The organism is Nonomuraea sp. NPDC049378, assembly GCF_055586745.1.
The window spans coordinates 1-57,671 of the sequence record NZ_JBVJHP010000029.1; the positions used below are offsets into that span (position 1 = coordinate 1).

Below are 57,671 nucleotides of genomic sequence, written 5' to 3' on the forward strand. Positions count from 1 at the left end.
GGAAGGGTTCCCCCTCCCCCTGGGGGGTGTGACAACGATCTGTGCCTCCCCCCCCCCCCCCCCCTTCTTCCCCCCCCCCCCCCCCCCCCCCCCCCCTCCCACCCCGCCCCCCCCCCCCCCCCCCCCCCCCTTTCCCCCCCCCCCCCCCCCCCCCCCCCCCCCCCCCCCCCCCCCCGGAGCCCGTCCGGTCGAGACTGCCACCGGTCAGCTCCAGTCCTTCATGATCCCGTGGTACTGCTCGTCGACCTTCTTGAGCATGTCGGCGGGCGTGACCTGGCCGCCCACGAGCGACTGGTAGCCCTCCAGCAGCGGCTGGAACAGCTGCCCGCCCTCGGGGATCCACGGGCGCGGCACGGCGGTGTCCATGATCGGCTTGAACACCGCGACGTCCGGGTTGCCCTGAACGTCGGGGTCGGCGTAGGCGGAGGTGCGGGTGGGCAGCAGGCTGATCTCCTTGGCGATCTTCGCCTGGGCCTTGGCCGTGGTCATGAACCGTACGAACTCGTACGCGGCCGGGATGTTCTTCGACCCGGCGTAGATCGCGAGGTTCCAGCCTCCCGTCGGAGCCCCTGCCTTGACCGAGCCGGCCGGGACGGGGGCGATGCCGAGGTTGGACTTGTCCTTGAACTCCTTGCCCTGGTAGATCTCCGACAGCGCCCACGGCCCGTTGTAGATCATGGCCGCCTTGCCCTCCTTGAGGGCCGTCATGGCGTTGGCGTAGCTGTCGGTCGTGGCCGGCTTGGGCGCGGCGCCGGAGTTGATCAGGTCGGCCACCGTCTCGATGGCCTTCACGTTGGCCGGCGAGTTGACCACGATCTTCTTGCTCTGCACGTCGAGCAGGTCGCCGCCCTCGCCGTACATGAACGGCAGCAGGAAGTAGGAGTCGACGTTGAGCGCCAGGCCGTCGGCGTCGGTCTTGTCCTTGACGTCGAGGGCGGCCTGCTTCAGCTCGGCGATCGTCCTGGGCGGCTCCTCGTGGCCGGCCTCCTTCAGCAGCCGCTTGTTGTAGATCAACGCCAGCGTGTCGGTGACCTGCGGCACGGCATAGGTCTTGCCGGTGTACTTGGTGCTGCTCAGCGGCCCGGGCAGGAAGTCGGACCCGTCCTCCACCGCCCGGGTGCCGTCAAGGGGCTGCAGATAGCCCAGCGAGGCGAACTGCGGTGTCCACGCCACCTCGGAGCGGATCACGTCGGGCGCGCCGGTGCCGGCCTGCGCGGCCGTCTGGAACTGGTTCTGGGCCTGGTCGGACGGCACGTTCACATATTTGACCTTGATGCCGGGGTATTGCGCCTCGAACTCCTTGATCAACGCCTGGAACGTCGGGCCCTCGCTGTCGGGCCTGGTCGTGTCCCACCAGGTCAGCTCGCCGGTGATCTTCGACGGGTCGGTGACGGAGGCGGTGGGAGCGGCGGCCTCACCACCCCCGCCGCCGCAGGCGGTGGCCGTCAGGGTGAGCGCCGCCACGGCCGAGGCCGCTAAGAGTCGTCGCATGTCCTTGTCCTCACAGCTGTCTGTATCAGAGGTCGGGGTACGCCGGAGGTTACGCCGAGGCGGCGTTCTCGGATAGATGGGGACGCAAGATTTCTGCAAGTTGTTACATTGATCCGCACGCGCGGCCTCGGGCCCGCCATTCGCCGCACCCGCAGGCGTTTCCGCAGGTGCGGGCAGAGCCGTTTCCCCATGGCGGACGGCCGGACGGCGTGCCACCGCCGCCGGACGAGCAGGGAACCGGACGTGGCGTTGCAGAAATTTCCAGAAATGATTGCAAGCGACGCCGGCCGCCAGGTCGCTCAGGCGTTCCGCCCGAGCCCGACATGAATGGTAATCTCACGATTGCACAGGGTGAACATCGGGAGTGGGGATGCGGGGTTCCGCGTGATCCGCCGTCGGCCGGCTCGCACCGGCGCCGAAGGCGACCGGCCACGATCCCCGCGCGCGGACGTCGACCTGACCGCGGCGAGAGCCTGCTGGATCGACCGCGACACGGTGGCCTGGCGCGTCGAGCCGTCGCTGCGGCACGCGCTCGCCTGCAGCGCCGGCGGCGACATCGCCCTCGACGAGGGCGAGCTGACCGGCGACCCGCGGCTCATCCGGCTCGCGCCCGGCACGATGAGCGAGGAGCAGCGACGCCGCTGGCCCCACCTGGCCTCCTTCACCGCGCTCAAGGTGGACCCTCGCGACGCCGGCCTGGTGAAGGACGCTCTGCGCGGCCAGATCGTGGCCGTGGAGCGCGACGCCGCGGGCGAGCTGCTGGCGGCGACCGGCGTGCAGCTGCCCGGCGTGCTCGACGACGTCTACGCCGAGGCCGCCACCGCCAGGCTGGGCCCTGCGGGGCGGATGATCCCGTCGTTGTCGTTGTGGGCGCCGACCGCCCGCACGGTCGAGCTGGCGCTCTACGCGCCCGGCACCGACCGGCGCCGCGTGCGCCGGATGCGGCGCGACGATCGGACCGGCGTCTGGTCGGTGCGCGGGCTGCCGACGTGGCTGGGCCGCGAGTACACGTTCCTCGTCACGGTCTACTCCCCCAGGGAGGGCAGGATCGTGACGAACGAAGTCACCGACCCGTACGGCCTGGCCGTCGCCCCCGACGGCGGGCGCAGCAGGCTCGTCAGCCTGGAAAGCGCCGCGCACAAGCCGCGCGGCTGGGACCGGCTGGTCAAGCCCGCGGCCGTGCCGCAGCACCGGGCGTCCATCTACGAGCTGCACGTACGCGACTTCTCCGCCTCCGACGCCACCGTCCCCGCCGCGCTGCGCGGCACGTACGCGGCCTTCGGCGGCGACGGCGCCGGGATGCGGGAGCTGCGTGCGCTGGCCGCGGACGGGCTGACCCACGTGCACCTGCTGCCGGTCTTCGACTTCGCCACCGTGCCCGAGCGGAGGGCCGACCGCACCGAGCCCGGCTGCGATCTGGCCGCGTTCCCGCCGGCGTCCGAGCGGCAGCAGGAGTGCGTGGCGAGGACCGCGGCGAAAGACTCCTTCAACTGGGGGTACGACCCGCTGCACTACACGGTGCCCGAGGGCTCGTACGCGACGGACCCCGACGAGCGCACGAGAGAGTTCCGCGGCATGGTCGCCGGGCTCAACCGGGCCGGGCTGCGCGTGGTGATGGACGTCGTCTACAACCACACCCACTCCACCGAGGTGCTCGACCCGATCGTGCCCGGCTACTACCACCGGCTGCTCGACGACGGCACGGTCGCCACCTCCACGTGCTGCCCCGGCACCGCGCCCGAGCACACCATGATGGGCAGGCTGGTCGTCGACTCCGTCGTCACGTGGGCCACCCGGTACAAGATCGACGGTTTCCGCTTCGACCTGATGGGCCACCACCCGAAGGCCGGCATGCTCGCCGTCCGCGCGGCCCTCGACCGGCTGACCCCCGGGAGGGACGGCGTCGACGGAAAGTCGATCATCCTGTACGGCGAGGGCTGGAACTTCGGCGAGGTGGCCTACGACGCCAGGTTCGAGCAGGCCACGCAGGCGAATCTGGCCGGCACCGGCATCGGCACGTTCAGCGACCGGCTGCGCGACGCGGTGCGCGGCGGCGGCCCGTTCGACGCCGACCCGCGCGTGCAGGGCTTCGGCTCCGGCCTCGCGGGCGCGCCCAACGGCGCACCGGCCAACGGCACCGAGGAGGAGCAGCGGGCCAGGCTGGCCGCCTGCACGGAACTGGTCAAGGTGGGGCTGAGCGGCAGCCTGCGCGACTACGTCCTGCCCTCGGGCAGGAAGGGCTCCGAGGTCGGCTACAACGGCTCGCCCGCCGGCTACACCGCCGCGCCGGGCGAGGCGGTGGCGTACGTCGACGCGCACGACAACGAGACGCTGTTCGACGCGCTGGCGTACAAGCTGCCGCAGCGGACGCCGATGGCCGACCGGGTGCGCATGCAGGTGCTCTCGCTGGCCACCGTGGTGCTGGCGCAGGGGACGGCGTTCGTGCACGCGGGCAGCGAGCGGCTGCGGTCGAAGTCGCTTGACCGCAACTCCTACGACTCGGGCGACTGGTTCAACCGGCTGTTGTGGGACTGCTCGGCGGGCAACGGCTTCGGCGCCGGCCTGCCGCCCAGGGCGGCCAACGAGGCCGCGTGGCCGTACGCGAGACCCCTGCTCGAAGACCCGGCGCTGCGCCCTGACTGCGCGGCCGTCAACGCCTGCCGGGCCGGGTTCGGCGAGCTGCTGCGGATCAGGGCGTCGTCACCGGCGTTCGCCCTGGGCTCGGCGGCCGAGGTGCGGCGGCGGTTGACGTTCCCCGCCTCGGCGGAGGGCGTGATCGCCATGCGCATCGACACGACGGGCCTCGACCCGCGCTGGACGTCCGTCACCGTCGTGTTCAACGCGACGCCGTACACGCACGCGCAGGCGATGCCCGGCCTGGCGGGACAGGCCGTGTCGCTCCATCCCGTGCAGGGGTGCTCCGGCGACGCGGTGGTGCGGAGCTCGGCGTTCGACCCGGCCACCGCGACCCTGTCGGTCCCGGCCCGCACGGTCGCGGTCTTCGTCACGGCCCGGTGAACGAAGCCGGTAGACGGCGGGCGTGCTGGGTAGGGGAACCGCAGGTCGAAAACCCATGGCTTTCAGCCGCACGACAACGCAGACTGGATAGACGGCGATCGCGTGGAGCAGTGGAGCACCCGTGGACTATCACCTTGATCACATGCCGGTTCTGTCCCGAGGCAGACATCGCAACCCGAAACGCGGTGCCTGTTTCATGGAGCTGGCCTCATATCTGGCCGGAGAGCGCTGGAGCGACCATCCGGCCTGCACACACCCGTTGCTGGCCGCGCTCGCCCGCCTGGTCAACGACAACACCGGCGACGAGAGCCGGGCCGGCCTCGTCCACCTGGTTCCGTCCATCATCGGCCTGGCCAGCGACGACCTGCGCGTGGACGCGCGGATCGCGCTGCGCTGCGCCACCACGGCGCTGCCGGTGGCGGCGGCCGAGCGCCAGCTCGCGCTGGCGGTGTCGGTGCTGGCGGCCGAGGAGATGCTGGCCAGGCTCGACGGCGCCCCGTCGGGGCGGCTCAGCGAGTCGAGCGTGCGGGTGCTGGAGGATGTCCCGCACGCGGCCGAGCAGGCGCGCCGCTTCAGCCGCGCGGCCAGGATCACGCAGAAGGGCTTTCGCCGGTACGCCGCGCCCAACGCGGTGCAACTGTCGGTGGTCGGCATCGTGCAGGCCTGCATCCCCGACCCGGACGCGCTGCTGCGCCGGCTCCTGGAGGAGACCATCGCCGACTGCGACGCCATGATCCACGGCCGGCAGGCCGACACCTCCGGCGCCGTCACCACCCCGGCCCACGCCTGAAAGAGCGCGGCGTCCCCTGCGTCCGCCGGGGACGCCCCCCAGCAGCCCGCCGGTAGCGGCGCGTGTCCTCGAGCGCGCCGCTCCCGAGGACGTCCGCGCCGCGCACCGCGGGCTACGGCTCGAGCGGGCGCACGCGTTCGCGATAGCGCTCGTACAGCGCGGCGTTGTGGTCGTCGCCGCTCGCCAGGTTCGCCGAGACGAACACCGGGAGGTCGGCACCTCGTTCGAGCAGCTTCCTGCAGACGAGCTCGGCGAGCACCTGCGCTATGAGCACCCCCGTGAAGGAGGAGACCGCGCCGACGCGCGCCCCGGGGCCGAGCTCGACCGTGGCGTCGCCGGCCGGGGCACAGTTGTCGATCACGACGTCCGCGAGATCGGCCAGGCGTGCTCCCCCCGCCTTTCGCGCGAACGACGAGCGGGTGTGTTCGAGCGACGTGAGCGCGATCACGCGATGGCCGTTGCCGCGGGCGAGCCTCGCCATCTCGACGACCGCCGCGTTGAGGCCGGAGTTCGACACGATCAGGAACACGTCGGCCGGTTCCGGCCGCGCCAGCGTGTAGATCCGCTCGGCGAGGCCGGGCGTGCGCTCGTACGCCGGATCCAGGATGAGCGCCGGGTCCACGCCCCCGAACATCACCAGGTCCTTGACCGCGAGCATGCTCACGGCCGCCAGGCCGCCGGCGCGACCGGTGAGCTCCAGCGCGACCGCCCGCGAGTGCCCGGTGGCGAACGCCTGGAGCACCCCGCCGGCGGCCATCGAGCCGGCGACGAGCTCGGCCGCCTGGTGAATGGCGGCCATCTGCGTCGTCACCACCTGGTCCACGAGTGACCCGGCACGGGCTGCGAACTGTGATCCGGCCATGGAGCGTCCCTTCCTTCCCGATGTCTCGACGGCATGGACCGCGGCCGCCACGACGCGCTCGCCGCTGCCCTCCGCGACCGGGCTGACGAGGGTCTCGTACGTGGCCGGAGTGCCGCGGCTGGGCAGGTAGCCCAGGTAGCCGTTGGCGTAGCCGAGGACGACGGGTGAAGCGTGCGCAGGGAACTCCGCGCGGACGGCCTCGCCCAGGTCGAGGAAGAGCTCGCCCGGCACGGCCACGAGGGTGACGTCGCCGAGCCGGATCGCCTGGACCTCGATCTCGTAGGGTCGTGTGCGCCCCCGGCTCTGGAGATCACGGGCGATTCGCCGGCCCTGGTGGACCACGCTCCGGTGGCGTTCGCCGGCGCCCTGGGCGTCCGCCGCCGCGGCGATGGCGGCGGCGAACTCCTCGGGCCGCTTGGGCGCGAGCTCGACCCGGACGGAAGCCGGTGCGAGGACGGGCGCCTCCCCCGGCTCACCCGTGGGGGGCGCCGCGACGGGGAGCCGCTCGGCCACCAGCATGCCGAGCCGATCGATCTCCGCCCGGTCCCGCGCCTGCCGCGTGTGCCGCGTGCTGATGTCGCCCGCGGCGCCGGTCGCCACCACGATCCACCGGTCACCGGCCTGGAGGGCACGGCGGATGCCGCCGGTGAGGTCCGCGCCGGCGCCGCTGTTGCCCGCCGGGAGCACCGTGGGATGCACGGGCGAGACCACGATGACGCCGACGGTCTCTCCCGCGGGGGACGAGACGACGAGCGCGTCGACCGGCAGGTCGGCGGCGTGGCGGTCCGGGAACGCGCGCCGCCCGCCCAGGTTCGGGACATCCGCCCGTACGGTGTGGAGCCGCGCGTCCCGCTCGTCGGCGAGCGCGGCCCTGACGGCCTGGAGCGACGCGCGGACCAGGCGTTCGGCCAGCGAGGCAGGGGTCGGTGCGCCCCCGGGGACGCATCCGGCCTCCGGGCTCGCGTGGGTGTGCGTCGCCGCCACCCAGCAGGAGTCGACGCCCAGGTCACCGACGGCGGCCCGGATCCGCTCCACCACATCGGTGTTCACGCACACGATGTCGGCGACGATCAACGCGAACCGGTGCCCGCCGTCGGTGAAGGTGACGGCGTGGACCTCCAGCGGGTCGAGGGTGGCGGTGATGCCCTCCGTCCGGTCGGCGTACCCGCCCATGGCCTCGCCCACGACGACGTCGAGTCGCTCGGCGCCGTGCCCGGCCCTCACGCCTGGCCTCCCGGCTGGGTGGTGAGCCGCCGCAGCAGGCCTCGATACGGTTCTTGCGAACGGAGCAAGGTCAATCCACCTTCCAGAGATGTGGCGAGCGGCGCGACCAGGTCCAGCCCGCGGCCGGACAGACTCGCGACCAGAGCAGTGTGCAGGAGGTTGCCGGGAGCCAGGAGGCGCCCGTTGTAGGAGACCCGCCGGCCCGCGTCCGGCAGGCGGGACACCGCCGCCGCCGCGGCGGCGGCGAGGGCCTCGGCCGCCTCGACGCAGATGCCGCGGGCCACCGCGTCGCGTTCCGCGGCCTCCAGGACGGCACGCGCGAAGGCGGCGGTCCGCGCGACCAGCGCGGCGTCCCGGTAGAAGCGCTGCAGGCCGGCCAGATCCGTGCCGCCCAGTTCCGCGACGAGCCGGTCGGCCAGCTCGGTCGCCGGCCCCACGCCGTCGTGGGCCGCCGTGGCGGCGCGCAGCCCGGCCAGGCCGATGGCGTGGGCGCTGCCGCGGTCCCCCAGCAGCGGCCCCCAGCCGTCGATCCTGACGCTGCGCCCGGAGTCGCCGACCGCGAGAACGGTGGTCCCGGTGCCCACGCACAACACCGTGCCCGCGCCCTCCAGGGCCCCGGCGTGGGCGAGCAGGCTGTCCTCCACGACGAGGGCCGGGCATCCGAAGAACTCCTCGAGGAGGGAGACCAGCCGGCGCCTCGCCGCCGGGTCGCCGGGGACCCCGGTGAGGCCGGCGGCCACGCCTGCCGCCTCCGCGGGCAGGCGGACCGCCTCGGCGGCGGCCCGGACGCTGCCGAGGATGCGGGCGACGCCGTCCTCGCCCGGCTCGTACGACATGCCAGGCCCGACGCCGTACTGCCGGTCCCGGCCGGTGCTCACGAGCAGGCGAAGCTCGGACTTGCCGCCGTCGATGCTGATGCGGGCCTTGTGATCCGCCGTCAACGGGACATCCCTGCCGTCAGCCCGGCGATGATCTGCTTGGTCGCGAGCGCGAACACCAGGGCCAGCGGCACGAGGGCGATCACCAGCCCGGCGAAGAGCGTCGCCCGGTCGGTGGCGAACTCGCCGAAGAAGCGGGTCAGGCCGACGGGGACGGTGTACTTGGAGTCGCTGCGCAACAGGACGAGCGGGTAGAAGAAGTCGTTCCACGTGGGCGCGAACTGGAAGACGGTGACCACGGCCAGGGCCGGTCGCATGAGCGGCAGCGCGATCGACACGAAGAGCCGTCCCTCGTTCGCGCCGTCCAGGCGGGCGGCCTCTTCGAGTCCGGTGGGCAGCCCCCGCATGAAACCCATGATCACGAAGATCGAGAAGGGCACGCCGCTCGCCGCGTACAGCAGCATCAGGCCGGGCCGCGTGTCGATCAGCCCCATGGACAGGTACATGTAGAAGACCGGGAGCAGACCGAGTTTGGCCGGGATCATCAGCCCTGACAGGAAGAAGGCGGCCAGGAGCGCGCGCCCGCGAAACCGCCAGCGCGACAGCGCGTAGGCGGCCGTGGCCGACACCGCCACGCACAGCGTGACGGCGCCGACGGTGACCAGGAGCGAGTTGGCGAAGTACGTGGAGATCGACGCGGTCTCCCAGGCCCGCAGGTAGTTGTCGAGCATGAGCGACTCCGGCAGCCCGACCGGCTGCCGCAGGATGTCGGCGTTGGTGCGGAACGAGCCGATCGCCACCAGGAGGAGCGGGCCGAACGCGACCGCGGCGTAGGACCACAGCAGGGCGTGGACGACCAGGACCCGTAGGCCCCGGCGTCTCGTGGTCACGAGGTCACCTCCCGGCGCCGCAGGAAGCGCTCCAGGACCGCGGAGGCGCCGAAGACGAGGATGAAGATCATGATGGCGAGCGCGGAGGACTCCCCGATCGCGTTCGTGCCGCCCTCGAAGGCCGTGCGGTAGTAGAGCAGGCCCAGCACGTCCATCGCGCCGCCAGGGCCGCCGTCCGATCCGCCGAGCGCGTAGACCAGGTCGAAGAGGTTGAAGCAGCCGATGAAGGTCAGCACGGTGATGACCCCGACCGCGGGCATGAGGAGCGGGAACCGCACGCTCCAGAAGGCCCGGAACGGGGAGGCGCCGTCCATCGCGGCGGCCTCCTCCAGTTCCCTGGGGATGCCGCCCAGCGCGGCGAGAAAGATCAGCATCGGGCCGCCGATCCACTGCCAGGCGTTCACCAGGACCAGGACGGGGAGCGCCGTGTCGGGGTCGCCGAGCCACGGCCGGGCCCACGCGTCCAGGCCGGCCGCCCGCAGCAGGAAGTTGATCGGCCCGAACGTGGGGCTCAGCAGCAGGGACCAGACGTATCCGACGATCAGCGGGCTGATGAGGTACGGCAGGGAGAAGATCGTCTGGAGGAAGCGCTTGCCGCGGGGGTTGCGGTACAGCAGCACCGCGAGGCCGAGGCCGACGGTGTTCTGGATGGCCATCGTGCCGGCGAAGAACAGCACGTTGTGCCAGAGCGCGGCGGGAATCTCCTGGTTGAGCGGATACCTGGTCAGCACCTCGAGATAGTTGCCGAGCCCGGCGAACTCCCCCTGGCGGATGCCTTCCCACCGGAACAGGCCGTAGTAGAAGGCCGTGACCAGCGGGACGACGACGAACATGCCGTAGAGCACGAGGGCCGGCAGGCAGAACGCCGCGATCCAGGCCGGGGAGGTGCGGCCGGCCCGGTAGCCGGCCGGGTGGCCGGTACGGTGGCGCGCCGGCTCGGGGCGCTCGGCGGTCACTGGGTCGGCTCGAACCACTGGTCCACACCTTGCTGTACGTGTTCGGCGGCGTCCTCGGCGCCGGAGCGCCCGGTGACGAACGTCGAGAACGCCTCCGAGGCCAGGTCCCAGGCGGTCGGCGAGCCGCCGGAGAAGTACGCGTAGGTGACGTACGGGCTGGGGTCGGCCTGGTAGGCGGCCAGCGCCTGGGCGAGCAGCGGGTCCTGGGGCCGCACGCCCGGCACCGCCGAGATCTGCCGGAGCTCGGTGGAGAACGCCTGGCCGAACTCGGGGGAGGCCATCCAGCGCACCAGGTCCATGGCTGCCTTCTGGTGGGGGGACTTGGCCGAGACGCCGAACGAGCCGTCGACGTAGCCGGGGACGAGCGTCCGGGTGGCCGCCGCGCCCGGCGGCGGTGGGACGTTGAAGATGCCCAGCTCGAGTTCCGGGTTGGTTTTCTCGAAGACCGCCAGCTCCCAGACCCCTCCGGGGAACATCGCCGCCCGCCCGGAGGTGAACAGCGCCTGGGCGTCGACGTAGCTCACGCCCTCGTACTGCTCGGGCCAGTACTTGCTCGTGCTCTTCCACTTCGTCAGCGAGTCCACCCAGGGCCGGTCGGTGAACGTGGCCTGCCCGGCCAGCATCTTGCTGAGGTAGTCGTGGCCGCCGTAGCTCGTCGCGCCGAAGATCTCCTGCTGGATGGGGAGCATCCACGTGTCGGTCACCGTCGTCGCGAGCGGGACGAGGCCGGCCGCCGCCAGCTTGTCGAAGGCCGCGATCATCTCGTCCCAGGTCTTCGGCGGGGTCAGCCCGTGCTTGCCGAAGAGGGCTTTGTCGTAGATGACGTGCAGGGTCTGGATGGCGAACGGCACGCCGTACACCCGCTTGTCGCGCTCGCCGCGGGCGCCGTCGAGGACCGGCTCCGGGAAGCCGGCCAGCTCCTGGACCTGGCCGTCCAGGGGGACCAGGCTCTTGGCGGCGACGAGCGGCTGGAGCAACCCGTACGAGCGCAGCTGGGCGACGTCGGGGCCGTTGGCGTCGCTGAGCCCTGTCCGCAGGATGGTGTCGTACTCGTCGGCCTTGTAGGGCACGTACTTCACCTTCACGCCCGGATGGGCGTCTTCGTAGATCTTGAAGATCTTCTCGTAGGCGGCGACGTCCTCCTGGCGCCATCCCCAGACGTCGAGAGTGACCTGTTCGGAGGTGGTGCCGGAGCTCGTCTGCCCTTCGGGGGCGCTCGGGGCGCAGGCCGACAGAGTCATGGCCAGCATCCCGGCAGCCGCGATCAAGCCGCGCCGTGTACGAAACATACGCATTTCTCCATATCGGGCGCTCATGCGATGGTCTGGAACGTAATACTGGTATAGACCGTAAGTCAACAGGCGCGAGGCCATAAGATGGTGCGCCGACAGGACTGGGAGGGAGCCGGCGGTGGCGAGGCCGCGACACGAACCGCGTGATGTCGCACCAGAGGTGTTCTCCGCGGGAGAGGGAGGCCCGAAGGGCAAGCACATCCAGGACGTCCTCACCGCGCTGGTGCTCGACATGCGCGACGGCGCCCTGCTCCCCTCCGAACGCGTCCTCGCCGAGCGGTTCGGCGTGGCCAGGATGACGGTCCGCGGAGTGATCAACGACCTGGAGGCGCGCGGGCTGGTCAGGCGCGTGGCGGGGCGGGGCACGTTCGTGCAGCAGCCCACCCTCACCCACTCGGAGAACTTCCGCTCCTTCAGCGAGGACATGCGGATGCGCGGGATGGTTCCCGGCGCCAAGAGCTACCGCGGCCGCACCCGGCCCGCGCCGCGCGACATCGCGGCCCGCCTCGGCCTCGCCACCGGCGATCCGGTCCACTCCATCGAGCGGGTGCGGACCGCCGACGGCGTCCCCATGGCGCTTGAGCGCACGAACCTGTCCGCCGCGCGGTTCCCTGGCCTGCTCTCCGAGATGGGACGGGACGACTCGCTCTTCGAGCTCCTGGGACGCCTGTTCGGCGTGCGGCTGGAGACCGCGGAGCAGACCGTCTCCATCGCCCGGCTGAGCCGGTCGGAGGCCAGACGGCTGGAGGTGCCGGACTATGACCCGGCGTTCCTCGTGGAGCGGGTCGCCGTGGACAACATGGGCAACGTGGTCGAGTTCGGCCGCTCGCTCTACCGCGGCGATCGCTACGTCATCCAGATGCACGTCAGCCGGCCTCCGGCCGCCGGCTGACCCCGGCCCGGCGGGCCCGCACCGCGAGCTGCCCGGCGCCCTTCCTGCGCACGCCTCCCCCTTGTCACTCCCGCCACGCGGTGTTACGTTTCCGCCAAATACTGGTCTAGACAGGAATGTTCGAGCGGAACTCACCCCCCGGGAGACGCACCATGAGATTCGGACTCACCGCGATCGTGGCAGCTGCCGCATTACTCCTGGCGACGCCCGCCGTCGCCGCCGCGGAATCGTCGGACGCCGCTCCGGCCGGCAAGGCCGAGCGCAGGATCCGGATGCTGGACTTCAACTTCGCCGGAAACGGCTTCAACGGCGGGAGCACGGGCGCCCCGATCGACGACGCCGCGACGAAGATCTACGAGCAGGGCGCCGAGATCATCTCTCTCAACGAGATGTGCTACACGCAGTGGGTCGCGTTGCGGGACCGGCTGAAGGCGAAGCCGGGCTACGGCGGCCTCACCGAGCAGGTCGTCGTGACGAACCACGACATCCCCAACTGCCACGACCCGGACGTCAATCCCGGCGGCTGGTACGTCATGGGACTGCTGAGCAAGCACCCGTCCGACCGGGTGATGTTCGGTGACACGCCGTACCTGGATCTCGGCTACCACTATCGCCAGCGGTTCCGCAAGCTCGTCTGCGGCGACGTCCACGTGCCCCGCGCGGCGGCCGTGCGCGCGTGCGTGACCCATACCGAGGTGCCCCTGGTCATCATCAACGAGGACTCCTTCCCCGACGACCCGGACATCGCCGCCGACCCCCATTACGGCCGCTCCATCAACTACGCCCAGTCGAAGCTGATCGCCGACACCATCACGCCGATGGCCGCCCGGATGCCGGTCGCCCTGCTCGGCGACCTGAACGAGTTGCCGTTCCTGCCCTCGCTCTCCCACTTCTACGCCAGGTGCGGCGGGACCGGGGTCTTCGACGAGGTCGACGGAGCGGACCCGCGCTGGCGCGGCAACATCAGGCGATGGCACCTCGGGACGGAGGCGTGCCCCCACCGCCAGGGCGAGTGGACCATGGGCGCCGAGGGCCTGCCCGACGACTACCACCGGCCCTACGAGAGCAACCGGAAGATCGACTACATCTTCGTGGACCGCCGTCACTTCAGGGTCGGCCCCACGTCCGGCTGGGTCGTCTCGACACCGTACTCCGACCACCGCATCGTCGTCGGCGACGTCGCGCTGAAGCACTGAAAGGTCCGCACATGCTCAGGCGAACGAGACTGTGCGCCGCGGCGCTCACCGCGGCCCTCCTTCCGGCGGGGACCCTGACCGGTCAGGCCACGGCGGCCACCCGGCAGGCGGACTTCCGCATCCTTCCGTATCTGCAGAGCCCGAGTTCCTCGGGCATCACCATCACCTGGTTCACCGAGGACGGCGAGCCGGGCCGGTTGACCGTCCGCGGGCCGGGCCTCCCGGGCCGCCAGGTCGCACGGGTCGCCGGCGAGCCGCAGCCGGACCTGGCCTACACGGCCGTGGAGCTCACCCAGGAGATCCCCGGGCTGGAGCAGGGATCATGGCTCGGAGGGCCGGACAGCTACAAGCACTCCAGGCAGGTGAGCGGCCTGCGACCGGGCGCCCGGTACCACTACACGGTGGAACAGGGCGGGAAGACCTTCCGCGGCCGCTTCCGCACCGCCCCGGCCGCCGACCGCTGGCAGCACATCAGGCTGATCGCCATGTCCGACTCCGAGACCGAGCCGCGCGGGCGCGTCCAGCGCCGGGAGTGGGCGCCGGGCGCCGGCGCCGCCGGCCGGCCCCCGGCCGATGCTGACGCGCTCTGGGACCGAACGTACGGCACCACGGTCCTGTCCGGGACGCGCGTCCTGCGCTATCCGCTCACCGAGGACGAGGGCCTGCGCCGCAACCTCGCCGTCGTGCGCGGCAGATCGCCCGACGCGGTGCTCTTCACCGGAGACCTCGTCCAGGGCGGCGGTTACCAGCCCGGCTGGGACGAGTTCTTCCGTCACACCGCCGGCGCCTCCGGCGACCTGCTGACCGGCGTGCCCATCATCCCCGCGTTCGGGAACTGGGAGAGCTTCGGGGCGATCAACGGCGGGTACGGCACGCCGGAGGACCGCACGCCGGTCGTACGATCGCGCGCCAAGTTCCACGCCTACTTCGACGCGCCGCCCAACGGAACGCCGGAGCACCGCGACAACTACCACCGCATCGACTACGGGCCGGTCACCGTGCTGACGCTCGACAGCAACAACGGCGAACCGGATGACAGCGCGGCGAGCTACCCGCCCGAGGAGAAGCTGACCGGCCGCGAGTACACCGGACCGGGCACCGACACCCAGGAGAACTTCACGCGCTCGGAGTACGAGGCGGCCGGCGGCCGTGACCTGTCGGACTACAGCCCGGGCGGCCGGCAATGGACGTGGGTGGAGCAGCAGCTCCGCGATGCCAGGGCAGCGGGTCAGATCGTGCTCGTGCAGTTCCACCACGTCCCCTACAGCAGCGGGGAGCACGGCCTGCCCATGAACCACGCGCTGACCTCGGGCCAGGGCGGCACCCCGATGCGGGTCTACCATCCCCTGTTCGAACGGTACGGGGTGAGCGCCGTCATCTCCGGGCACAGCGAGATGTTCGAGCGGAGTTTCGTCGACACGGACGGCGACGGCACCGGTGTGCACTACTACGACGTGGGTGTCTCGGGCGACGGCCTGCGGGGCGTGCGCAGGGACGGCCCCACGCTCGACAGCCCGCCCCTGGCGTACAACGCGTTCAGCCGGTGGACGGCTGACCAGGGCGAGCCCGAGGTGTGGGACGTCGCCGGCGGGACGCCGCGGCTGCTCTCGGGCGGCAAGCACTACGGCCATCTCGAGATCGACGTCGACCGGGTCCGGGGAAAGGGCGGCCGGAAGGCGCGGATCACCCTGACACCCGTCCATGTCTTCCCGGTCATGGACGACAAGCTCGCGGTGCTCCGTACCGAGCGGCGAACCTACTCCGACCGCGTGGTGATCGACGTCGACGCCGGCGGGAGGCCCGCGCGCTAGCCGCCACCACGGCCGCACGCCGGCCGCACGCCGGCCGCGCGGCTGCCGCGCGGCCGGCGGAGGCCGGCGGAGGCCGGCGGGCACCGCCGGACCGCGCCCGCCGAGCCGTTCTGGCGGCGGAATGCCTGGCCAGGGAAGGCTTTCCTTCGTTGCGGATCTTGGCGACATATGCCTACATTTCCGGATAAGGCACCCGAAAGCGGAGGAATTGCATGACCGTCGAGCTCGCCCGGCCGTACTCGCCCGAGAAGCATCACAGCCACCGGGACGTCACCGGCGGCTGGCTGCGGCCGGCCGTGTTCGGGGCGATGGACGGGCTCGTGTCCAATTTCGCGTTGATCGCCGGGGTCGTGGGCGCGGCGGGCGCGGGGCGCGGCGCGGTGCTGGCGGGGTTCGCCGGTCTCGTCGCCGGCGCGTGTTCCATGGCGGCCGGGGAGTACACGTCCGTGAAGTCCCAGACCGAGCTGATGCGGGCGGAGATCGCCGTCGAGCGGCAGGAGCTGGTCAGGAACCCCAAGGGCGAGCTGGCCGAGCTGGCGGCTCTCTACCAGGCGCGCGGGCTCGACCCCGCGCTGGCGCACCGGGTGGCCGAGGGGCTGTCCGCCGATCCCGAGCAGGCGTTGCGGGTGCACGTCCGCGAGGAGCTGGGCGTGGATCCCGACGACCTGCCCTCGCCGTACGTGGCCGCGGGGTCCTCGTTCTGCGCGTTCGCGGCCGGGGCGCTGGTGCCGCTGGCGCCCTTCCTCTTCGGAGCGTCAGGGCTGGCGGTGGCCGTGGTGCTGAGCGTGCTGGCGTTGTTCGGGTTCGGGGCGGCGGTGGCGCGGATGACGGCGCGGCCGTGGTGGCTGGGCGGGCTGCGCCAGCTCGTGCTGGGCGTGGGGGCGGCGTCCGTCACCTTCGGGCTGGGCCACCTGCTCGGGGTGGCCGTCTCCTGATCGCGGGCGACCGCGCGGGAAGTTCCCGGGTACGTTTCCGGAGTATGAGCATGAGCAGTCCCCGCGAGCACACCTTCCGCCCGGCCCGCCGTTCCGACGTCCCCGCGCTGGTCGACCTGGTGCAGTCGGCGTACCGGGGAGAGACGAGCAGGAGCGGGTGGACCGGTGAGGCGGACCTCCTCCAGGGACAGCGCGTGGACGCGGCGATGGTGACCGAGATGATCGACGATCCGTCCACGACCGTGATCGTCGCCGAGGCCGACGGCGTCATGGTGGGGTGCTGCCAGCTCGAACGCCATGACGGCCACGCCTACTTCGGGACGTTCGCCGTCGCGCCCGACCTGCAGGGCGCGGGCACGGGTCGGGCGCTGCTCGCCGAGGCCGAGCGGCTCGCCCGCGACGAGTGGGGCGCCGGCGAGCTGCGGATGACGGTGATCGTCCAGCGCGAGGACCTCATCGCCTGGTACGTGCGCCGCGGCTACGTCCGCACCGGCGAGCTGTCGCCCTTCCCGTACGGCGACGAGCGGTTCGGCGTGCCCATGCGTGACGACCTGGCGTTCGAGACCCTGGCGAAGAAGCTCGGCTGACGCCGCGTCCGGCGGTCAGCACATGGTCCACGAGGTGGACCGGCTCTTCCGCACCGGCGACGTGAGCTGGAAGACGACCGTGTGCTCGGTCCCTAGGTCGGGGCTGATCTGCTTCTTCGAACCGAAATAGTCGGACCTGGCGTGGGACGGGATGCGCCTGGAGCCGCTCTCCACCACCTGGCCGTCGACCACCCACTGGTAGGAGAACGGGGCTCCCGTCTCGGACGCGTCCAGCCCGATGCCGAAGCCCAGCGAGCCCGTGTAACAGGTGACACCCTCGCTGTTGATCTTGGACGAGCCGGCGACCCGGACGTAGGCGAGGGTGAACGACGCGGCCTTCGCGCGCTGCTTGCTCGGGGTGGGCGACGGCCGCCTGGTCGCCGGCCTCCTCGTCGGCTCCGGCGTGCTCGTGGGCGTTCGCCGGGCGGCGGTGCGCTCCCGTGACGGCTGCGTGGCGGTGCGCTCCCGTGACGGCTGCTTGGCGGTGCGCGAGCGCGTGGTCTCGGGAGCGGCCGATGGAGTACGCGCCTTTCTTCTGGGCGGGGCGGTCCTCTCGCGCCGGGGCGTGGTGGTGGCGGAGGGGGACGGCTCGCTGGAGCCGGCGGCCAGCACCGGCGGGGCGGGACTCCTGTCCGCCGAGGCGGTGTACACGACGGCGCCGGCCGCCAGGCACACGGCGACCGCCCCGGAAACGGCGGCGACCAACGGCACCCGCGCTCGTGCGCGCCGCGGCGGAAGCGTGCGGCGCGGATCGCCGCCCTCCGCCGGACGGCCGGGCCGTGACCCGCCGAGCAGGTGCAGCAGGACGTCCCGCATCCGCGGGCGGGCGTCCGGGTCCTTGGCCAGGCAGGCGTACACGACCTGGCGCAGCGGCTCCGGCAGGTCGCCGAGGAACGGTTCCTGGTTGAGCACCCGGTTGATGACCGCGGGCAGCGAGTCCTCGCCGAACGGCGGCGTGCCCGTCCCCGCGAACACCATGACCGCCGCCCAGGCGAAGACGTCCGCAGCCGGTCCGACGTACGCGCCCGCCAGCTGCTCGGGGGCCATGTACGCGGGCGTCCCGACCACGCTGCTGGTCACGGTGACCGCGGAGTCGGCGAGCCGGGCGATGCCGAAGTCGACGACGCGCGGCCCGTCCCGTCCGAGCAGCACGTTGGAGGGCTTGAAGTCGCGGTGGACGACCCCGGCCTCGTGGATGGCGGCCAGCGCCGTGGCCGTGCTGACCGCCAGGCGCTGCAGATCGGCGCCGCGATGGGGGCCCGCGTCCTGCAGGGACGGGCCTTCGACGTACTCGCTGACGATGTACGGACGCCCGCTCATGGAGGCGTCGAGCACCTGCGCGATGCAGAACGGCTCCACGCGCCGGGCCGCGGCGATCTCCTTGGCGAAGCCGTTGCCCCCGGCGACGGACTGGCGCAGCACCTTGACGGCCACCGGCCGGCCGTCGGGAGCCTGTCCGAGGTAGACGGTGCCCTGGCCGCCCTCGCCGAGCCGCCCGACGAGCCGGTAGGCCGCGATCGCCTCTGGATCGTCTGGGCGCAGCGGCTCGGCGTTCGGCATGAGGGGGATGACTCCTGTGATGGCTGGGACGGACCTCATGCACATTAACGGGATATATCCCGACGCGTGGGCGTGTTACGTGATCGACGCGCTCATCTGCCGGCGCACCGGCTCAGTAGCTGGGCGGAGTGGCGACGATCAGGAAGTCGACCGGCTCTTCCCCGGGGTTGAGATACCGGTGCGGCAGCGACGAGTCGAAGGAGCAGCTGTCCCCCGCCTCCAGCACGTGCTCGGCCCCGGACACCTCGACGACGAGCCGGCCCCGCAGCACGAGCACGCACTCCTCGGACGGGTGCGACCACGGCTCGGCGGCCGACGATCCGCCGGGCAGCAGGTGCCCTTCCAGCACCTCCAGCCGCCCGCGCCCGGGCGACACGCGGGTGTAGGCGATCCCGCCCGCGGGGGACCTGACGAGCATCCGCCCCTCGCGCCTGACCACGGCCACGGTGGCCGCGTCGGGCTCCTGGAACAGGCTGAACAGCGGCAGGTCGAGCACCTTCGCGATCTTCCTGAGCGTTTCCAGGCTGGGGTCGGCCAGATCGCGCTCGACCTGGCTGATCAGCCCGCTCGACACGCCCGCCTCCGCGGCCAGCTGGGCGAGGGTCAGCCCGCGTACGGTGCGGAGCTCACGGATCCTGGCGCCAATCACGCGCAGATCCTATCGGGCATTAATACCGTTGAAGGTGTATTGACCTGGTTAAAACAGTCCGGATAAGGTGCCCGAAATGTCGCATCTGCTGAACGCCACTCAGTTCCGGGCCGAGTTCCCCTCCCTGACCGACTCCGTGCACCTGGCGAGCTGCAGCCAGGGCGCCCTGTCGTCGCGGCTGGCGTACGCGCTCCAGGAGATCGGCCACACGCTGCGCGACGCGGGTGCTCCCTGGGAGGTGTGGATGGGCGAGGTCGACCGTGCCAGGGAGCGGTTCGCCCGGCTCATCGGCGCCGAGCCCGGCGAGGTGGCCGTGCTGTCGTGCGCCTCCGAGGCGGCCTTCCAGGCCGCCTCGTCACTCGACTGGTCGCGCCGCCCCCGCATCGTCACCACCGACCTGGAGTTCCCGTCCATCGCCCACGTGTGGCTGGCCCAGCGCGGGCGCGGCGCCACGGTCAGGATGGCCGCGGACACCGGCGAGAACGTCACGGCCGAGGCGTACGAGCAGGTCGTCGACGAGAGTGTCAACCTGGTGTCGGTGCCGCTGCACACCTACCGCAACGGCGCCCGCCTCCCGGTCGAGAACGTCGTCCGCCTGGCGCACGAGAAGGGCGCGCGCGTGTTCGTGGACGCCTACCAGGGCGCCGGCGTCACCCCGATCGACGTGAAACGGCTCGGCTGCGACTACCTGGCGGCCGGGTCGCTCAAATACCTGCTCGGCCTGCCCGGCATCGCGTTCCTCTACGTACGCGGCGGCATGGAGCAGCAGCGCGAACCCGAGCTCACCGGCTGGTTCGGCCGCACCGACCCCTTCGCCTTCGATCCCCGGCTGCTCGACTTCCCCGCCGGCGCCCGGCGCTTCGAGACCGGCACGCCGCCCGTCCCGTCCGCCTACGCGGCCAACGCCGGGTTCGACCTCATCGAACGGGTCGGCATGGACGCCGTGCACGAGCACGTCTCCGCCCTGGTCGAGGAGGCTGCGGAGCGGCTGGCAGCGGCCGGCGAGCGCGTGGCGAGCCCGGCGGGCGCCCGCGGCCCGCAGGTGGCCATCGCCGACGACGACCCGGCCCGGCTGGCGGCCCGGCTGGCCGAACAGCGCATCTGGACCGCGCCGCGGGGCGACCTGCTGCGGCTGTCCTTCCACTACTACAACGACCGGTCCGACGTGGACGCGGCCGTCGAAGCCATCAGCACCTCCCGCCGGGCCTGCAGCCGGGCCTGATCACCCCCGAAAGGTCTCTCGTGGACAACGCATCCGGACTGCGACGCAGGCTGACCGGGCGCCAGCTCACCATGATCGGGCTGGGCGGCGCGATCGGCACCGGGCTCTTCCTCGGCTCCAGCCTGGCGATCTCCCAGGCCGGCCCGGCGACCATCGTCGCCTACATCATCTGCGCGGGCGTCGCCCTGGTGATCGGCTGGTCGCTGGCGGAGATGGTCGTCGTCCACCCCGAGGCCGGCGCCTTCGGCGTCATCGCGCACCGGTACCTCGGCCCGTGGGCCGGATTCGTGGTCCGCTGGACGTACTGGACGATCCAGGTCATCGCCATCGGCGGCGAGGTCATCGCGGCCGGGATCTACGTGCAGTTCTGGTGGCCGTCGCTGCCGCTGTGGTTGCCCGTCACCGTCTTCTCGGCCGTGGTGCTCGTCGTGAACACCGCCGCGGTCAAGCTGTTCGGCGAGGTCGAGTACTGGTTCGCCATGATCAAGGTCGTGGCGATCATCGTGTTCATCCTGCTCGGCGTGCTGCTCGTCACCGTCGGCCTGCCCGGCGCGGAGGCCACCGGGGTCTCGAACCTCACCGCGCACGACGGATTCCTGCCCAACGGGATGAGCGGCCTGTTCCTCGCCATGGTGTTCGTGCTGTTCAGCTACATCGGCACCGAGGTCGTCTCGGTCACCGCCGCCGAGTCGGAGAACCCGGTGCGCGACATCCCGCGCGCCGCCCGCCGCATGGTCACCCGGCTGGCCCTGTTCTACGTGCTGGCCATCGCGGTCGTGCTCACGGTGGTGCCGTGGACCACCACCGCGCAGGGCGGCTCCGTGACCGAGAGCCCGTTCGTCAGCGTGTTCTCCGCCGCGGGCATCCCGGCCGCGGCGACCGTCATGAACTTCGTCGTGCTCACCGCCGCGCTGTCCAGCGCCAACACGAACCTCTACCTGACCACCAGGATGATGCACTCGCTGGCCGCCAACAGGTACGCCCCCGCCTGGACCGGGCGGCTCAGCGCCGCCGGCGTGCCGCGCAACGCGCTCGCCCTGTCGGCGCTCGGCCTCGCGCTCGCCGCGGTCGTGTCGGCGGCCAGCGAGAGCGACGCCTACCTGGCGCTGTTCGGCGTGTCGGTGTTCGGCGCGCTGGTCGTGTGGCTGCTGATCCTCCTCACGCACCACGCCTTCCGGCGCACCCGCGCCGCGCAGGGGCTGCCGCCCTCACCGGTCCGGCTCTGGGGCGCGCCCGTCACGTCGGGCGTCGTGATGCTCTTCCTCGCCGCGGTGCTCGTCTCGACGTTGTTCATCGAGTCGCTGCGGCCGGCGTGGTGGGCGGGCGTGCCGTTCTTCGTGATCGTCAGCCTGGCGTACGCCGTCGTCTCCCGCCGCTCGGCGTCATCGGTGTAGCTAGGGGTTGCCGGAGCCGGCCAGCTTGACGCCGAGGGCGATCAGGGCGGCGCCCGTCAGGCCGTCCACGGTCCTGCGTACGGCGGGCCTGGCGAAGACCTTGCGCAGGGTCCCCACGATGGTGGCCACCACCAGGAACCACGCGACCGTGCCCGCCAGCGCGATCACCGACAGCACCAGGGTGTCCGGCAGCGAGGCGCCGGAGCTGAGGAACTGGGGCATGAGGGCCACGAAGAACAGGGCGGCCTTGGGGTTGAGCACGTTGGTGAACAGCCCTTCCGCGAACGCCGCCCACGCGCCCCGCCCTCCCGGGTCCGGCGCGTCGAACGTCAGGTCGCCGCCCCGGCGCAGGGCGGCGCGCAGCGCCCTGACCCCGAGGTAGAGCAGGTAGGCCGCGCCGGCCACCTTCACCACGGTGAACGCCATGGCCGAGGCGGCCAGCAGGGCCGCGACGCCGGTGGCCGCGGCCACCACCCAGGCGAAGACGCCCACGGAGATCCCCGTCGCCGCCGCCATGCCGTGCCCGCGCCCGGAGACGGCCGAGCGGCGTACGACGACCGCGAAGTCGGGGCCGGGCGACATCGCGCCGAGCAGCACCACCCCACCGAAAGCGACAAGCTGCGTCACAGAGGTCATGGCGTCAACTCTAGGGGCCCGCGATCGCCGGGGTCACCCGTCCGTCCCGGCGGCGGGACGGCGGTCAGTGCCTGCGCCGCCGGCGCCGCCTGAGGATGGAGCGCACGGTCAGCAGGAGCGCGACGGCCACGAACTGGCCGCCGATGACGATGCGGTTGACGTCGACGGCGGGCCGCCACTGGGCCTCGCCGTTCTTGAGCACGAACACGCCCGCGGGAGTGGCGCTGAACCCGAAGCCGCCGCCGCTGCCCTCCCCCTTCTCGTCCTTCTCCTTCGTGCCCCGCCCCTGGCCGCCGCCGCCTCCCTGGGCGACCCTGGCGACGGGGATGACGACGATGTCACCGTGGTGAATGGGCTCGCCGAACACGCGGTTGACGGTCGCCGCGTCCTTGGACTGCTCCACCAGCTGCATGATGTCCATGCCCCCATCGTGGCCCCGCGCCGCCGGCCTGGCCAGCGACGCGGGGCGGAGCCTCAGACGCGGCGGCCGCGCAGCTCGCGGTATCGGCGTACGAGCCGCTCGGTGGAGGGGTCGGGCAGCGCGGCGCCGCTCACCTGCGGCGGCTCGCCGGAGGTGAGCGCGGGCGCCAGGTCGAGCGCCATCTTCTTGCCCAGCTCCACGCCCCACTGGTCGAAGGAGTCGACGCCCCAGACGGCGCCCTCGACGAAGACGATGTGCTCGTACAGGGCGACGAGCTGGCCCAGCGTGGACGGGGTCAGCTTGGGCACGAGGATGGTCGAGGAGGGGCGGTTGCCCGGCATGACCTTGTGGGGGACGATCCCGGCCGCGGTGCCCTCACCCGCGATCTCCTCGGCCGTCTTGCCGAACGCCAGCGCCGAGGTCTGCGCGAGCAGGTTGGCGACGAGCTGGTCGTGCATGCCCTCACGGTCCTCGAAGGGCTCGGCGAATCCGATGAAGTCGGCGGGCACCAGCCGGGTGCCCTGGTGGAGCAGCTGGTAGAAGGCGTGCTGGCCGTTGGTGCCCGGCTCGCCCCAGAAGATCTCGCCGGTGGCGGCGGTCACGGGAGCGCCGTCGGCGCGCACGGACTTGCCGTTGGACTCCATCGTGAGCTGCTGCAGGTAGGCCGGGAAGCGGTGCAGCCGCTGGCTGTAGGGCAGCACGGCGCGGGTCTCCGCGCCGAAGAAGTCGTTGTACCAGATGCCGAGCAGGGCCATCAGCACCGGCAGGTTGGCCTCGAACGGCGCCGTGCGGAAGTGCTCGTCGACGGCGTGGAAACCGGCCAGCATCTCGCGGAACCGCTCGGGCCCGATCGCGATCATCAGCGAGAGGCCGATGGCGCCGTCGAAGGAGTAGCGGCCGCCGACCCAGTCCCAGAAGCCGAACATGTTGTCGGTGTCGATGCCGAACTCGGCGACCTTCGCGGCGTTGGTGGAGACGGCCACGAAGTGCCGGGACACCGCGTCCTCGCCCAGCGCGTCGACCAGCCAGCGGCGCGCGACCCTGGCGTTCGTCAGCGTCTCCAGCGTGGTGAACGTCTTGGAGCTGATCACGAAGAGCGTGGTCGCGGGGTCGAGCCCGGCGAGGGCGCCGGTGATGTCGGCCGGGTCGATGTTGGAGACGAACCTGGCGGCGATGCCCGCGTCCGCGTAGTCGCGCAGCGCTTCGTAGGCCATGGCGGGGCCCAGGTCGGAGCCGCCGATGCCGATGTTGACGACGGTCTCGATGGGCCTGCCCGTGGCGCCCTTCCACTCCCGCGAGCGGATCCGGCCGGAGAAGGCGCTCATCTTGTCGAGCACGGCGTGCACGTCGGCCACGACGTCCTGACCGTCGACCACCAGCCGCCGCTCGCGGGGCATGCGCAGCGCGACGTGCAGCACGGCGCGGTCCTCGCTGACGTTGATGTGCTCGCCGCCGAACATGGCCGCGATCCGCTCGCGCAGCCCGGCCCGCTCGGCCAGGGCCAGCAGCAGGTCGATCGTCTCGCGCGTGGCGCGGTGCTTGGAGTAGTCGAGGTAGAGGTCGCCGGCGGCCGCCGTCATGCGCTCGGCGCGGCCCGGGTCGTCCGCGAACAGCTCGCGCAACTGCTTGCCGGCCAGCTCGCCGTGGTGCTTGTCGAGGGCCGCCCACTCCTGGCTCCGGGTGATGTCGCCGTTCACGCTCTTCCTCCTCGCGTCGCCAAACCGATCACCATCGTCCCGTAACCACGTACCCTCCGGGATTGATTCCGCGCGTGGCGGAGGAGACCTTTTGCGTACGCGGGACTCCCGCACCTTGCCCGGCGAAAGTGGATTCAGCTCGCTCTCCAGAGGAAGCAGCAGAGCATGGAGCATATAGACGCATACTGGCGGGCGGCCAACTACCTGTCCGTCGGACAGATCTACCTGCTGGACAACCCGCTGCTGAGCGAGCCGCTGCGGCCGGAGCACATCAAGCCGCGCCTGCTCGGCCACTGGGGCACCACGCCGGGCCTGAACTTCTGCTTCGCCCACCTCAACCGGGTGATCAACGAGCGCGACCAGGACATGATCTACATCGCCGGTCCCGGGCACGGCGGCCCGGCGGCGGTCGCGCACGCCTGGCTGGAGGGCACCTACACCGAGCGCTACCCCGACGTCTCGCAGGACGTCGCGGGCATGCGGCGGTTGTTCCGCCAGTTCTCCTTCCCGGGTGGCGTGCCCAGTCACGTCGCGCCCGAGACGCCCGGCTCCATCCACGAGGGCGGCGAGCTGGGCTACTCGCTCGCGCACGCCTACGGCGCCGCCTTCGACAACCCCGACCTGGTCGTGGCCTGCGTCATCGGCGACGGCGAGGCCGAGACCGGCCCCCTGGCCGCCGGCTGGCACGCCAACAAGTTCGCCGACCGCCGCCGCGACGGCGTGGTGCTGCCCATCCTGCATCTCAACGGATACAAGATCGCCAACCCGACCGTGCTCGCCCGCATCCCCGAGCACGAGCTGATCAAACTCATGGAGGGGTACGGCCACCGCCCCCATCTGGTCGGCCCCGACCACGCCGAGATGGCCGGCACGCTCGACACCGTCTGGGACGAGATGGCCGCGTACAAGGCCGGCGACGCCGACCGCCTGCCCATGATCATCCTGCGCACGCCGAAGGGGTGGACCGGGCCGCGCGAGGTGGACGGCAAGCCCGTCGAGGGCACCTGGCGGGCCCACCAGGTGCCGCTGGCGAAGGTGCGCGAGAACTCCGCCCACCTGGCCATGCTGGAGGAGTGGATGCGCTCCTACCGCCCCGAGGAGTTGTTCGACGCCGGCGGGCGCCCGGTCCCGGCGATCGCGGGCACCGTGCCGGCCGGGCCGCGCAGGATGAGCGCCAACCCGCACGCCAACGGCGGCGAGCTGCTGGAGCCGCTGCGGCTGCCGGACTTCCGCACCCACGCGGTCGAGGTCAAGTCGCCCGCCGTGCAGGAGACCGAGCCGACGCGGGTGTTCGGCGGGCTGCTGCGCGACGTGATCGCCGCGAATCCGCACACGTTCCGGCTGATGGGGCCGGACGAGACCGCCTCCAACCGGCTGCAGGAGGTGTTCGAGGTCACCGACCGGGCCTGGAACGCCGAGCTGCTGCCCACCGACGAGAACCTCGGCGCCGGCGGGCGCGTCATGGAGGTGCTCAGCGAGCATCAGTGCCAGGGCTGGCTGGAGGGCTATCTGCTGACCGGCCGCCACGGGCTGTTCAACTGCTACGAGGCCTTCATCCACATCGTGGACTCCATGTTCAACCAGCACGCCAAGTGGCTGGAGTCGTCGCGGAAGATCCCGTGGCGGCGGCCGGTCGCGTCGCTGACGTACCTGCTGTCGTCGCACGTGTGGCGCCAGGACCACAACGGCTTCAGCCACCAGGACCCCGGCTTCCTCGACGTCGTGGTCAACAAGAAGGCCTCCGTGGTGCGGGTCTACCTGCCGCCGGACGCCAACACGCTGCTCTCGGTCGGCGACCACTGCCTGCGCTCCCGCGACTACGTCAACGTCGTGGTCGCCGGCAAGCAACCCGTGCTCGACCTGTTCACCATGGACGAGGCCGTCGCCCACTGCACGCGCGGCCTCGGCATCCTGCCCTGGGCCTCCACCGACCAGGGGGGCGAGCCCGACGTGGTGCTCGCCTGCGCCGGCGACGTCCCCACCCTGGAGACGCTCGCCGCCGCCGCGCTGCTGCGCGAGCACCTGCCCGAGCTGAAGGTGCGCGTGGTCAACGTCGTCGACCTCATGCGCCTCCAGCCCCGGTCGGAGCACCCGCACGGCCTGTCCGACGCCGAGTTCGACACGCTCTTCACGACGGACAGGCCGGTCATCTTCAACTTCCACGGCTACCCCTCGCTCATCCACCAGCTCACCTACCGGCGCACCGGCCACGACAACATCCACGTGAGGGGGTACAAGGAGGAGGGCACCACGACCACGCCCTTCGACATGTGCATGCTCAACGACATCGACCGCTACCACCTGGTCATGGACGTCATCGACCGTGTCCCCGGGCTCGGCTCCACCCAGGCGCACCTGCGCCAGCACATGAGCGACGAACGGCTGCGCGCCCGCGCCCACACGCGCGAGCACGGCGAGGACCCCGCCGACATAAGGTCGTGGACGTGGCCGGCCGCATCCTCGTCCTGAACACCGGCTCCTCGTCCATCAAGTACGAGCTCATCGACGTCCGCACCCGCGAGCGCCCCGCCAGGGGCCTGGTCGAGCGCATCGGCGAGGACGAGGGGCGCCTGACGCACCATTGCGGTGACGGGCCCGCCCACGAGAGGCGGGCCCGCTTCCCCGGGCACGCCGAGGGCCTGGACGCGGTCATGAAGGCGTTCGAGACGGCCGGGCCCGAGCTGAGCCCGGTCGCGGTCGGGCACCGGGTCGTGCACGGCGGCACCACGTTCACCCGGGCCGTGCTCATCGACGACGCCGTGATCGCCGCCATCGAACGCCTGGCGCCGCTCGCGCCCCTGCACAACCCGGTCAACCTGACCGGCGTCCGGGTCGCGCGCGCGGCCTTCCCCGGGGTGCCCCAGGTGGCCGTGTTCGACACCGCCTTCCAGCTGACGCTGCCGCCGGCGGCGCACACGTACGCGGTGCCGCGCGACTGGCGCGAGCGGCTGGGCGTGCGGCGCTTCGGCTTCCACGGCACCTCCTGCGCCTACGTCTCCCGCCGCGCCGCCGCCCTGCTCGGCCGCGACCTGGCCGGGCTCGACCTCATCGTGCTGCACCTGGGCAACGGCGCCAGCGCCACCGCCGTCTCCGGCGGCCGCAGCGTCGACACCTCCATGGGCCTGACCCCGCTGGAGGGCCTGGTCATGGGAACGCGCTCGGGCGACGTCGACCCGGCGGTCAGCGGCTATCTCGCCCGGGTGAACGGGATGGACGCCGAGCAGGTGGAGGAGGCGCTCGGGCGCCAGGGCGGCCTGCTCGGCCTCACCGGCAGCGGCGACATGCGCGAGGTGCGGGCCCGCGACGACGACGAGGCGCGGCTGGCCCTGGAGATCTACACCCGGCGCATCCGCAAGTACGTCGGCGCCTACTACGCGCTGCTGGGCCGGGTGGACGCGATCGTGTTCACCGGCGGGGTCGGCGAGCACGACGCCGCCACCCGCGCCGAGTCGCTGGCCGGGCTCGGCCGGCTCGGCATCGCGGTCGACCCGGCGCTCAACCGGGCCGCGTCGGCCGGGGAGCGCGCGGTGTCCCCGCCCGGGGCCGAGGTGGCCGTGCTCGTCGTCCCCACCGACGAGGAGTGGGAGATCGCCCGGGAGGCCCTCGCCCTGATCGGCACGGGACCCGAGCAGGACACCGCGCCGGATCCCTGACGACCGGCCCCTGACGACCGGCCCCTGACGACCGGCCCGGATCGTCCGGGCCTGCATCGTCCGGGCCGCATCCTCCGGCACGGATCGTTGACCGGCCGCACGTACGGACGGGTCACGTCACCGGCGGGCGGATCAGAGCTCCGCCGGGCTCCGGGTGAGGTCGGCGGTGAGCTCGCACCACACCGTCTTGCCGTCCTCGGCCGGCGCGATGCCCCACCCGGTGGACAGCAGCCTGACGACGTGCAGCCCCCAGCCGTCGCCGGGGCCGGGCTCGCGGGGCCGGGGCAGCTCGGCGCCGGCGTCGCCCACCTCGATCCGCACGTCAGACGCGTCGGCCCGCATGCGCAGCGAGGGCGGGCCGTCGCCGTGCACGAGCGCGTTGGTGACCAGCTCGGACACCACCAGGAGGACGTCCTCGTGCCGCCCCTGGTAGCCACGGGCGGCCAGGGCCTCACCGATGATCTGCCGCGACGCCGTGATGCTGCCCATCTCCTCCGGCAACCGGGTGTCCACGGTGTACGGCTGCGCCTCCTTGCTGCCCATTCCTCTGCTCTCGGGGGGGTCTCGTGCGGCCGGTCGGCCGTCCGTCGAACGGGTTCGTCACGTTGCGCCGTTGAGCAGTCTCCCACGAGTCACCATCCAGCGCGCGGCTGGGGGCGCGACCGGCCGCGAACCGGCCCGCGCAGGTGTGGCCGGCGGGTTCGGTAAGCGTGTGTATAGCGCGGGTAATGCATTGGTAGGGTTGTCCGGAAAAATACGGATTTGAACAGGTGGGACAGGTGGAGGTCGAACAAACAGCACTGCCCGGCATCGGTCTGCGGCACGATTTCACGACGCGCAAAGGACAGCGGGTCGGCATCGTGTCCCACCGCACCGGGCGCCGGGACCTCGTGATCTACGACAAAGAGGACCCCGACGCCGTCTGCCATACGGTCAAGCTCAATGACGAGGAGGCGGACACCCTCGCCGAGCTCCTGGGGGCGCCCCGCATCGTGCAGCGGCTCAACCAGCTGCACGAGCAGGTCGAGGGCCTGGTCAGCGTGCAACTGCCGATTCCGGCGGACTCCCCGTACGTGGGACGCCCCATGGGGGACGCGCGTGTGCGCACGCGTACGAGCGCCTCCATCGTGGCCGTCGTGCGCAGCGGCAAGGTCGTCGCCAGCCCGGGACCCGACTTCGTCTTCACCGGTGGCGACGTCGTGGTCGTCGTCGGCAGCGAGGACACCACCGCCGAGGTCGCCGGCATTTTGGCAGAAGGGTAGGGCCGCGGGTGCACCATACCGCGATCCTTTTCCTCGAATTCGGTGCAGTACTGCTGGGTCTCGGAGTGCTGGGCGCGCTGGCGTTGCGCGGCGGCATCTCCCCCATCCCCCTCTACCTGATAGCCGGGCTGGCGTTCGGTACCGGCGGCGTGCTGCCGCTGGCCACCAGCGAGGAGTTCATCTCCGTCGGAGCGGAGCTGGGCGTGGTCCTGCTGCTGCTGACGCTGGGCCTGGAGTACAACGCCGACGAGCTCGTCACCAGCCTCACGAGCAACGCCCGCGCGGGCATCGTCGACCTGGTGCTCAACGCGGCGCCCGGCGCGATCATCGCGCTGCTGCTGGGCTGGGGCCCGGTCGCGGCGGTGGCCATGGCCGGCGTCACCTACGCCACCTCGTCCGGCATCACCGCCAAGGTGCTGTCGGACCTCGGGTGGATCGGTAACCGGGAGACGCCGACGGTCCTGTCGCTGCTGGTGTTCGAAGACCTCACGATGGCGGTCTACCTGCCGATCCTGACGACCATGCTGGCCGGGCTGAGCCTGGTGAGCGGGGCGATCTCGGTGGGCATCGCGCTGCTCACGGTCAGCATCGTCCTGGTCGTGGCGCTGCGGTTCGGGCGCTTCATCGAGGCGTTCGTGTCCAGCCCCAACTCCGAGGTGTTATTGCTCAAGGTCGTCGGCCTGGCCCTGCTGGTCGCCGGCCTCGCCCAGCAGCTGCAGGTGTCGGCGGCGGTCGGCGCGTTCCTGGTGGGCATCGCGCTCTCCGGCGAGCTGGCCGAGGACGCGCAGGCGCTGCTGGCGCCGCTGCGCGACCTGTTCGCCGCGGTGTTCTTCGTGTTCTTCGGCTTCCAGACCGACCCGGCGAAGATCCTGCCGGTGGCCGGGCTGGCCGCGCTGCTGGCCCTGGTCAGCATGATCACAAAAGTGGTCACCGGTATGTACGCGGCGAAACGGGCGGGCATCGCCAGGGCCGGTCAGGCACGAGCGGGCATCGCGCTCGTCCCCCGCGGTGAGTTCAACATCGTCATCGCCGGTCTGGCGGTCGGCGCGGGCGCGCATCCCGACCTGGGAGCGCTGGCGGCGGCGTACGTGCTGATCCTGGCCGCGTTCGGGCCCCTGGCGGCCAAGGCCGTGCAGCCGCTCATCACCGCCATCGCGAAGCGGGCCTGATCCGCTAGCTTGTTCGCATGGCACACCCCACAGAGAAGACGGTCTGGTCCACGGACTGGGACACGCTCGAGATCTCCGGCGAGAGCCATCGCCGGGTTCTCTTCCAGGACGTGGACATGACCGAGCTGGTCGACCATGGATCCTCGTTCGAGGAGTGCCACTTCAGCAACGTGCGGTTCAACGTGTCGGAGCACACCGACGCGAAGTTCCTCAACTGCACGTTCACGCGGTGCTCGCTGTTCGACGCCACGTTCACCGGGTGCAAGCTCACCGGGAGCGTGTTCGACGGCTGCACGTACGGCCTGCTGAAGGTCGAGGGCGGCGACTGGTCCTACACCGGCCTGGCCGGGGCCGATCTGCGGGGCAGCACCTTCCACGGCACCCGGCTGCGCGAGGCCGACCTGGCGGGCGCCCGGCTGGAGCGGGCCGAGCTGCGGCGGGCCGACCTGACGGGGGCGTCGCTGCGCGGCGCCGACCTGACCGGGTGCGACCTTCGCGGCAGCGACCTCAGTACGCTCGACCCGCGCGCGGTCACGATGACCGGCGCGGTCATCGACCCGTTCCAGGCCACGGTCGTGGCCGCCGCGCTGGGCTTCGACGTCCGCGAGTGAGCGGCCGCGAGGTCAGCCGCTCACCGCGTGCAGGGCCCCCGGGACGCGGCCCGTGAGGCGGTCGAGCGCGCCCGCGGCGTCGGCGCCGGCCGGCAGGTGGACGACGATGCTCTGCTCGCCGTCCGGCAGGTCGAGCGTCTCGCGCGACAGCCGCAGCTCGCCGACGCCGGGATGGGCCACCCGCTCCACCGGCACCGTCGGCGGCGTCAGCGGCGCGGCGGCGAACCACGACGTGAACGCCTCCCCCGCCGCGAACGACAGCTCGGAGACCAGGTCGTCGACGTAGAGGTCGTCGTAGCCGCTGACCAGCTTCAGCCGGGCGGCGTGCTCGGCCGCGACGCGCTCCCACTCCGGGTAGGCGTCCCTGGCCCGCTCGTCCCCGAACACGAATCTGTGCACGTTGGGCGGGTCTCCGTCCAGGAGGCCGAGGGGCTCGAAGAGCCGCGCGTACCCCTCGGTGTGGGCGATCACGTCGCCCAGCCTGTTGAGCACCGCGGCGGGGGCGGGCTCCAGGCGGTCGAGCAGGGCGCGCACGGTGGGACGCACGTCGCGGGAGGGCTCCTGCCCTGCCGACATGCACAGCGCGACGCCGCCGCCGGCCATCTTGGCCAGGTTGCGCAGGTGCAGGCGCTCCTCCTGTGTCATGCGCAGGGCGTCGGCGAGCGTGACGAGCACCTGCGTGGACGGGTTGCGGTCGCGCCCCTGCTCCAGCCTGGTCAGATATTCGACGCTGATGCCGGCCACCGTGGCCAGCTCGGACCTGCGCAGCCCCGGCGTGCGCCGCCGCGTGCCGCCGGGAAGCCCCACGTCGGCGGGCTTGACGGCCTCGCGGCGGGAGCGCAGGAAGGCGCCCAGCTCGTTGTCGCTCACGTGCCCGAGTGTACGGAACATCCGCCTCGCCCTATCGTGGCCCCGGCAGGGCCAGTCCCGGCGCGGTCTCCCTCGACCGCGCGGTTCCCGGGAGGGTGGTGCGCATGACGTCCACGACTCGATCGCAGGCCGGAGCACCGGCCGTCCGTGCCAGGAGGGTGCTCCCATGATGCGTTACCGTCTGCTGGGCCGTACCGGGCTCAGGGTCTCCCAGCTCTTCCTCGGCGCGATGACCTACCGCGAGGCGTCCCCGGAGGTGCGGCGCACCTTCGACCTGTACTCCGACGCCGGCGGCAACGTCGTGGACACGGCCTCCATGTACGGCGAGAGCGAGAACGTCGTCGGCCAGGTGCTCCAGGGCCGCCGCGACCGTTACGTCCTGGCCACGAAGTACACCGGCACCATCGACGGCACCGACCCGAACGCCGCGGGCAACCACCGCAAGAGCCTCGTCCGGTCGCTGGAGCAGAGCCTGCGGCGGCTGCGCACCGACTACATCGACCTCTACTGGGTGCACGTCTGGGACCGGCACACCCCGGTCGAGGAGACGATGCGGGCGCTGGACGACGCGGTCAGCGCGGGCAAGGTGCTCTACGCCGGCATCTCCGACGCCCCCGCCTGGGTGGCGAGCCGGGCCAACACGCTGGCCGAGTGGCGCGGGTGGACGCCGTTCGCCGGGTTGCAGGTGCCGTACAGCCTGCTGTCGCGGGACGTGGAGCGGGAGCTGCTGCCGATGGCGCAGGCGTACGGGATGAGCGTGGCGGCGTGGGGGGTGCTCGCGCACGGCGTGCTGTCGGGCCGCTACAACGCGCCGGACGCGGCGGCGTCGCGGCTGTCGCCCGGCTCCCTCACCGAGCGGGACCGTACGGCGGCGCGAGCCGTGACGGAGGTGGCCGCCGAGCTGGGCGTCACCGCCTCGCAGGTGGCCATCGCGTGGGTGCTGCGGCGCGGGGTGCACCCGATCCTCGGCGCGAGCAGCGCCGAGCAGCTCAAGGACAACCTGGGGGCGACCGAGGTGGAGCTGCCCGGCGAGGCGGTGCGGCGGCTGGAGTCGGCGGTCGGCTTCGAGCTGGGCTTCCCCGGCGACTTCATCGGCGAGGCGGAGCGCAGCCCCGGCGTCTACGGCGACGCCGTCGACCGCCTCGACGGCCGGTGACCCCCGGTCAGCACAGCGACAGGCTCTCGTGGACGTCCAGCCGGCCGTGCGCGGCGAGCAGCCTGTCCGGCCTGTTCATTGAGCATCCGGCTCCTCTCCTCCTGGGCGGCGGCGGGCGGCCCTGAGCGCGACGACCGCGCCGAGCACGACGAGCACGGCCAGCGCGCCCCAGATCCACGCGGGCACGCCGGACGGCGCCGCCTCCGAGGAGGCGGCCGCCGAGGCGGCGGCGTCCTGCCCGCTCGCGGTGGCGGGCGCGGAAGGGGCCGGCTCGGCGGAAGCGGGCGGTGCGGACGAGGAGGGCGTGCCCTTCACGGTGAACGGGATCTCCCCCTCGATGGGGTGGCCGTCGGAGGAGACGACCCGCCAGGCGATCACGTACGGGCCGGGGTCGAGCGGCTGCGGCACGGCGGCGGACACCTTCGGCCCGTCGAGCCGGGGCTCGCCGAGCGCGACCTGCTCGCCCGCCGCGTCGCGCAGCACGACGAACGGGAACTTGACCGTCGCGGTGTACTCGAGCTCGATCTCCTCGACCGCGGACACCTCGGCGTCCTTGGCTGGAGAGCTGCTCTTGAGCTTGTCATGGGCGTGGGCGGGCGCGGCGGGAAGGGCGAGAGTGAGCAGGCCGGTGAGCACGCAGGCGAGCGCCGCGAGCGCCGCCGTGCGGATGCGTGTCATGCGGATCATGCGGATGGTGGATGGCAGGAATGCCATGAAAGGTCTCCAGAAGGGTCTCCCGGACGACCGCGCCCGTGGCGCCGGCGTCCAGATGCTGGCAGGGCGGCGAGCTTCAGCGCGAACGCTGGACCTTTCCTGGCGGGCCGCGCCTGCTGACCGTTCCGGAGACGATCTCTCCCGCGTACGCGGGGACGTCGGGAGTGGAGGGCCGCCATGACGGCAGGGCGACCTCGACGGGGGCGGCGACGAGCAGCCGGATGACCGGCGGCGGCGTGGCGTACAGGCGGATCATGAGCCACAACGCGCGCTCGCCGCGGTGCAGCCACCACGCCGTCAGCGCCGCGACCGTGAGATGGACCAGCACCATGCCCGGCCCCGGGTGCGCGTGCGCGAGCTCGGGAGCGGGGGCGGGGGCCAGCCGCTCGAAGAGCTGGTGCAGCAGCGTCTGAGTGCCCGTGGTCGCGGCGAGCACCGCCACGGGCCCGCGCTCGCGCCCGTCGATCAGGTAGGCCAGGCAGAGCGCCGCCAGCACCGCGGCGGCGTAGACCGGGAGCGGCACCGGCCCGCCGCCCGCCAGCGCGTGCCCGCCGGCCGACACCGCGCCGCAGGCGGCCGCGAACACGACGGCCCGCGCGAGCCGCAGCCCGGACGCCGCCGGGAGCGCGGATGATGGCGGAAGGGACACAGCGCCATCCTGACACAGGGGGCGGCCGGTCCCGCGTCCTCACCACCCGCGGCACATCGCCGGGCGGGCCGTCAGGCCCTGGCTGTCCCGCCTTCCACCACCCGGCGCCTCGCGGGGCCCGGCCCTCAGGCCCTGGCGGTCGCGCGCAGGGGCCGGCCCACCTCGTGCAGGTGGCGCAGTGCCTGCCCCCAGGACCGGAAGAGGCCGCATTCGACGTAGTCGATGCCGAGCGACTCGCAGTAGTCCCTGACGATGGGCTGCGCCTTGCGCAGGTTCGCGGTGGGCATGCTCGGGAACAGGTGGTGCTCGATCTGGTAGTTCAGGCCGCCGAGCGCGGTGTTGACCAGGCGGCCGCCGCGGACGTTTCGGGAGGTCAGCACCTGGCGCCGGAGGAAGTCGAGCTCGTCCTCGGCGGTGAGCACCGGCATGCCCTTGTGGTTGGGCGCGAACGTGCAGCCGAGGTAGACGCCGTAGCACGCCTGGTGCACGGCGAGGAAGGCCAGCGCCAGGCCGGGCGGCAGCACCAGGAGCAGCGCGCCCGCGTAGGCCAGCACGTGGCCGGTCAGCAGCAGCCCTTCGAGTCTCCTGTTCTTCAGCGACTTCCTGCGCAGCGCGCGGAAGCTCGACACCTTCAGGTTCAGCCCTTCGAGGGTGAGCAGCGGGAAGAACAGGAACGCCTGCCAGCGGCCCACGAACCTGGGCAGCCCCCGGCTGGCCTCGGCCTGCTTCTCCGACCAGAGGAGGAAGTCGGGCGAGACGTCGGGGTCGTGGTCCTCGTGGTTGGGGTTGGCGTGGTGGCGGGTGTGCTTGTCCATCCACCAGCCGTAGCTGAGCCCGATGGCCAGGTTTCCGGTGATCAGCCCGGCGATCCTGCTGGTGCGCCGCGAGCGGGAGATCTGCCCGTGCGCCAGGTCGTGGGCCAGCAGGGTGACCTGCCCGAACGCCACGGCCATGAGGACCGCGACGGCGAGCTGCCACCACGAGTCGCCGACCCAGGCGAACAGCGCCCAGCTTCCCGCGAACAGGCCGGCGACGAGGGTGATCCTGGCGGCGTAGTAGCCTGGCCGCTTGTCCAGCAGGCCCTCCTGCGCCATACGGCGCGCCAGCTTGGCGAAGTCGCTTCCTCTCTCTCCTGATGGCCGGGCACGGGACGTGTCCACCACGGTCAAAGTCTTCTCCGATGCTGATGCGTCGTACGGGGAATACGTACAGCATCGCTGACGATGCGACCTGGTGTGACCCCGCTGCCACCCGTTCCCGTGGTGGGGCAGGCCCTACCACGGGTGCCGGGACGACGCCCCCGCCGCCCGGGCCTGGGCTGCCGTACCCTCCGGGTGGGGCGGGCGGCGGGGACGCCCGGCTCGCATCGGCCGCTCGGATCGACGGCTCGGATCGACGGCTCAGATCGATGGCAGGGCCGGCACCTCCTCGGGCGCGGCGGCGTCGCCGTGGACGTGCAGGTCGGGGCGGAAGGCCCCGAGATAGGCGGCCCGGTCGCGGAAGGTGGCGGCCAGCGCGTCTCCGTAGTCGATGAGCTCCCTGTGCGCGTGCCTGCGGGGCTCGTAGCGGGCGTAGAGCAGCCGGTCGAGCAGGTCGTGGTCGCCGCCGGCCGTGCAGATGACGTCGGCCAGGATCTCGGCGTCGTGCAGGGTGTAGCTCATGCCCATGCCCGTCATCGGGTGGCAGGCGAAGGCGGCGGATCCGAGCAGCGCGGCGTTGCCCTTGTGGTAGGCGGCCACGCGCAGCGACGAGACCTTGATCCGCTGCCAGGTGGCGGGCTGCAGGGCGTTGAAGGCGTCCGAGCTGTCGGTGACGAACTTCTTCAACGTGTCGATGAGGACGGGGATGCCGTCCTGGAAGATCTCCTTGTCGTCCTCCGGCGGCAGGCCGACGAACACCCTGGCCTGGTCCCTGTTGAGCGGGTAGAGGTAGGCGAGCCAGCCTTCGGAGCTGAAGTAGAGCCGGTTGAGCCGGGCGACGCTGGCGGTCAGCGGCACGGTGGCCACCCGCATGAGCAGCCGCTCGTACGGCATCGTCTGCTGCTCGATGTCGAGCGCCCGGCGTACGGCGGACCTGGTGCCGTCGGCGCCGATCACGACGCCGGCCCTGAGCGTGCGGCCGTCGGAGAGCCTCAGCTCCTCCACCCGGCCGTCGCCGATCGCGATGTCGTCGATGCCCGTGTCGAACCAGAACTCGACGCCCTCCATGGCGCAGGAGGTGTAGATGAGCTCGACCAGCTCGCGGTAGGGGCGGATGAGGAAGCCGCCGTCGGGGAAGCGGCATTCCCTGATCGGGTCGCCGTCGTGGTAGTAGCGGATGGTGTCACGCCTGAGGCCATGGCGTTCGACGAGGTCCGCCAGCCCGTGACGGGCGAGCACGCGCTGGCCCGGAGGCTTGAGGAAGTCGGCGCCCGCGCTGGGGACCGAGGGTCCCTGCTCGATGACGACGACGCGCTGTCCGCGGCGGCCCAGTAACAGGGCCAGGAAGCAGCCGCCGAGCCCGGCGCCGACGATGGCCACGTCGCACGATGTGGTTGCCATGACGAGAGCCCTTCTGAAGGTTGAACTAGTTCGCAGGCCCGCGGGTGCCGGCGAGCGGGCCTGTTCCGGCCGCCCGCGGCAGCGGGACCCGGCCCATCCGGGTGTCCGCGGGGGAAACCGGCTGGGCGTCCGGCCGCAGGGCCGGTGGGGTGGTCGTGGGGGGTGTGCGGGTCTCGACCGGCAGCAGAGCGTCCGCCTCCGCCGCGACGGTGGCGAGGGTCATGCGCAGTTCGAGCAGGAGCTTGCGCGGCACCTTGACCATGACGTCGCCCGGGTCGGGGCGCATCTTGGTGATCTTGGTAAGGGCCAGCGCGCCGATCAGCACGGAGATGGCCACGCACAGCGCCAGCGCGCCCGCGAGGCCGGCGAAGGGGCCGGTCATGAACGGGTGGTCGATGACGACCGACACCACGGCGACCCCCACGGCGCCGCCGACCATGCGCGCCATGGTCGCCGAGCCGACGGCGGAGGCGTACTGGTGAGGGCTGGCGGCGAGGGTCGTGGCGACGGAGGTGCCGGGCGCGAGCGCGCCGACGCCTACCCCGACCACGACGCTGGCGATCAGGCCCCACACGGTGGGCCCCGACTGCACCAGTACGAGCACGCAGGCGCCGCCGCAGAGCAGGGAGCCCGCGTAGATCAGCCCGTACGGGCCGACGCGCTTGATGAGCCGCCCGGCCAGGAAGCTCGACACGACGACGGCCACCGACGTGGGCGTCAGCCACATGGCCACTTCGAGCATGGGGTAGCCGAGGTGCAGCAGGTAGAGCGGCTGCACGGTCAGCAGCCCGTACGACAGCGCGCCGAAGCCCCAGGTCGCCAGCCAGCCCCAGACGAAGCGGGGCCGCCGCCACAGGGCCAGGTCGATCGCGGGGAGCCGGTGGTGCCTGGCCTGCGCGAGCGCGCCGCCCAGCAGGGCCAGCGCGGCGAGCGCGAGCCACAACACGTCCGTGCCCCAGGCCATCGCCTTGGAGATGGCCAGCACGATGATGGCGATGCCGGCCGCGAGCAGCCAGGCGCCCAGCACGTCGGGGACGCCCCTGGCGCCGCCCCGCCTGCCGGACGGGAGCCAGGCGCAGGCGATCAGCAGCGCGACGCCGATGACGACGTCGGGGATGAACAGCGCCCGCCATCCGACGGAGGCGGCCAGCCAGCCGCCGCCCGCCTGCATGAGCAGGCAGCCGAGGCCGGACGCGGAGCTCCACAAGGCGATCGCGCCGCGCCGTTCCGACTCCGGCAGCTCTCCCAGCAGCAGGCCGAGGCTGGCCGGGATCATCGCGGCCGCTCCCGCGCCCTGGACCGCCCGCGCCGCCAGCACGTACGACCAGGGCTCCACGGCGACGGCGGCGATCCCGCCGAGCACGAACACCACGAGGCCGACGGCCAGCACCCGCCGGCGGCCGAACAGGTCGGCCCACCGGCCCGCGGTGGCCAGCAGCGCCGCGATCGGGATGAACGCCGCGCTGGTCAGCCAGACGAGGTCACCGAGCGGCATGCCCGCGCCGGCGGGCGTGTACCGCAGCACTCCGACTGCCAGGGTGGTGGCCGTGGTGTCGGCCATCACCGTCAACATGACACCCGCACCGACCAGCCGCAGCATCACGCCGTGTCGGCGGTCTGCGCCGGCCGTGCTCGTTCCCCGGACGGCCGCTGGTGACGAACGCACGTGGTCCCTCCATCTTCGCTGTCGATCTCAGGTCGCCCCGCCGCCTGGCACACTCCGGCTGTGCGGACGGCGGAGCCGGACGGGTGGGGTCAGGCGCCGTACCGGCCGGGCGAGAGCAGGCCGTCCGGGTCGAGCGCCGTCTTGAGCCGGTGCAGCATGCCGAGGCTGGCGGTGCTGGTCTCGGACCAGACGTCGGCGGCCGCGTGGTCGATGTCGGAGCGGTAGATGGCGCAGCCGTTGGCGCGCAGGACGCAGCTGCCGTCGTTGCGGAGCTGGTGCGCCCGGTGGGCGGCGTCGGGCGCCCCGCGGTCGAAGAAGATCTGCATGACGCCGTTGGCCATGTGCCTGCTGACCAGGTTCCACTCGACCATGAGGGCGGTGGTGTGCGCGTCGACGGCCGTCTGCAGGGCGGCCAGGACGTGCTCGGTCTTCCGCGCGTGCATGGGCATCAGCGGCAGCAGCGCGAGGAAGCCCATCGGGCCCTCGTCGATCTGGTCGCACGAGGTCACGCCGAGCGCGTTGTGCACGCCCATGCAGGTGGGGATGCCCTGCGACATGAGCGCTCTGGGGTAGAGCGGGTCGCCGGCGTCGACCTCGGCGGCGTCGACCACGCGCAGCGCCTCGGCGCCCTCGACCTCGATCAGCGCCTTGCGGAGCAGTTCCTCGGCCAGCTCGACCGTGGCGTCGCTGCCCATGAGCGGCCCGAGGATGGTGAACAGCGAGGGGTCGACCCCGGCGGGCAGCACCCAGTCGCCGTGGCCGGGCGTGAGCGACAGCTCGCGCACCCGCATCAGCCCTTCCGCCGGGTTGCCGCGGCGCAGGAACCCGGTCATCGCGCCGACGGCGACGCCGGCCTGGTCGCGCGGGATGCGGCCGTGCACCAGGGCGACGGTCTGCGGGCGCGGCACGAGGGAGACGGCCATGGCGGTGACGATGCCCAGGTTGTGCTGGACGAACGAGGACGTCAGGTCCGGGCCGGCGACCCGCCCGTGGTAACGCCCCGCGGGGTCGAGCCCGCCCGTGGTGACGACGCTGCCGTCGGCCAGCACGGCCTCGATCCCGGCGACGTCGTGGACGCGGGAGCGGATGCAGCCGTCGCCCCGGTCGAGCGCGTTGCCGATGACGGAGGTGTCGGCGCACGAGGCGGTGACGTTCAGCATCCAGGGGGTGCCGCGCAGCACCTCGGCGAGCTGTGCCTGGGTCACTCCCGGCTCGATGACCGCGAAGCCGGCCTCGAGGTCGAGGCTGCGTACGCGGTTCATGCCGCCGAGGTCGACGACCAGGTTGTCGTCGGTGACCGGCATGGCCGAGCCCATGCCCCAGTTCCTGCCGGTGCTGATCGGGTAGAGGCGGCGCCTGGCCGTCATGGCCTGGCGGACGAGCGCGCGTACCTCGTCGAGCGTGCGCGGCGTCTCGATGCCCGCCAGGGAGCGTGGCTGGTGTCCCCCGACGTCACGCGACCTCAGCTCCGGTCGCGACAGATCCTGCATGACTCTCCTCAAAGATCAGATATCGCTCGATGGGGGCACACTTCAGGCAGTGTGCTGGAGCAGGTCGTCGATGGAGCCGATGGCCTGGTTGGACATCTCCCTGATCTCGAGCAGCCGCTGCTCGACGTACTCGTCGGGCTCGTCGGAGGGGAGGGTGTCGGGGAGGGCGAGCGTGTCGCGCGGCCCGGCCTGCGCGGGGATCTCGTGCAGGCCGTAGGGGTGACGCCGGACGTGCCCGGCGTCTCGGTGCTCGGTGTCTCGGTGCTCGCGCCTGGCGCGGGCGGGCAGGTGCGGGGGGGTTCGCATGACGGGAGCTCTCCTACCGGACTCGGATGGGGTTTTCCGGGTGACCGCTCGCCCTTGAGCGGATCGGGGTCAGCGTGCGTCCTCCGTACGGCCGAGGTGTTCGGCCCGCGGGGCGGCGGCCGCGCGGGTCACGCGTGGCACGCCGTGGTTGATGACGCTCGCGGCGATGCGGCGTTCGGCCAGCCCCATGTGCGGACGGCCGATGCCTGGAGCGCTCGGCCGGGCGCCGGCCGAGCCACGGATCATGGTGCTGGCGTGCACCCAGCGGCGCGACTCCGCCAGCACGTCCCGCTGCGCGCGGGGCAGGTCGCGGTGCCGCGCGTACTGCTCGCAGACGGCCCGGGCGAGCACCCGCGCCATGACGAGGTGCTCCTCGCAGGCCCGGGCGACCTTCACCTCCAGGCCGGCGACCTGCGCGAGGAGCAGCTGCAGGTGCGGCAGCTCGGAGCTGCGCTCGTACCCGGCGAGCTCGGCCAGCCGCTCCGGCCAGCGCAGCCGCCGCTCGATCGAGGCGCAGACGGTCGTGGCCACCAGCGCGGGCGGCTCGCCGTCCGGGTCCTGCCCGTCGAGCTGCACGGCCCGCTGCGCGGTGTGCTCGAAGTCGGCCAGGCGGCGCAGCCCGCTCTGCAGCAGGCGTACGCGGTTGTGCAGGCAGGCGGCGCTCCAGCCGAGGACCAGCAGGCGGTCGGCGTCCGCCTCGCAGTGCCAGCCGACCAGCGCCACTTCGCGGGCCATGCGGTGGTGCAGCACCCACGGCTCCGGCGCGGCGCCGGCGTCCACCGTTGTCTCGATCCACACCTGCAGCCCGCCGGGCGGCAGATCGCCGACGCCGATCTCCATGCCCTCGGGGGCCACCCTGGCGCAGATCCGCTGGACCACGCGCTGCTGCGCGGCCGCCTCCGGCGCCACGGGCACCGGGCCTGGCAGCACGCGCTCTGGGGCCACTTGCGCCCTGGGCTCGATGCTCATCTGGGGCCACCTCCCGACCCGCGGTCTTTCGACCTACGTAAATTCACACTTAATGGTGCCGCCTCGATCGTCGTCAGACAGCGGTGCTCTGTCAACTGTCAGTTTACGAATGGCATGAATCATCAGCCGCCCGAACGTGTACCTGCGACTCCCCGCAGGTGAATGCCGGGTTGGCGGCGCTGGGTGATCTAGAGTCCGTACCGTCGGCGTACGGGGGAAAGGCGGGGCCGGTGCTGGTGCACGCAACCGTGGTCACGGCCCTGTCGGTGACCTTGACGCTGCCCGCCGTGCCCGCGCCGGCACGGGCGCCGGCCGGCTACTGCCTGCTGCCCGACCAGCCCGCCGCGGGCGAGGGTTACCTGATCGCCAGTGCTTCCTCACCCGATCTCGTCCATCCCTTCCCGCGGCCGCCCGCGCGGGAGCCGACGGCCTCCGAGCGGCTCGACTTCGCCGGCTTCCCGAACGTGTCGGTGCTCGACGTGACCGGGCGCGGGGGCGCTCCGGAGCGGAAGGTGATCGTCACCTACACCACGAACGTCGACGAGGTCGTCACCCTCACCAACGCGGCCGCGGTCTCGGACGACGGCGGCGCCACGTTCGGCCCGCCGAGCCGGACGCCGCTGCGCGAGTCGCCCGTCGAGCTGCACGACGGGCGCTTCTTCGCCACCGAGTACTACCCGGCCAGGACGGGCCCGCACACGGCCGCTCTCGGCGTGCTCACCTCGTCCTCGCTAGACGACGCCGAGAGCTGGCTGCGTTCCGAGGCGACCCTGACCACGCCGGACGACCTGCTGCCGGGCGGGGCCGTGCACGGGACGCCGATCCAGCTGGCCGGCGGCACGATCCTGATCACGCTCTACGCCCGTTACAGCGGCACAGGGGCGTACCAGGCCGAGGTGTACGCCAGCGAGGACGGCGGGACGACGTTCTCGCGGCGCGGCGTGATCGCCACGCCGGCCGAGGGGTTCGCCTACACCGAAGCGGCCCTCGCACAGACCGTGGACGGCAGCCTGCTGGCCGTGCTGCGCCACGACGGCGGGAAATACTCCACGCTGCGCCAGAGCCGCTCGGTGGACGGCGGCCGCACCTGGTCGCCGGCGCGCGAGCTGCGCTTCACCGGCTCTTTCGCCGGCCCGTCCACTGAAGGTGGCTGCGTGGTACGCGGAGTGGCGCCGAGACTGCTGCTGACCCCGGCGGGCGTCCTCGTGCTGAGCGCGGGGCGGCCGGACAACTGGCTGGCCGTCTCCCCCGACGGGCGTGGCGAGGCGTGGCAGGAGCCGCGGGTGACCTACCACAACCGCGACGGCATCTGGGACACGCACGGATCGTCCGGCTACACCGGCCTGGCCGCCGTCGGCCCGCACCGGCTGATCCAGGTCTTCGACAACTGCAAGCTCCCGGGCGTGCGGCCCGACGGGCTGCTCAACGAGACGGCGTGCCCGGCGCACGGCCGGTTCGAGCACGGCGGCTGGTACGCGATCAAGCGCCGCCTGTTCACCGTGGCCCCGCCCGGCCCCGGCCTGCTGGACCTGGCGGCGATGCGCCGGCGCGGCGACCTCACGATCGACACCACCATGACGTGGACCGGCCGCTACCGCCCCAGGACCCGGCCCGCCGCGGCCTTCGACGGCAGCACGTCCTACTGGTCGGGCGCGGTCGCCGCCGGCCGCGGCCGCTACGTCCTGCGTCTGGACCGGCCGTACGCCTTCACCCGGATCGGCCTCAGCCTGCGCCCCGGGCATCCGGCCGGAGCCCGCGTGTACATCTCACGGGACGGCCGCTCCTGGGGCGAGCCGGTGCTCACCGTCACCGGCAGGACCGACTACGCGATGCGCTACTCGGAGGTCGAGCGCACGGGACGGCACGTCAAGATCGTCCTCACGCCCACGCGTGACTGCGACCCCGAGATCGGCCGTTCCTGCAGCATGCTGAACGAGGTCGAGCTGTACGCGGGGGCCGGGCCTGGACGGCGCGCGCCCGGCCGCTGAGGCCGCCACCGGCAGCGGGGAGAGCCCGGGCACCGAGGCCCGCCACGCGGCACGGCAAAGCCCGGGCGCTGATGCCTCTCACCAGCGACCGGGGCTTTTGCCTGCGAGGTCCGCAGCGGCGCGTCCGGCGCCACTGCCCCGTATGTCACCGCTCGGGGGGAAGGTCACTCCCGCCGCGGCCGAACATGCCGTCGTCGTCCCTGCCGATGGTCACCCCGTCCTCGTCGATCTCCAGCCGCTCCTTCCGGATCTGGCCCTCGACGGTCTCCTCGTGCTGCACGTCCCGCTTGCGGACGTGGATCCGCTCGACCGGCCTGCTCTCCTTGCCGACGACCGGACGCTCCTCGTGCAGGATCATCTCGCGATCTTCCTCGCCGATCTCCTGCACCGCCGTCGCGTCCCCTTCGCTGATGGGCTCGCGCTCGATCACGACCTCCTCGCGCGAGAGCGGCACCGTCTCGTGGACGGTCTCGGTGTCGACGTACTTGTGGAGGCGGACGCGGCCGGTCTCCCTCGTCTCCTTGCCGATGCGCAGCCGCTCTTCCGACCTGGTCATGGAGATGTCGTCGACGTCGGCGAGGTCGCCGGTGACACCGTGACCGGCCGTCCTGCCGGCGAAGTCCCGGCGGCCCGTCTCGCCCGCGGCGCCTTCTCCGGCCATCCCCTTGCCCGCCGTGCCACCCGCTGGGCCACCCGCTGGGCCACCCGCTGGGCCACCCGCCGTGCCTCCTGTGATGAGGTCGTCGCGGGGCGCGCCCGCGGGCCTGTCGGGCCGCTCCCCCGTCACGGGGGTCTTCTCCGTACGCGGTTCGCCGGCGCGCTGCTGCGGGACACTCGTCGGCCGCATGCCGTAGTAGCGGTAGAGGTTGGTCTCCTCGTCGATCGTGAGGCGGTCGTCGACGTCGATGTTCGGCGCGCCCTTGATCATCTCCTTGTCGAAGGGGACCCGGATCTCCTCTCCCGAGCGACGGGCGTTGGCCAGAGGCACGAAGGTCTGCTTCATACCGAAGAGCCCCGTGCGTACGGTCACCCACTCCGGCTCGCCCGAGCGATCATTGAGGTAGACCTGGCCCACCTTGCCGATCGACTGGCCGTCCGACCCCACCACGTGGCAGTCGAGCAGGTTGCGGATCTCTGTTTCCATTGCCACGACGATCCCCCAATGCGCTCGTCCTGGTGTCAAACAAGACAAATACCCCATATCGCCATAAATCCACGTTCTTTCCGGCAGTTTCTGGCCTGGTCCGGGCAGCACGCACGCTGTCCAGGGGACGGCGCGCCACCCGCGCACTCCCTGAGAATTCGGTAAAGAAAGGGTCACGAAGGGTTGAGCCCGAGCGAGGAGGGAAGGGCAGGCAACTCGTGAACGTCGAACGTGAGGAGGAGCCGTAGTGCTCACCCTGACAGCCAACGCAGCCCAGGCGATCCGCGACCTGACCGCGGCCGCGCCCGAGCCCTCCCAGAGCGGGATCCGCATCTCGTCTCAGGGCGAGGGCGCGAGCTCGCTCACCCTTTCCCTGGCCACCGCCCCCGAACCGGCGGACGCGGTGGTCGAGTCGGAAGGAGCTCGGGTCTACCTCGACCCTGTGGCTGCCACTGTGCTGGAGGACAAGTCTCTGGACGCCGGTGCCGACGACCAGGGGAGCGTGTCCTTCCTGGTCACCGAGCAGAGCGCCTGACGCGGCCTCCGCCGTGCCGGACCCGATCGGCGGTCCGGCACGGCGGGCGTCCGCTCAGCCGTCGCCGAGCAGCTTGTCCAGATAGCGCAACTGCTCCTCGGACTGGAAGCCGCCGCCGCCCTCGTGGTTGTTCCAGGGCCACACCGTGATCTCCTTGGGCCCCTGCCAGTGGTTGTAGGCGGCGAACACCGTGGACGGCGGGCACACGTCGTCCATCAGCGCCACCGAGTACAACGCCGGGACCCGCCCGCGCGCCGCGAAGTTGAGGCCGTCGAAGTACGACAGCGTGCGGAACACCTGGTCCGCCGTGTCGCGCCGGGTGGCGAGGAAGCGCACCAGCTCCTGGTACGGGTCGCGCCCGGTGATCTCGACCGCGCGCCTGAAGTGGGTCAGGAACGGCACGTCGATGAGCGCGGCCTTGACCGACGGGTGCAGCGCGGCGGTGGCCTGCGCGATGCCGCCGCCCTGGCTGCCGCCCGAGACGACGATGCGCGCGGCGTCGACCGCCGGGTGCTCGATCGCCGCGTCCACGGCCCTGACGGCATCGGTGAAGACGCGCCGGTAGTAGTAGTCGTCGGGGTCGAGGATGCCGCGGGTCATCATGCCGGGCGCCTGCGGTCCCGCGCTGCCGTGCGGGTCTCCGGTGGCGCCGGGACTGCCCACGTTGGCGCCGCCGTGGCCGCGTGTCTCCATGACGAACACCGCGTACCCGGCGGCCGGCCACATCAGATGGTCCTTGGGAAACCCGCGCCCGCCGCTGTAGCCGATGTAGTGCATCACGCACGGCACCGGGCCGTCCGTGCCCTTCGGCAGCAGGAACCAGCCGTTGATCCGGTGACCGCCCCAGCCGGCGAACGAGACGTCGAACACGTCCACGGCGGCGAAGGGCAGGTCGTACGGGACGTACTCGGCGGCCGGGCCGGACTCCCTGGCCTCGGCCAGGGTGCGGGACCAGAACGCGTCGAAGTCGGCGGGCTCGTCGCGGTCGGGAAGGTAGCCGCGGAGTTGCTCAAGGGGCATGTCGAACAGGGGCACGAGGTCTCCAACCTGTAGCGGGAACAATGACATTTCATCGCATAGCACTGGAAAGCGCTATCCCGCCCCTGGATCGGACCGGCCGTTCGAACCCGTCCCCGCCGGGTAGGCGATCACCCGTGACTGAACACGTTGTCGAGGTTCCCTACTCGCACCTCTATCCCGGCCTGGTCCTGGACGCCCCCGCGGGCGCCTTCGACTTCCTCGTGCTGTTCGGCGACGACTCCGAGTCGCGGGCGCAACTGGTGAGCGACGACACCGGGCGCCCGGTGCTCAGGATGGGCGGCTACATGACGGCCAGGGGCACCGTCATCGACGAGCGCGTGTGGACCGTGCGCGAGAGCGTGCGGCACGGGGACCGCGTCCGGCTGCGCCTGGGCCGCTCCCTCCCCTGACCGCCGGCTCCTGACAGCAGCAGCCTCCGGCAGCGCCGTCCTGGCAGCGCCGCTCCGTGACCGGGCCGCCGCGCGACCCCGCCGTCAGCGGGATTCCGGTCGCGAGGAGTCGCCGCCGGCGTCGCAGGCGCCCGCCTTGGTGTTCGCCACCTTCCACTCCGCGCCCGGGAACGGGCTCATGAAGTGCGTCAGCAGGTCCACCGCGTAGTCCGGCACCTGGCCGCCGGGGTCGAGCAGCGAGACCATCTGGGGCCCGTCGGCGCCGCGCAGGGTGATGGAGTTCTTGGCGCCCCCCGCGACGAATCCCGGCTTGGCGTCCACCGTCAGGCAGGCCACGCTGAACCCGGCGGCCTTGATCTCCTGCTTGGCCCCGATGCGCCTCATCCGCTGGTCGTAGCGGCGCATGGCGAGCGACTTGGTGCCGCCGATCCGTACCGACTCGTGGAAGAGGTCGTTGCCGATGTCCCTGCTCAGCCTGACGTCCAGGGAGACGTCCGGCCGCAGGTCGACACCGTCGGCGGACAGCTTCAGCCGTCCGTAGTTCCCCTCGAAGGAGGGCGCCACGTAGCCGAGGGCGGGCGGCGCCTTCATGCCGAACGGGATCTTGCCCGGCCTGATCCGCAACCACGACATGCCCTGCACCGACAGCCCGACGTCCTCGACCGAGCTCTTGCCGAGCCCGAACTGGCCGGCCACCTGGTAGGTGAGGAAGCCCTTGGTGTGCGGGACCTCCTTGCTCACCGCGATGCGCTGCTTGGCGACCGGGTCCATCCGCAGCCCGGCGCGCAGCGTGATGCGGCCGGTGGCGACGGGTTTCGAGACGAGGTTGAGCGACCGGTCGGGATTCATCCGGATGGTGGTGTCCGAGGCCAGGTTCCTGACCGCGACCGCCACGTCCCCGAGGCGGCCCTTCGGGTCGATCAGACCGCCTTCCACGCCCAGATAGCCGTCGAGGGTGTTGACGCCGCCCAGCGCCTTGTACGTGACGGCCGGCACGCTGAACCCGGCGCCCGAGGCGTCGGCGTCCACCCCGAACCGGGCGGGCACGTCGGAGAAACGCAGCTCGCCGGTGCCCTTGCCGGGCAGGGTGACCTTGGCGCTGAGGCGCTTGACGGCGGCGGAGTTCGTCACGCGGATGCGGGTCTTGGCGCCGTACGTGCCCTGGACGGCCACGGCGGCGGGGACCGGATCGACCGCGACCCTGCCGCGCGCCCCTCCCGACTCCGCGTGCACGTCGAGGCTGCCCAGGGTGGCGGCGGGCTCGATGCGGTAGCCGGCGTTCACGGCGTTGCCCTTGGTCACGTCGAACGGCCCCAGCGACATGCTGGTGATCTTGGAGGGCAGCCCGGTCAGGGTGGCCCTGGCCTTGATCGGGACGGGCGCCAGCACGCTGCTGGCCAGGTAGACGCCCAGGCTCTCGCGCTTGGGGTTGAACCCGGAGAACCCGAACGTCTTGCCCGCCGGGTCGACCGAGACCCGCTGGGGCAGGCCGGTCACGTCCAGGAAGCCCTGGAGCCCGTAGCAGCCGCGCTGCGGCGTGCAGAAGGGCCCTGGCGAGCAGCCCTTCGACCCGGCGGCGCAGCCTCCGTCCACCAGGGACACGCCGCCGCCGGGCAGGGCGGGGGCGGCGCGCATGCGGTCGAGCGCCGCGACCTTGCCCAGCCAGGCGCGGGCGCGCACGTCGAGCCGGGAGCCCTCGTACGTGAGCTTGCCGCCGGCCGAGGTGACGGCCAGGCGGCCGGGCGCGGGGCCGAGCGTGCCGATCAGGCCGAAGCGGGTGTCGCCCCGGGTGACGTCGGCGTCGACGGCGAGGGTCTGCTTGGCCGAGCGGAAGTCGGCGGTGAAGCCTTCGGCGGCCGGGGTGAACTCGACGTGTTCGAGCCCGTTGACCAGCACGCTGCCGTCCATGTCGCCGGAGGCCTCGTCGTAGTGCGCGGCCAGGTGGGGGCCGGTGGGCGACTTGGCGCCGTCGTGGTTGGTGAAGGCCAGCTCGGCCGTCCCGACGGGGCCCGACTGGCCGCGGAAGCGGGAGGACGTGGCGTTCCACGAGGCGTCGAAGCGGGCCGGCACGTCCCGCACGTCGGCGGCGGCCCTGACGTAGCGGTCGCCGAGCTTGACCCTGGCCAGCGCCGTCACCTTGTCGATCGGGCCGGCGGCGGTCCAGGCGAGGGTTCCCGCCTTGGTGTCGGCGACGAGCTCGGCCTGCTTGCTCAGGCCCTTGGCGGTCACCTGCAGGTCCTCGCCGGTCGGCTGCTTCACGTACGCTTTATTGGCATAAATCCGCACTTCGTCGAGCTTTCTGGGCGCGGCGATCCGCATCGTGGACCGCTCGCCCAGCTCCCATGACGCCTTCACGTCGTCGCGCACGCCCATGAGCGTCCCGTCCACGGTGGGCCCGGACTTCAGGTTGGCGTAGGCGGCGTGGATGCGCTTGATCTCGCCGCTGGCCCGGAAGGCCGCCTTCCTGGCGGCGGGGTCGAGCGTGACGTCGACGGTGGCGGGCGTGTTCGAGATCTCCATCCTGGCCACGTGGGTGCCGTCGAGGCTGGCCGCGCCGGTGAACGAGCGGCCGCTGGAGTCGACCTCCAGGTGGGCGTGCGGCTTGCCGCCGTACGTGACGTCGAACTCGGACAGGCCCGACAGCAGCGCGGAGACACCGACCGCGGCGCCGTTCTTGATCATGGTGACGTGGCCGCCGCGCGGGCTGGCGATGGCGCCCCCGTTACGCTGCAGCACCGCCTCGAACGTGCCGACCGGCGAGCTCGTCCTGTGCGTGACGCGATGCTTGGTCAGGTCGTTGACCAGGCGCAGCTTGGCCGGCAGGGCGCTCAGCTCCGTCCTGATCACGGTCTGGGACGCGTTCCTGTCGTAATAGAGCAGGCTGGCGGCGCCGGCCCGCGACCGGCCCGAGCCGGCGTTGACCGACACGGTCTGCTTGCTCTTGCCGGAGCCGTACTTCGCCACGAAGGAGCGCGGTACGCGTTCGAGCTCGGCGCTGACCACCTTCGACAGCCGCCCGTCGCGGTAGGTGAAGGAGTTCAGGCGGGCGCGCGGGACGCTCGACGAGCTGGTGAAGCGGATCTGGCCGCCGGACAGGCGCACCTCGGCGCGGGCGGCCATCTTGTCGAGCACCGCGTGGACGAAGCGGTGGCCGTTCACGGCGAGCGCGTCCAGCGTGGCGGGCGAGGAGGCGGCGACGTCCAGCGTGGGCGTGTCGAGCGCGGCGTTGACGGTCAGCTTCTCGGTGGCGGGCGTCTGGCGCAGGCTCACCGCGCTGCGCCCGGTCATTCCGGCGATCATGGCCGCGGACTCGCCGGGCTCCTTGCGGGTGATGCTCGCCTTGACCCGCCTGCCCTCCATGTCGACGGTGAAGTTCCCCCAGTCGCTGGCCGAGAGGGAGGATCCGCGCTTCAACCCGTCGAACCCGACCGACACCTTGCCGTCGTACTCGGCCCAGACGCGGGCCCTGAGGTTCTCCTGCGACAGCCGCTTGACGGCGAACCCGAGCCCGACGGAGCCGCCCGCGGGGCTGGCGGTGGGTACGAGGTCGGCGGCCAGGTCGGGCTTGACGTCCCCCGTGACGTCGGCGGCGACCGGCACGCCGACGGGCTTGGAGATCGAGCAGGACACCGGCACGCTCTCGCTCTCGACGCAGAGCCGGTACGTCAGCCCCGGCACGGCCTTGCCGAGATTGCCGAACGTCTTGAGCACGGACGCCAGCGGCTTGATGAGCGTGAGCGTCTCGGCCTGGGAGGTGTCGGGCAGCACGTCACGCGTGTCGGGCGCCTTGGCGCCGAGACCCTGCTCCTTCTGGACGGCCGCGGCCTCGGCGGTGATCTCCTGGACGAGCCCGGGGCCGGCGGAGGTGGTCACCTCGGGCGCCTGAGGCCCCACCTTGTCGTCGCCGGCGGGCCGGAGCGCCAGCGACTCGCGGGTGGGCAGGGTGACCGTGGCGGGCGCCGGCTCCTCCACGGCGGGCACGGGACGGACCTTCGCCGCTTCCCTCTGGACTGCGGCTGATGCGACCCCAGCTGGGGTGATCTCGGCTTCTGCGACGGCCGGCGGCGCGGCCACCAGGGCCGCGGCACTTGCGATGGACGTCGAGACGAGCACGCGCAGGAAGGCGTGCGGCATGTAGCGTTCTCCCCGTACCGGTCTAATTCATCCCATCAGAAACATAGGTCACGAGCCGACCACATCCCCTCACTGGCCGTCAAACTGGTTCCAACATTGGAACTCCAGTTTTCTTATGCGGACGATCACTCACGGTCATCGCCGCAGCGCCAGGGAAGGCGTGTCCGCGCTGGTGGGGGGTGGAACCGCGGCCACCGCCGGGACGATGCGAACGGTGACGGGCGCCTTCAGGCGACGCCGGTGTCCCTGCCGACGACGGTGAACCTCTCGGCCACCAGGCCAACGGTGGCGCCGGTGGACAGGGGGCGGCGGTGCTCGAAGGCGAGCCGCTCCCCTCCGGGCAGCTCGGCGACCGACTCCCTGGTGCCGCCCTGGAAGCTGCTGCGCACGACCTTGCCGGTGAACTGGGCCTGACCGCTCTCGACGATGCGCAGGTCCTCGGGACGCAGTGCCACGTGCACGGCGGCCCCGGCCGGGCCGAGCGGCCGGCCGAAGCCGACCTTGCCGCCGCTGCCTAGCGCGAGCTCGCCGTCGTCGGTGACCTGGCCGCGCAGCAGGGTGACGCTGCCGACGAACGAGGCCACGAACGTGGTCTCCGGCCGTTCGTAGACGTCCTCGGGGGCGCCGATCTGCTCGACCCGGCCGCCGTTCATGACGGCGACCAGGTCGGAGATCTCCAGGGCCTCGTCCTGGTCGTGGGTGACGTAGACCGCGGTGATGCCGGTCTCCTGCTGGATGCGGCGGATCTCCCTGCGCATCTCGACGCGGAGCTTGGCGTCGAGGTTGGACAGGGGCTCGTCCATGAGCAGCACGTCCGGTTCGAGGGCGAGCGCCCTGGCCAGGGCCACGCGCTGCTGCTGGCCGCCGGAGAGCTGGCCGGGCCGGCGCTGCTCCCTGCCGGTGAGCCCGACCATGGCCAGGCCCGTGGCCACCTTGTCCGCGACGGCCTCCTTGGGCAGCTTGCGCAGGCGCAGCCCGTACGCGACGTTCTCGGCGACCGTCATGTGCGGCCAGAGCGCGTAGTTCTGGAAGACGAACCCGATGCGGCGCTTCCAGACGGGAACCTTGGCGATGTCGCGCTCGCCGAAGCGGATGGCGCCGGTGTCGGCGGTCTCGAACCCGGCGATGATCCGCAGCAGCGTGGTCTTGCCGCAGCCGGACGCGCCGAGCAGGGTGGCCAGCCGCCCCGACGGCACGGAAAGGTCGACCGACTCGAGCGCGGTGGTCTCCCCGAACGTCTTGGAGATCCCTTCGATGCTGATGTCCATGGTGAGCTCCGGATCACAGGGAGACCGTCTTGTAGCGACGGCGCAGCAGGTAGAGCGGGACGTAGACCGAGACCAGCAGCACCGTGGTCATGGCCGAGGCGACGCCGAACGGGCTGCCCGGCTGCATCGCGTTGGTGAAGATGACCACGGTCATGGTCACCCAGGGCACCGCGTACAGCATGACGGTGGCCGACAGCTCGGTGATCATCTGCAGGAATCCGACGGTGCCGCCGGAGATGACGGCGGGCCTGATGATCGGCACGACGATGTCGCGGAAGCTGCGCCGCGGCGGCGCGCCCACGCTCATCGCGGCCTCCTCCAGCGACGGGTGCACCTGCCCGAGCGCGGTCTCGATCGACTTCATCACGTACGGCAGCCGCCGGATGAAGTACGCCACCACGATGATCAGCGCGGTGCCGGTGAGGATGACGGGCAGGTGGTTGAAGGCCAGGATGAACCCGATCGCGAAGACCGTGCCCGGCAGGATGTACGGCACCATGACGAGGTTGTTGAGCAGCGGCCCTGAGATCATGAACCGCTTGCGCGCCACGATGTAGGCCACCACGACGCCCAGCACGAGCGCGATCAGGCAGGCGATGCCGGCGAAGACGAAGCTCAGCACGATGGGCTGCAACGACTCCTCGAACAGCCGCCGGTAGTTCTCCAGCGTCGGCTCCCACTGCAGGATGCCCGACTGCCAGCGCAGGAAGCTGGTGAGCACCACCACCATGTGCGGCACGAACCCGAGCAGCAGCGCCGTCCAGATGCCGGTCAGCACCAGCGCCTTGGGGCCGCGGCGCAGCTCGCGCAGCGGCTGGTCCCTGCCTCCCGTCACGGCGAACGACCGCCTGGCCACGATCCTGCGCTGGGCCACCAGCGCCAGCCCGGAGACGAGCACCATCATGAGGCTGGCCGTGGCGGCCACGCCCGGGCTGGCGGCGACCTCGGACATGAAGTTCTGGTACACCACGACCGGCAACATCGAGTAGCCGCCGCCGATCAGCATGGGCGTGCCGAAGTCGGCGAAGATCCGCATCGCGGCCAGGTAGCAGCCGGTGGCGATGGCGGGCACGGCGAGGGGCAGCGTCACCTTCGCGTGGGTGCGCCACGGCGTCGACCCGACGGACGCCGCGGCCTCCTCCAGGGCCGGGTCCACCGCCCTGAACGCGTCGTACACCATGAGGAAGATCAGCGCGAAGGTGAACCACACGCCGACCCAGATGATGCCGCCGACGCCGAGAATCGACTCGAACGGCAGGGGCAGGCCGGCCTCCCTGGCGGCCTTGGTGATCATGCCGCCGCTGCCGAGCAGCAGCAGCCACGCGTACGCGCCGAGGAACGGCGGCGAGGTGGTGGCCATCGTGAGCATGGTGAGCACGCCCTGCCGGCCGGGGATGCGGTAACGCGCCACGACGAACGCGAGCGGCACCGCCACCAGCGCCGCGCCCGCGCCCACCGCCAGGCTGACGACGACGCTGTGCAGCAGCGGCTCGGTGAACCGCTCGTCGGTGACGAACGCGCCGAACCTGGCCAGCGTGAACGCGCCCGCGTCGTCGGTGAACGCCGCCCTGACGATCCACAGCTGCGGGTAGACGATGAAGATCAGCAGGATGAGCAGCGCGATCAGTCCGGCGAGCCGCCACGGGTCGCGCCAGCTCGACCGGGACCGCCGGCCCGGCCGTCCCCGCGCGGTCGTGGAGGCCGCCATCAGCCCGCGCTCTTGACGGCGTCGTCGAACTTGGCGAGGATCTCGTCCTTCTTCTCCGCCGCCCACTTCTCGTCGACGTCGGCCCGCTTGAGCCCCTCGACCGCCGGCAGGCCCTTGGGCGCGGGCACGTCGCCCCGCGACGAGCGGCGCTGGACCTGGTCGACCATGATCTGCTGGGCCTCCTTCGACATGAGGAAGTCCACGAGGGTCTTGGCGGCCGCCTCGTGCTGGGCGCCCTTGATGATGCCGGCGGAGCCGATCTGGCCGGACACGCCGTCCTCGGGGTAGATCAGCTTGATCTTCACGCCGGCGTCGATCCACTTGGCGCCCAGGTCCTCGTTGATGAACGACGTGCCGACCTCGCCGTCCTTGACCATGTTGAACATCGCGGTCGAGCCGTCGAGCATGCGGGCGTTCTTGACGAAGCGGTCGACGTAGTCCCAGTCGTGCAGGGTGACCATGGTGGTGAGCAGGCTGTAGGAGGTGCCCGACGACTTGGGCGTGGCGAAGGCCACCTTCCCACCCGCGTACCCCGGCTCCGCCAGGTCCTCGAACGTCTTCGGGTGCTTGGCCGCGTCGGGGAACTTGTCGGTGTTCACGGCGATCGCCTGGAAGAGCAGGTCGGTGGCGTGCCAGATGTGGGCGGGGTCCGTGGCCACGGTGGCGGCGTCGTTCGGCAGCTCGACGGGGGCGATGAGGTCGGCGTTGGCGGTGTAGAGCTCCGACGAGCCACCCCAGATCGCGTCGCCGAGCGGCCGGTCCTTCTCGGCCCGCACCCGGGCGAACGCCTCGCCGGTGCCGGGCAGGCCGATCTTGTTGACCTTGATGTCGGGGTGCTTGGCCTTGAACGCGGCGAGGATCGGGTCGGTCACCTCGGGGCCGCTCACCGAGTAGAGCGTCACCGTCTTGTCATCGCTCTTGCCCGCGGTGGCGTTGTTGGTCAGCACGCCCGAGCAGCCCGTGAGGACCAGCGCGAGCACGCCGGCGCCCAGCGTGGTGGCATACCGCATGAACTCTCTCCTGACACGAGGGGGGTTTCAACCGCCGGGGCGCACCCAGACGGGGTTGCCCGCGGCCCGCAGCGAGCTGTGGTCCCGCAGGGAGCTCGCCCAGAACTGGGGGTCGTTCCTGCCGGGGTCGGCGTGGACCTCCGCCCGGTAGTAGGCCCGGTGATGAGCCCGGTGATCGGCCCGGTGATCGGCCCGGTGATGGTCGCCGGGTGCGGCGAGCCGGTCCTCGACGGTGATCCGCTGCCACTCCCCCGGCTTGTCCGCGGCGGGGACGACGTTGATCAGCAGCCCGTCGCGCAGCACGAACACCACGACGGGCTCGTCCGCCCGCACGTCCACGTCGACCTGGACCCGCCCGCCGGGCGCGGCGGCGGTCGCGCCCATGGGGGCGCCGTTGACGTGCATGTCGACGTCCGCGCCCCGCCAGACGTGCACGCGCCCCCGCCGCAGGCCCTCGACGATGCCGCGCTCGCTGCCCTCGTCCGCGTGCACGACGGTGACCACCTGGCCGAGCGCCTGACCGGGGTCGGCCGGGTCGTGGCAGTCGCTGCCCGCCACGCCGATCACCCGGTGGCCCGAGGTGAGCAGGCGGTCCCACAGGCCGATCTGGGCGTCGTTGTTGGCGCCCTGCTGGAGGTGGGCGATCTCGATGAGATCGACGGCGTCCCAGGGGGTGTCGAAGCGCCGCCAGGCCTGGTCGCCGCTGAAGGCGTGGTTGACGCAGACCAGGCCGCCCTGCTCGTGCACGTCGGCCGCGACGTCGACCATGGTGTGGTCCGGGCGGTCGACGTAGGTGTCCACCCAGCGGGTCAGGCCGTGCAGGTTGGCGTGGCCGCGGTGGCTGGTCAGCTCCATGGAGTGCAGCAGCACGATGCCGTCATGGGCGTCGAGATCGGGCCAGTGGGCGGCGGTGAAGTGGTCGGTGACGGCCAGGAAGCCGAGGCCCGCCTCCTTGGCGGCGCGCACCAGGTCGGCGACCGGCCGGCGGCCGTCGGAGTGCGTGGAGTGGCTGTGCAGCTCGCCGCGGTACCAGCCGGGGCCTCCGGCGGCCGTCCGCCGCCGCGCCTCACGGTCACCCGGCCCGGTCGCCACACCGCGCGCCCCTCCCGTCGCCACACCGCGCGCCCCTCCCGTCGCGGCGGCGCGCGCCGGTTCGGGCGCCGCGCCGGCGGCGGGTCCGGGCGCCGTGTCGCGCGCCGGTCCGGGCGCCGTGTCGGCCGGGGGGCCGGCGGGAGGTCCGGCGGGGGTCTGTGCCGCGCGTACGGTCAGCGTGTACGGCGCCGCCGCCTTGTGGCGGTCGAGGTCGAGCCGCACCGTCCAGCGGCCGGCCGGGACGGGCCCCGCGACGCAGCCGGGACCGGCGCCGTCCGCGCCCACCCTGATCACCAGCCGGCGGGGGCCGGGACCTCCCGGGCACTGGACGTGGCCGCGAAAGGTGCCGTCGGGCTCCAGCAGAACGGCGTAGATCTGCACGACGTCGACGATCTTGTCGTACTCCAGCACCAGCTCCAGCTCGCTCACCCCGTCGGGGACGTCGAGCGGATAGTGCAGGTAGTGCAGGTCGAACGCCGGCTCCGGCAGGGTGGTCGCCACCGAGAGCAGCTCGGTCCCCCCGATCATGCGGTGCCCGCCTCCGTCCTGTCTGGATGGTTAATGCTTTCTATCCAGCAGATGAACGGCATGTCAACATTTGTTAAGACATAAGGGCAATCTGTTGTCTACCCGTGAGCCGGGCGCGCACCAGAAGGGCGCCGGCCGTTCAGGAGGTGGGTGCGGACGAGCTCGCCCACCGCGGCGGGCGCCTGGAGGTGCAGCAGGTGTCCGGCCCCGGCCACACGTTCCAGCCGAGGGCCCCGCAGGGCGGCGAGCTCGCGCCCGACTCCGGCGATGAGAGCCTCGCCCAGCTCGCGGAACTCGGCCGGCAGCCCGGCGAGCGGGGGTGCCTGGCCGCCCTGGACGAGCAGCACCGGGCAGCGGGTCCGCCGGAGCACGTCGAAGACGCTCCAGCCGTCCAGCGGCGCCAGCAGCGCGGCCTGGGCGTCGGGCCCCGGCCTGCGCCGCCACGCCGACGGGCCGTCGGAGGCCAGGCAGCGGCGGGCGCCCGCCTCCTCCAGGTCCGCGTCGATGCCCATGGCCTGGGCGCGCAGCCGTACGTGCTCGATCATCGTCTCCACGTGGTCGTCGGTGAGCACGGCCGGCGCCGCGGCCAGCATGGCGGTCTGCGCGGCCCGGCGGCGGGCGACCTCTTCCGCGGGCAGCCCGGGGTAGAGCTCGGGCCGTCCGCCGCCGAACCCGTCGAGGTCCGCCACTCCGGGGCAGTCCGGCCGCCGCGCGCCATGGCAGACGGCGATCATGCCGCCCAGGGAGTGGCCGATGACGTACGGGTCGGTCAGCCGCAGGGCGTCGACGACCGCGTCGAGGTCGGCGAGGTGCGCGTCCCAGCCGTAACCGGCGCCGGCGGGAGTCTCGGCCGGGGCTTCTGAACGGCCGTGGCCCCGCAGGTCGTAGGCGACCAGCCGGGCTCCCGGCAGGTGGCGGCGCAGCGGCTCCCAGTCGAGCAAGGAGCGGTTGGCTCCGTGGATCAGCACCACGTCGGGGCCGTGCCCTCCGTGGTCGGCCACGGCGATGCGGCCGGACGGGCCGTCGATGACGGTCGTGGCCGGGTCGGGAAGATCTCTCACGGTGTGTGCCTCTCGGATCGGTGCGGGTGGGTCGTCGGCCTTGCGGCGGGCCGCCGCCGGGGTTGCACGCGGTCTTCAGGCGCGCAGGGTCTTGAGAAGGAGCTCGCCGAACTCGGCGGGGTGCGTGGTCAGGCCGGTGTGCCCGCCGGGGAAGTGCACGAGCTCGATGCCGAGCCGCTCGGCCAGGAACGCGGCCGGGCGGTAGGGCAGTTCGCCGCGCGAGTCGTGGCCGCACGCGAGCACGAGCCGGTCCTGCAGCGCCGCCAGCCGGTCGACGTCCGGGGTGTAGGACATGAAGCCGGGCACGATGCGCCCGA

At 72.1% G+C, this 57,671-nt stretch carries 48 protein-coding genes (1 of these 48 running past the window's edge); 18 read left to right on the plus strand and 30 right to left on the minus strand.

The genetic code is table 11. From position 1 onward, the window contains the following. Positions 1-204: 204 nt before the first annotated feature. Entirely contained in the window at positions 205-1,491 is a 1,287-nt protein-coding gene (locus ACZ6SA_RS42760; RefSeq protein WP_347644881.1) for an extracellular solute-binding protein, read from the minus strand. 384 nt (positions 1,492-1,875) lie between these two features. Between ACZ6SA_RS42760 and pulA the strand changes: the two genes are divergently transcribed. Continuing rightward, on the plus strand, positions 1,876-4,509 hold the full coding sequence (gene pulA / locus ACZ6SA_RS42765) for a pullulanase-type alpha-1,6-glucosidase (RefSeq protein ID WP_465834797.1): 2,634 nt from the start codon (positions 1,876-1,878) through the stop codon (positions 4,507-4,509). A gap of 196 nt (positions 4,510-4,705) precedes the next feature. Further along, positions 4,706-5,299 carry a hypothetical protein gene (locus ACZ6SA_RS42770; protein ID WP_347644879.1) on the plus strand — a complete coding sequence of 198 codons (594 nt, stop codon included), beginning with the start codon at positions 4,706-4,708 and terminating at the stop codon, positions 5,297-5,299. 112 nt (positions 5,300-5,411) lie between these two features. On the opposite strand, the gene ACZ6SA_RS42775 is transcribed toward ACZ6SA_RS42770, so the two are convergent. The 5 genes from ACZ6SA_RS42775 to ACZ6SA_RS42795 are packed head-to-tail and all read right to left on the minus strand — an operon-like array spanning position 5,412 to position 11,350. Beyond that, positions 5,412-7,385 (minus strand): sugar isomerase domain-containing protein, encoded by a 1,974-nt coding sequence (locus ACZ6SA_RS42775; protein ID WP_465834799.1) that lies wholly within the window; start codon positions 7,383-7,385, stop codon positions 5,412-5,414. Further along, on the minus strand, positions 7,382-8,326 hold the full coding sequence (locus ACZ6SA_RS42780; protein WP_465834801.1) for an N-acetylglucosamine kinase: 945 nt from the start codon (positions 8,324-8,326) through the stop codon (positions 7,382-7,384). Before ACZ6SA_RS42780 ends, ACZ6SA_RS42775 begins: the two co-directional genes overlap by 4 nt. Beyond that, positions 8,323-9,153: a carbohydrate ABC transporter permease gene (locus ACZ6SA_RS42785; RefSeq protein ID WP_465834803.1), complete on the minus strand. Its 831-nt coding sequence runs from the start codon at positions 9,151-9,153 to the stop codon at positions 8,323-8,325. The genes ACZ6SA_RS42780 and ACZ6SA_RS42785 overlap by 4 nt, the downstream gene beginning before the upstream one ends. Next, complete coding sequence (locus ACZ6SA_RS42790; RefSeq protein ID WP_465834805.1) at positions 9,150-10,127, minus strand: carbohydrate ABC transporter permease; 978 nt, start codon at positions 10,125-10,127, stop codon at positions 9,150-9,152. The genes ACZ6SA_RS42785 and ACZ6SA_RS42790 overlap by 4 nt, the downstream gene beginning before the upstream one ends. Further along, a complete protein-coding gene (locus tag ACZ6SA_RS42795) occupies positions 10,106-11,350 on the minus strand; it encodes an ABC transporter substrate-binding protein (RefSeq protein ID WP_465834807.1) in 1,245 nt (414 codons plus the stop codon). The genes ACZ6SA_RS42790 and ACZ6SA_RS42795 overlap by 22 nt, the downstream gene beginning before the upstream one ends. Before the next feature lie 169 nt (positions 11,351-11,519). On the opposite strand from ACZ6SA_RS42795, the gene ACZ6SA_RS42800 reads away from it, so the two are divergent. From ACZ6SA_RS42800 to ACZ6SA_RS42820, 5 genes are all read left to right on the plus strand, one after another. Then, the gene (locus ACZ6SA_RS42800) at positions 11,520-12,293 is read left to right on the plus strand and encodes a GntR family transcriptional regulator (protein ID WP_347644873.1); all 774 of its coding nucleotides are present in this window, start codon (positions 11,520-11,522) and stop codon (positions 12,291-12,293) included. Positions 12,294-12,445: 152 nt separating this feature from the next. Then, the gene (locus ACZ6SA_RS42805) at positions 12,446-13,489 is read left to right on the plus strand and encodes an endonuclease/exonuclease/phosphatase family protein (protein WP_465834809.1); all 1,044 of its coding nucleotides are present in this window, start codon (positions 12,446-12,448) and stop codon (positions 13,487-13,489) included. An 11-nt stretch (positions 13,490-13,500) separates the two neighbouring features. Then, positions 13,501-15,300: a metallophosphoesterase family protein gene (locus tag ACZ6SA_RS42810; protein ID WP_465834811.1), complete on the plus strand. Its 1,800-nt coding sequence runs from the start codon at positions 13,501-13,503 to the stop codon at positions 15,298-15,300. A 212-nt stretch (positions 15,301-15,512) separates the two neighbouring features. Continuing rightward, positions 15,513-16,235, plus strand: coding sequence for a VIT1/CCC1 transporter family protein (locus ACZ6SA_RS42815; RefSeq protein WP_347644870.1), 723 nt, complete (start codon positions 15,513-15,515; stop codon positions 16,233-16,235). A 44-nt stretch (positions 16,236-16,279) separates the two neighbouring features. Then, entirely contained in the window at positions 16,280-16,822 is a 543-nt protein-coding gene (locus ACZ6SA_RS42820; RefSeq protein WP_347644869.1) for a GNAT family N-acetyltransferase, read from the plus strand. A 15-nt stretch (positions 16,823-16,837) separates the two neighbouring features. Here the strand turns inward: ACZ6SA_RS42820 and ACZ6SA_RS42825 are convergent, their stop codons facing one another. After that, on the minus strand, positions 16,838-18,382 hold the full coding sequence (locus ACZ6SA_RS42825) for a serine/threonine protein kinase (RefSeq protein WP_465834814.1): 1,545 nt from the start codon (positions 18,380-18,382) through the stop codon (positions 16,838-16,840). Between the two features lie 112 nt (positions 18,383-18,494). Further along, on the minus strand, positions 18,495-19,031 hold the full coding sequence (locus ACZ6SA_RS42830; protein ID WP_347644867.1) for a helix-turn-helix domain-containing protein: 537 nt from the start codon (positions 19,029-19,031) through the stop codon (positions 18,495-18,497). A 76-nt stretch (positions 19,032-19,107) separates the two neighbouring features. Here ACZ6SA_RS42830 and ACZ6SA_RS42835 point away from each other — a divergent pair, with 76 nt between their 5' ends. Together ACZ6SA_RS42835 and ACZ6SA_RS42840 are read left to right on the plus strand one after the other, a co-directional pair. Then, positions 19,108-20,253 carry an aminotransferase class V-fold PLP-dependent enzyme gene (locus ACZ6SA_RS42835; RefSeq protein ID WP_465834816.1) on the plus strand — a complete coding sequence of 382 codons (1,146 nt, stop codon included), beginning with the start codon at positions 19,108-19,110 and terminating at the stop codon, positions 20,251-20,253. Positions 20,254-20,273: 20 nt separating this feature from the next. Further along, the gene (locus ACZ6SA_RS42840) at positions 20,274-21,647 is read left to right on the plus strand and encodes an amino acid permease (RefSeq protein ID WP_347644865.1); all 1,374 of its coding nucleotides are present in this window, start codon (positions 20,274-20,276) and stop codon (positions 21,645-21,647) included. Here the strand turns inward: ACZ6SA_RS42840 and ACZ6SA_RS42845 are convergent, their stop codons facing one another. From ACZ6SA_RS42845 to pgi, 3 genes are all read right to left on the minus strand, one after another. Continuing rightward, positions 21,648-22,283, minus strand: coding sequence for a LysE family translocator (locus tag ACZ6SA_RS42845; RefSeq protein WP_347644864.1), 636 nt, complete (start codon positions 22,281-22,283; stop codon positions 21,648-21,650). It lies immediately after the preceding gene. Positions 22,284-22,347: 64 nt separating this feature from the next. Then, positions 22,348-22,704 carry a spore germination protein GerW family protein gene (locus ACZ6SA_RS42850; RefSeq protein WP_465834819.1) on the minus strand — a complete coding sequence of 119 codons (357 nt, stop codon included), beginning with the start codon at positions 22,702-22,704 and terminating at the stop codon, positions 22,348-22,350. Between the two features lie 53 nt (positions 22,705-22,757). Next, complete coding sequence (pgi, locus tag ACZ6SA_RS42855; RefSeq protein WP_465834821.1) at positions 22,758-24,401, minus strand: glucose-6-phosphate isomerase; 1,644 nt, start codon at positions 24,399-24,401, stop codon at positions 22,758-22,760. 165 nt (positions 24,402-24,566) lie between these two features. On the opposite strand from pgi, the gene ACZ6SA_RS42860 reads away from it, so the two are divergent. Both ACZ6SA_RS42860 and ACZ6SA_RS42865 read left to right on the plus strand, forming a co-directional pair. After that, on the plus strand, positions 24,567-26,870 hold the full coding sequence (locus tag ACZ6SA_RS42860; RefSeq protein ID WP_347644860.1) for a phosphoketolase family protein: 2,304 nt from the start codon (positions 24,567-24,569) through the stop codon (positions 26,868-26,870). Beyond that, on the plus strand, positions 26,846-28,054 hold the full coding sequence (locus tag ACZ6SA_RS42865; protein WP_347644859.1) for an acetate/propionate family kinase: 1,209 nt from the start codon (positions 26,846-26,848) through the stop codon (positions 28,052-28,054). The genes ACZ6SA_RS42860 and ACZ6SA_RS42865 overlap by 25 nt, the downstream gene beginning before the upstream one ends. Positions 28,055-28,186: 132 nt before the next feature. Here ACZ6SA_RS42865 and ACZ6SA_RS42870 read toward each other — a convergent pair whose 3' ends face one another. Next, the gene (locus ACZ6SA_RS42870; RefSeq protein ID WP_465834824.1) at positions 28,187-28,597 is read right to left on the minus strand and encodes an ATP-binding protein; all 411 of its coding nucleotides are present in this window, start codon (positions 28,595-28,597) and stop codon (positions 28,187-28,189) included. A 236-nt stretch (positions 28,598-28,833) separates the two neighbouring features. On the opposite strand from ACZ6SA_RS42870, the gene ACZ6SA_RS42875 reads away from it, so the two are divergent. Genes ACZ6SA_RS42875 through ACZ6SA_RS42885 form a run of 3 tightly spaced genes read left to right on the plus strand, consistent with a single transcriptional unit; the run spans position 28,834 to position 31,096 of the window. Further along, positions 28,834-29,316 carry a cation:proton antiporter regulatory subunit gene (locus tag ACZ6SA_RS42875; RefSeq protein WP_347644857.1) on the plus strand — a complete coding sequence of 161 codons (483 nt, stop codon included), beginning with the start codon at positions 28,834-28,836 and terminating at the stop codon, positions 29,314-29,316. A gap of 8 nt (positions 29,317-29,324) precedes the next feature. Next, a complete protein-coding gene (locus ACZ6SA_RS42880) occupies positions 29,325-30,485 on the plus strand; it encodes a cation:proton antiporter (RefSeq protein WP_347644856.1) in 1,161 nt (386 codons plus the stop codon). A 17-nt stretch (positions 30,486-30,502) separates the two neighbouring features. Then, positions 30,503-31,096 (plus strand): pentapeptide repeat-containing protein, encoded by a 594-nt coding sequence (locus tag ACZ6SA_RS42885; protein WP_347644855.1) that lies wholly within the window; start codon positions 30,503-30,505, stop codon positions 31,094-31,096. Positions 31,097-31,108: 12 nt separating this feature from the next. Here the strand turns inward: ACZ6SA_RS42885 and ACZ6SA_RS42890 are convergent, their stop codons facing one another. Then, a complete protein-coding gene (locus ACZ6SA_RS42890; RefSeq protein WP_465834827.1) occupies positions 31,109-31,966 on the minus strand; it encodes a helix-turn-helix domain-containing protein in 858 nt (285 codons plus the stop codon). Between the two features lie 169 nt (positions 31,967-32,135). Between ACZ6SA_RS42890 and ACZ6SA_RS42895 the strand changes: the two genes are divergently transcribed. Beyond that, entirely contained in the window at positions 32,136-33,122 is a 987-nt protein-coding gene (locus ACZ6SA_RS42895; protein ID WP_347645170.1) for an aldo/keto reductase, read from the plus strand. Between the two features lie 75 nt (positions 33,123-33,197). Here ACZ6SA_RS42895 and ACZ6SA_RS42900 read toward each other — a convergent pair whose 3' ends face one another. The 8 genes from ACZ6SA_RS42900 to ACZ6SA_RS42935 form a co-directional block, all read right to left on the minus strand. Continuing rightward, the gene (locus ACZ6SA_RS42900) at positions 33,198-33,836 is read right to left on the minus strand and encodes a copper resistance CopC family protein (RefSeq protein WP_465834829.1); all 639 of its coding nucleotides are present in this window, start codon (positions 33,834-33,836) and stop codon (positions 33,198-33,200) included. Positions 33,837-33,912: 76 nt separating this feature from the next. Further along, the gene (locus tag ACZ6SA_RS42905; protein ID WP_465834831.1) at positions 33,913-34,485 is read right to left on the minus strand and encodes a hypothetical protein; all 573 of its coding nucleotides are present in this window, start codon (positions 34,483-34,485) and stop codon (positions 33,913-33,915) included. Between the two features lie 125 nt (positions 34,486-34,610). Beyond that, positions 34,611-35,579: a fatty acid desaturase family protein gene (locus tag ACZ6SA_RS42910; protein WP_347645169.1), complete on the minus strand. Its 969-nt coding sequence runs from the start codon at positions 35,577-35,579 to the stop codon at positions 34,611-34,613. Between the two features lie 306 nt (positions 35,580-35,885). Next, positions 35,886-37,025 carry an FAD-dependent monooxygenase gene (locus ACZ6SA_RS42915; protein WP_465834833.1) on the minus strand — a complete coding sequence of 380 codons (1,140 nt, stop codon included), beginning with the start codon at positions 37,023-37,025 and terminating at the stop codon, positions 35,886-35,888. 25 nt (positions 37,026-37,050) lie between these two features. Then, positions 37,051-38,586 (minus strand): MFS transporter, encoded by a 1,536-nt coding sequence (locus ACZ6SA_RS42920; RefSeq protein WP_465834835.1) that lies wholly within the window; start codon positions 38,584-38,586, stop codon positions 37,051-37,053. A 194-nt stretch (positions 38,587-38,780) separates the two neighbouring features. After that, the gene (locus tag ACZ6SA_RS42925; protein ID WP_347644849.1) at positions 38,781-40,181 is read right to left on the minus strand and encodes an FAD-binding oxidoreductase; all 1,401 of its coding nucleotides are present in this window, start codon (positions 40,179-40,181) and stop codon (positions 38,781-38,783) included. A 42-nt stretch (positions 40,182-40,223) separates the two neighbouring features. Next, positions 40,224-40,487, minus strand: a complete 264-nt coding sequence (locus ACZ6SA_RS42930) for a hypothetical protein (RefSeq protein ID WP_347644848.1) — start codon at positions 40,485-40,487, stop codon at positions 40,224-40,226. Between the two features lie 69 nt (positions 40,488-40,556). Then, positions 40,557-41,456: a hypothetical protein gene (locus ACZ6SA_RS42935; protein WP_465834837.1), complete on the minus strand. Its 900-nt coding sequence runs from the start codon at positions 41,454-41,456 to the stop codon at positions 40,557-40,559. A gap of 230 nt (positions 41,457-41,686) precedes the next feature. Here ACZ6SA_RS42935 and ACZ6SA_RS42940 point away from each other — a divergent pair, with 230 nt between their 5' ends. Beyond that, on the plus strand, positions 41,687-43,444 hold the full coding sequence (locus ACZ6SA_RS42940) for an exo-alpha-sialidase (protein ID WP_465834839.1): 1,758 nt from the start codon (positions 41,687-41,689) through the stop codon (positions 43,442-43,444). Between the two features lie 145 nt (positions 43,445-43,589). Here ACZ6SA_RS42940 and ACZ6SA_RS42945 read toward each other — a convergent pair whose 3' ends face one another. Next, positions 43,590-44,588, minus strand: coding sequence for a DUF2382 domain-containing protein (locus ACZ6SA_RS42945; protein ID WP_465834841.1), 999 nt, complete (start codon positions 44,586-44,588; stop codon positions 43,590-43,592). Positions 44,589-44,835: 247 nt separating this feature from the next. Between ACZ6SA_RS42945 and ACZ6SA_RS42950 the strand changes: the two genes are divergently transcribed. After that, positions 44,836-45,123: a HesB/IscA family protein gene (locus tag ACZ6SA_RS42950; protein WP_132337477.1), complete on the plus strand. Its 288-nt coding sequence runs from the start codon at positions 44,836-44,838 to the stop codon at positions 45,121-45,123. Positions 45,124-45,177: 54 nt separating this feature from the next. Here ACZ6SA_RS42950 and ACZ6SA_RS42955 read toward each other — a convergent pair whose 3' ends face one another. After that, positions 45,178-46,158 (minus strand): acetylxylan esterase, encoded by a 981-nt coding sequence (locus tag ACZ6SA_RS42955; RefSeq protein ID WP_465834843.1) that lies wholly within the window; start codon positions 46,156-46,158, stop codon positions 45,178-45,180. 119 nt (positions 46,159-46,277) lie between these two features. Here ACZ6SA_RS42955 and ACZ6SA_RS42960 point away from each other — a divergent pair, with 119 nt between their 5' ends. Further along, positions 46,278-46,553 carry a hypothetical protein gene (locus ACZ6SA_RS42960; protein ID WP_347644844.1) on the plus strand — a complete coding sequence of 92 codons (276 nt, stop codon included), beginning with the start codon at positions 46,278-46,280 and terminating at the stop codon, positions 46,551-46,553. An 84-nt stretch (positions 46,554-46,637) separates the two neighbouring features. On the opposite strand, the gene ACZ6SA_RS42965 is transcribed toward ACZ6SA_RS42960, so the two are convergent. The 7 genes from ACZ6SA_RS42965 to ACZ6SA_RS42995 all read right to left on the minus strand — a co-directional run. After that, the gene (locus ACZ6SA_RS42965) at positions 46,638-50,687 is read right to left on the minus strand and encodes a hypothetical protein (protein WP_465834846.1); all 4,050 of its coding nucleotides are present in this window, start codon (positions 50,685-50,687) and stop codon (positions 46,638-46,640) included. A gap of 227 nt (positions 50,688-50,914) precedes the next feature. Further along, a complete protein-coding gene (locus tag ACZ6SA_RS42970) occupies positions 50,915-51,955 on the minus strand; it encodes an ABC transporter ATP-binding protein (protein WP_347644842.1) in 1,041 nt (346 codons plus the stop codon). 13 nt (positions 51,956-51,968) lie between these two features. Further along, entirely contained in the window at positions 51,969-53,663 is a 1,695-nt protein-coding gene (locus ACZ6SA_RS42975) for an ABC transporter permease (protein WP_465834848.1), read from the minus strand. Further along, positions 53,663-54,673: an extracellular solute-binding protein gene (locus tag ACZ6SA_RS42980; RefSeq protein ID WP_465834850.1), complete on the minus strand. Its 1,011-nt coding sequence runs from the start codon at positions 54,671-54,673 to the stop codon at positions 53,663-53,665. The genes ACZ6SA_RS42975 and ACZ6SA_RS42980 overlap by 1 nt, the downstream gene beginning before the upstream one ends. A gap of 27 nt (positions 54,674-54,700) precedes the next feature. After that, entirely contained in the window at positions 54,701-56,293 is a 1,593-nt protein-coding gene (locus ACZ6SA_RS42985; protein ID WP_465834852.1) for a CehA/McbA family metallohydrolase, read from the minus strand. Positions 56,294-56,391: 98 nt separating this feature from the next. After that, the gene (locus tag ACZ6SA_RS42990) at positions 56,392-57,354 is read right to left on the minus strand and encodes an alpha/beta fold hydrolase (protein WP_465834854.1); all 963 of its coding nucleotides are present in this window, start codon (positions 57,352-57,354) and stop codon (positions 56,392-56,394) included. A gap of 75 nt (positions 57,355-57,429) precedes the next feature. Further along, a protein-coding gene (locus ACZ6SA_RS42995) for an alpha/beta fold hydrolase (protein ID WP_347644837.1) crosses the window boundary here: on the minus strand, positions 57,430-57,671 show its end. The gene runs 661 nt beyond the window's last position; the window shows 242 of its 903 coding nt (coding positions 662-903); the start codon falls outside the window, past its right edge; the stop codon is at positions 57,430-57,432.

Coding starts and splice junctions, on each gene's coding strand:
- ACZ6SA_RS42925 (WP_347644849.1), bottom strand. CDS start 40,181: ATGCAGGATCTGTCGCGACCGGAGCTGAGGTCGCGTGACGTCGGGGGA.
- ACZ6SA_RS42980 (WP_465834850.1), bottom strand. CDS start 54,673: ATGCGGTATGCCACCACGCTGGGCGCCGGCGTGCTCGCGCTGGTCCTC.
- ACZ6SA_RS42975 (WP_465834848.1), bottom strand. CDS start 53,663: ATGGCGGCCTCCACGACCGCGCGGGGACGGCCGGGCCGGCGGTCCCGG.
- ACZ6SA_RS42805 (WP_465834809.1), top strand. CDS start 12,446: ATGAGATTCGGACTCACCGCGATCGTGGCAGCTGCCGCATTACTCCTG.
- ACZ6SA_RS42810 (WP_465834811.1), top strand. CDS start 13,501: ATGCTCAGGCGAACGAGACTGTGCGCCGCGGCGCTCACCGCGGCCCTC.
- ACZ6SA_RS42870 (WP_465834824.1), bottom strand. CDS start 28,597: ATGGGCAGCAAGGAGGCGCAGCCGTACACCGTGGACACCCGGTTGCCG.
- ACZ6SA_RS42860 (WP_347644860.1), top strand. CDS start 24,567: ATGGAGCATATAGACGCATACTGGCGGGCGGCCAACTACCTGTCCGTC.
- ACZ6SA_RS42845 (WP_347644864.1), bottom strand. CDS start 22,283: ATGACCTCTGTGACGCAGCTTGTCGCTTTCGGTGGGGTGGTGCTGCTC.
- ACZ6SA_RS42825 (WP_465834814.1), bottom strand. CDS start 18,382: ATGCCGAACGCCGAGCCGCTGCGCCCAGACGATCCAGAGGCGATCGCG.
- ACZ6SA_RS42915 (WP_465834833.1), bottom strand. CDS start 37,025: ATGGCAACCACATCGTGCGACGTGGCCATCGTCGGCGCCGGGCTCGGC.
- ACZ6SA_RS42835 (WP_465834816.1), top strand. CDS start 19,108: ATGTCGCATCTGCTGAACGCCACTCAGTTCCGGGCCGAGTTCCCCTCC.
- ACZ6SA_RS42770 (WP_347644879.1), top strand. CDS start 4,706: ATGGAGCTGGCCTCATATCTGGCCGGAGAGCGCTGGAGCGACCATCCG.
- ACZ6SA_RS42795 (WP_465834807.1), bottom strand. CDS start 11,350: ATGACTCTGTCGGCCTGCGCCCCGAGCGCCCCCGAAGGGCAGACGAGC.
- ACZ6SA_RS42900 (WP_465834829.1), bottom strand. CDS start 33,836: ATGGCATTCCTGCCATCCACCATCCGCATGATCCGCATGACACGCATC.
- ACZ6SA_RS42820 (WP_347644869.1), top strand. CDS start 16,280: ATGAGCATGAGCAGTCCCCGCGAGCACACCTTCCGCCCGGCCCGCCGT.
- ACZ6SA_RS42910 (WP_347645169.1), bottom strand. CDS start 35,579: ATGGCGCAGGAGGGCCTGCTGGACAAGCGGCCAGGCTACTACGCCGCC.
- ACZ6SA_RS42935 (WP_465834837.1), bottom strand. CDS start 41,456: ATGAGCATCGAGCCCAGGGCGCAAGTGGCCCCAGAGCGCGTGCTGCCA.
- ACZ6SA_RS42985 (WP_465834852.1), bottom strand. CDS start 56,293: ATGATCGGGGGGACCGAGCTGCTCTCGGTGGCGACCACCCTGCCGGAG.
- ACZ6SA_RS42970 (WP_347644842.1), bottom strand. CDS start 51,955: ATGGACATCAGCATCGAAGGGATCTCCAAGACGTTCGGGGAGACCACC.
- ACZ6SA_RS42895 (WP_347645170.1), top strand. CDS start 32,136: ATGCGTTACCGTCTGCTGGGCCGTACCGGGCTCAGGGTCTCCCAGCTC.
- ACZ6SA_RS42945 (WP_465834841.1), bottom strand. CDS start 44,588: ATGGAAACAGAGATCCGCAACCTGCTCGACTGCCACGTGGTGGGGTCG.
- ACZ6SA_RS42885 (WP_347644855.1), top strand. CDS start 30,503: ATGGCACACCCCACAGAGAAGACGGTCTGGTCCACGGACTGGGACACG.
- ACZ6SA_RS42930 (WP_347644848.1), bottom strand. CDS start 40,487: ATGCGAACCCCCCCGCACCTGCCCGCCCGCGCCAGGCGCGAGCACCGA.
- ACZ6SA_RS42815 (WP_347644870.1), top strand. CDS start 15,513: ATGACCGTCGAGCTCGCCCGGCCGTACTCGCCCGAGAAGCATCACAGC.
- ACZ6SA_RS42920 (WP_465834835.1), bottom strand. CDS start 38,586: ATGGCCGACACCACGGCCACCACCCTGGCAGTCGGAGTGCTGCGGTAC.
- ACZ6SA_RS42965 (WP_465834846.1), bottom strand. CDS start 50,687: ATGCCGCACGCCTTCCTGCGCGTGCTCGTCTCGACGTCCATCGCAAGT.
- ACZ6SA_RS42760 (WP_347644881.1), bottom strand. CDS start 1,491: ATGCGACGACTCTTAGCGGCCTCGGCCGTGGCGGCGCTCACCCTGACG.
- ACZ6SA_RS42850 (WP_465834819.1), bottom strand. CDS start 22,704: ATGGACATCATGCAGCTGGTGGAGCAGTCCAAGGACGCGGCGACCGTC.